A 57,671-nucleotide genomic window follows, 5' to 3' on the forward strand; every position below is an offset into this window, starting at 1 on the left:
TGCCTAAGTTGCGGCTCCATCGGGGAGATTCTGACCCGTCCGTAGTTTTACCGGCCGCCCCTATGTTTTAGGTATCCTGATGGTGCCGCAGGAGCGCCACGGGTCAGGGGTTGCGTGTGTTGGCTGGGTCGCTATCGAGCGGGCAGGGTTGCTCGCGCCGGATCGTTGCCGCAGCCGCTTGGCTTGGTCTTGCCTTGGGTCTTGCCTTGGGTCTGGCCGCTGTTGCCAGCCCCGCAGCAGCCCAGCAATTCTTCAACGGATCGCAGACCACGCCGAACGGCTCGATCAACGGTGGTGGCGGTGTCTGGGACAACACCACGACGAACTGGACGAATTCGTCCGGGACGACCAGCACGGCGTATGATCCCGCGACAGTCACGGTGTTCGGCAACGGCGTCCTTCCGACACCTGCGACGGGTGGAACGGTGACGGTGACGCCAGGCGGCGTCCAGCTCAGCAGCCTCGTCGGTTTCGACCTCACCGGCGACGGCTCGATCTATACCATCCAGGGCGGCGACCTCAGGCTGGCCTCGGGTGGCACCACGTTCTTCACCAATGACGTGACCGGCACCGGCGATCCATCGGCTGCGATCGCTTCCCGCATCGTCGGCACTGGCGGCATCTCGGTGCAGGGACCCGGTTTTCTGGCATTGCTCGGCGCCAACTCTTATACCGGTGACACCTTCATCTGCTTCTGCGGCTCGCTGCAGCTTGGTGATGCGACCCATACCGCCGCCATCATCGGCAGCGTCACCAACGAGGGCCTCTTCAAGATCGTCAACGCCGACATGTCGGGAGTCACGTCGCTCACGAACGCTGTCTCCGGAGCGATGATGTTCCTCAATGCCACCTCCGCCAGCTCCATGGCGATTACCAATAACGGCCAGCTGTTTTTCGGCGATCCGACCGGGGTCGCTAGTGCCACTGCGACGGCCGGACGGGCGACCATCACCAACGATGCCGGCTTGATCGTCTTCTTCAGCCAGACCAGTGCGAGCTCGGCCAGCATCACGAACCAGAATCACGGCATCATCAGATTCGTCGACCAGGCCTCGGCGGGCTCGGCCACCATCATTACCAAGAGCGGCAGCGAGACCCAGTTCTTCGACAATTCCACCGGCGGCAATGCCCGCTTCATGACCAGCGGCACCGGCATCACCGATTTCGGCGGCGGCACCGGCCCGGCCGGCGACGGGCGCATCAGCGCAGGATCGATCCAGGGCAGCGGCCTCTATTATATCGGTGGCGGCAACACGCTCGTCGTGGGCAGCAACAATCTGTCGACCGAAGTCAGCGGCGTCATCGGCGATTTCAATCCCTGCGGCTGCGGAGCCGCCGGACCTGGCTCGCTGGAAAAAGTCGGCAGCGGAATGCTGATCCTCTCCGGCACGAACACCTACACTGGAACGACGACCGTCAATGGCGGCATCCTGCGCGTGGATGGCGACATCTCCGCATCTAACCTGACCACCGTGAATGCGGGCGGCGCACTTTACGGCGCCGGTATCGTCGGCAACACTTTCATCGCCAACGGCGGCATCTATGCGCCCGGCAACGGTGCCGCCGGCTCGAGCATGCAGGTTCACGGTAATCTCGGCCTTGCGGCCGGCTCGATTTATGCCGTTCAGGTGGGCAGCGTATCCAGCACGAGCCATGCGGTCGTTACCGGCAATGTCGCGCTGAACGGTACGGTCGGCGTTGCGTTGTCGCCGGGCAGCACCGTCATGAAGCACTATTCGATCATGGATTTTGCCGGCACGGCCACCGGCAATTTTGCCGGCGTTGCTGCGCCAGGGGGGCTGATCGGCACGACGACTGTCGGGTCGAACCAGGTGTTTCTCGATTTCACGCTGAATTATGGTGCGAAAAACGGGCTCAACATCAATCAGCAGAACGTCGCGACGACGCTTCAGAATTTCTTCAACGCCAATGGCGGGCTGCAAGCAGAATTCGCCGGTCTTAATCGCGGTGGCCTGACGCAGGCCGCTGGTGAACCCGCAACAGGATCGCAGCAGACGACCTTCAACGCGATGAACCTGTTCATGAGTCTGTTGACCGACGTGTTCGGCGGAGGGCGCAGCAGCGCTCCCGGTCCGACGCCCTATGCCGATGAGACCAGCGCGGATGCCTATGCTGCATCGGGCAAACGCCCGAGTGATGCCTTTGCCTCGATCTATCGCAAGGTCCCGGCACCGACATTCGAGCAACGCTGGGATGTCTGGGTGGCCGGCTACGGCGGCTCGCAGACCACCGACGGTCGTGCGGCACTCGGCTCGAACAACACCAACAGCAGCATCTACGGTACCGCGGTCGGGCTCGACTATCGCTTCTCACCGTCGACGGTCGCGGGTTTCGCGCTCGCCGGCGGTGGCACCGGCTTCGGTGTCAACGGACTGGGCTGGGGCCATTCGGACCTGTTCCAGGCCGGTGCTTTCGTTCGTCACAACGCCGGGCCCGCCTATATCACGGCGGCGCTGGCCTATGGCTGGCAGGATGTCACCACCAATCGCATCGTCACCGCTGCAGGCACCGATCAGTTGCGTGCGCGGTTCAACGCCAACGCCGTTTCGGGCCGTATCGAAGGCGGCTATCGCCAGGCGACGCCATGGATCGGTCTGACGCCTTATGCCGCGCTCCAGGCGACGATGTTCAATCTGCCGGGCTATTCGGAATTCGCCGTGGTCGGCAACAACACGTTCGCGCTCAACTATGCCGCCAAGGACGTGACCAGCACACGCACCGAGCTCGGCCTGCGCGCTGACAAATCATTTGCCGCTGCCGGCGGCGTGGTGACGTTGCGCGGCCGCGCCGCCTGGGCGCATGATTTCAACCCGGATCGCGCGGTCGGCGCAGTGTTCCAGACGCTGCCGGGTTCGGCCATCGTCGTGAACGGCGCCGCGCTGTCGCGCGATGCCGCGTTGACGACGGCCTCCGTGCAGATGAACTGGATGAACGGCTGGTCCGCGTCGGCGACCTTCGAGGGCGAATTCTCGAACGTCACGCGCTCCTACGCCGGCAAGGGCCTCGTACGCTACACTTGGTAGACGCTACCGTTTCTGTTGCGCCGGTTTGCGCGGCGGACGCGGAGCAGCAACGGTGGGTGCGGACGCTCCGCTCATCTTGTTGGCGGCTTCGCTGACATCGAGCAGCGAGCGGCGGGTGTCCTCGAGGAAGCTTGCCGATTTCTTCTTCATGGTGTCGGCGAGCTCGTGCAGCCCCTTCACCTTCTCGAACAGTTCGTCGGCCTTGCCGTCGACGAAGCCCGGCACCACGCCCTCTATCTTCGTGACCGCCTTGTCGAAGCCGGCAAATGCATCGTCCACCTTGAGCATCACCGCGTCGATCTCGTCACCCTTGCGGGTGAGATCGGCGGTGTAGGTTTCGAACGTGCGCAGGCCCTCCTTGATCGCCGGCGCGTTGCTCACGATCGTGCGGTCGACGCTGTGCAGCGTATCGACGATGGACTCGGCATCGCTGAGATCTGCGGTCAACACGGGGATGCCGTCCGAATCCAGCGGCACCGGAGGCGCGGAGGGGGCGCCGCCGATCAGCGAGACTGCGGCGATCCCGGTGAGACCCTGGAACTCGATGCCGGCCACCGTGTCCTTGCGAAGCGGCGCGGCGTTGTCGAGCGACACCAGTGCCACGACCTTGCGCGGACTCTCCAGTTTGATCGACAGGATCTGGCCGGCTGGCACGCCGTCGAAATTGACCGGGCCGCCGCGGCGCAGCCCGCTTGCGGAACCACCTTCGAACACGACGCGCAGCTGGCTGCGGCTCTGGCTGGCGCGCCATTTCTGCACGCCAAGCAAGCCGCCGAACGCGACGGCGATGACCGTCAGCGTCGCCGTTCCAATCACCAGATTGCTCGCGCGTGCCATGTAGTTGCGATTTTACGACCAAAGCGGGGAAGTTGGAAGGAGGCCGGACGGCCGCAATGGTAGCGTGGGCGGGTTAACGACTTGTCCGCCATAGCTCGAAGAGCGACGGCCGAAGCGTAACCCGCCGCCTTTTTCATCCTGTACCAGGTGGCGGATTATGCGGAGCCTGTCATCGGGCCGCGCATAGCGCGGACCCGGTGGCTCATCCGCCCTACGCGACATCAATGCTTGGCGGCGCGCTTGGCCGCGACGTTGTTCAGCACGATCAGCGCATCGACGGCGACGCCCGTCCTGGTGTTGATCAGGAACGGATTGACGTCGATCGAGGCGATCCGGTCGCCGGCATCCGCGATCAGGTTGGACATGCCAACCAGCGCTTTCACGGCGGAAGCCTCGTGCAGAGCCGGCTTGCCGCGATAGCCGCGCATCTTGATGCCGGCCTTGGTGCGGCCGATCAGGAGCCGCGCCTCGGCCTCGTCCAGCGGTGCGCCGGCAAGCGCCACGTCCTTCATCAGCTCGATGTCGATCCCGCCGGTTCCGAACAGCACGACGGGCCCCATCTCGGCGTCCAGCGAAGCGCCGACCACGAGCTCGAGATCCGCCTTGACCTGCTGCGCGATCAGGATGCCATCGAGACCAGGCTTGCCCTTGAGCTTCTTCACGCGCGCAGTGATATCGGCAAATGCCTTCTTCACTTCGGCCGCGCTGTTGAGGTTCAGCACCACACCGCCGATATCGGATTTGTGCAGGATCTCGGCGCTGACGACTTTCGCGACCACGGGAAAACCGATCTGCTTGGCGATCTTCGCGGCTTCCGCAGCCGTCTGGGCGATTGCCTCTTTCGAGATCGGGATGCCGTAGGCCTTCAGCAGCTTCTTCGAGGCGACCTCGTCGAGCGCGGCGCCGCTCGCCGACTTCAATGCCTTCTCCAGCACGGCGCGCGCGGCCGGCTTCGAGCTCGAGACGATGTCGGGCACTTCCTTGCGCAGCTTGGCATAAGACAGCAGCGACTTGATCGCGGTCACCGCGCGGTCCATGCCCTGCATCACCGCGAGATGCGGCAGCGATTTGCGCAAACCCTTGGTGAACTCGGTGAAGCCGATCGACATGGCGCTGATATAGATCACCGGTTTTGACGCATGGCGCGCCATCTCGTCGACGATGCGCAAATTGCGCTCACGCAGCTCATGGGGCGCCTTTGGAAACTCGGCGTCGATGATGACGATGTCGATGTCTGGATCGTCGATCATCAGCTTGATCGACTTCATGTAGACGGAGGGATCGACCACCGCCGCGAAACCGGCGTCGAGCGGATTGCCGACGATCGAGCCCGGTCCGAGCATCTTTCCCAGCTCGCTGCTGACATGCGGGCTGAGCGGCGCAAAATTCAGGCCTTGTGCATAGAAAGCATCGATCAGCATGCCGCGCTTGCCGCCTGATAGCGTCACCGCCGCGAGCCGGTCTCCCCTAGGCACGGTGGCGTGGACGAAGCATTCGGTGGTCTCGATCAATTCGTCGAGCCCGGCCACGCGGATCACGCCTTCCCGGGTTGCAATCGCATCGAACGTCTCGATCGAGCCTGCGAGCGCGCCGGTATGCGCCATCGCGGCGGCGCGACCACCCTCCGACGATCCGAGCTTGAGCGCGATCACCGGCTTGCTCGCGGCGCGCGCGGCTTTGCAGGCGTCGCGAAACGCCCTGGTGTTGCGCACGCCTTCGAGATAGACCACGATAACCTTGACGCTTGGATCCTCGGCGAAATAGCGCATCAGGTCCGGTGTCTCGAGCCCGGTCTCGTTGCCCGTGGTCACCATGTAGCCGACACCGACGCCGCGATCCTCCAGCGCCTGTCGGATCGCCATGACGATGGCGCCGGATTGCCCGGCGATCGCCACCGCGCCCTGTTCCATGGTGACCAGGCGGTCGTCGATATTGGTGAAGAGCTTTTCGCCGGCGCTCAGATTGCCGAGGCAGTTCGGGCCGGTGACGGCGAGTCCCGTTTCGTGCACGGCCTGTTGCAGCTCGGCGGCGAGCTTCTGGCTTTCCGCGTCCTGCAGCTCGCTGAAGCCCGAGGTGACGATGGTGGCCGACCGCGCACCGGCCGCGGCAGCGTCGCGGATCACCTGCACGGCAAAGCGTGCGGGCACCAGCACCAGAACATGATCGGGCTTTTCAGGCAGGCTCGCAAAATCCTTGTAACAAGGCACGCCCCAGATGGTCTGGCGCTTGGCGTTGACCGGATAGAGCCCGCCCTCGAAGCCGTATTTGACCAGATTGTTCCAGATGCGCTCTGCGTAATTGCCCGGCTTGTCGGTCGCGCCCACCAGCACGATGTTGTGCGGATGCAGCATGGCGTGAATGCCCTTGACGACGTCGCTCGCATCGGGAGACGGAGACCATGGGCGGGCAGGAACCGACGCTGCAGAGACTTGCGCTGCAGAGACCTGAGCTTCCATGGCGTGACCTCAGCTGTTGTTCTTCTTGGCAATGTGTCGTCTGATCGTAGGGTGAGTTGCGCGGAGTGGCAACCAGCGGGGCTGCATGCCGCATGGCGGAATGCGCAAGCGGATCGCAAGTGAAACCCTCAATCGCACGCCGAGGCTATTCACGATCTCCGATCAAGGTGGCATGCAGCAGGTAACGTTCGGGACCCGACGTGACGGCATCGAACGGCCAGCAAGTCGCAAGCACGAGCTCGACATCCGCCGCGGCGGGATCGATGCCTGACGCGTCGAAGCGGACAATCGTGGAGGAATCCGCGCGATAGCGAAAACGTCTGCCATCATTGCGGGTGACATCGATTTCGTCACCCATGGCAACATCCCGCAGGAAGCGAAAATGGGTATCGCGATGGGCTGCATAAACGGCGACGCCGCGCTCGCCGGCCTCCACCGTTTGATCAAGATGACCGGGTCCGAAGGCAAGAGCCTGGCCGCTGGTGCCGGCGAGCACGATAGCGCTGGCACCGATCCGCTTGACCTCGATCCGTGCCACCGGCCAGGTATCGGCCCAGGACCATGGTTTGACGGGTTGGCCGGCCGCTATGCTCCTGTCGAAGGCGCGCTCCAGCAGCACCTGCGCGAGCCACGCCTTGGCGTGGATGTAGGCGCCGTCGCCGAACAGGATGATGCCGATCAGCGCAAGCGCCAGGGGCGAGATGAGGCGAGGCATTGGTTCCACCAATGACGGGAAGAAAAATGCGCGCGCGACCGTTGGTACGGGACGGGCAGCCGCGCGCGCCAAGGAAGAGGAGTTCGGGGTGCTCCTCTCTCAAGCGGCGTCAGCGAGCAAGGCCTGACGTCGTTTGAACACGAACAGGATCAGGGCGAGCACGATCATGATCAGGCCTGCGATCATCTTCAGCTCGGCCGAAGTAGCGGTCTTGGGCAAACGGATCGTATCTTGCGTGACCGGAGCCGGCCGCCTTGCCGTGGGTTGGCCTGCATCGGCGTGGCGCTCACGCAACTGAGCCGGCGTCTGCTGCGGCCGTTCGCCGAAGACCTTGGCGAAGTCCCAGCCGGCCGGCAGGTTGATCGGAAGCTGGCTGAGCTTGAGCGGCTGGCCTTCGGGGCGGCTCGGCGTCTTGTCGACGGCGACAAGGCTGGTCAGGCGCGTGACGATCTGGTGATCGAGCGCCAGCGCCAGGATCGTCCTGTCCGTATCCTCCGGCGTCATCTCGCGCAGCGTGCGCGCCACCTCGGCATCGCCGATCTTGCGCCTCGCCCAAAGCTTCGACAGGCCCTTGCCTTCGGCCGCATTTTGCAGCGGCAGCGTCACCGACCACGGGCGGTCGCCGACACGACCCTTGATCTCCAGCGAGCCGGCGAGCTTGTCGAGTTTCGCGGCAAGCACCAGCGGTTCGCCGCGATAGATGTCGGGAATGATCGCGGGTGTGACGTCAGCTTTCGCGTCGGAGAATTTCGCGGTGAGGCTGGTCACGGCAGGATTCTCGAGCTTGGCGAACAGGCCGCGCATGCGCTCCTCGACCTGCTCGACCGAGCCGATATGGGTGAAGGCGCCGCGGCCGAGCTCGGAGGCCCGCGTCATCAGATAGGTATTGGGCGCGGAGCCAATGCCGACCATGAAGATGCGCGAGCGGCCGCGCATCGCGGTGATCGTCTCGAACAATTGCTGCTCGTTGCCGATCGCGCCATCAGTGAGGAAGACGATCTGGCGAACCATGTTGGTATCGGCGAGCTTGTCGGTCAGCGCAGCACGCATCGCAGGCACCATCTCCGTGCCGCCGCGCGCCTGCAACGCGCTGACGAAGGAGGTGGCCTCCCCGACATGGGCGGCGTCGGCCGGCACCGAGGCCGGAAACAGCACGTCCATGGTGTCGTCGAATCGGATCACGTTGAAACGGTCGTTCGGCTGCAAGCGGCCGAGCGCATAGAGAAGGCTCGCCTTGGCCTGCTCGATCGAGGTGCCGCCCATCGAGCCGGAATTGTCGATCACGAACACGACTTCGCGCGGCAGCGGCTTCTGTGTTGCCTGCTCGGCGGCCGGCGGTGTGACGAAAGCGAGCAGGTAGTCGGCATCGCCGACATGTTCGCGGAACAGGCCGACTGACGGCGCCTTCTCGGCAGTCGGCTTCCAGGTCAGCTCGAAGTCGCGATCGGCGGGCACGGTGCCGTCGGCCAGCGTCACGACGCGCGTCATGTTGTCGGGGCTCTCGATCTTGACGTTGTGGTGGTGGCTCTTCACCTCGCCGAGCGCAAAGCCCGCCTTCAGGTGGACGGTGATGCTGGTCGGATTGACCGGCGCGCTGGCTCCTGGAGTCTTGGCGGGATCAAGCACGGGCGAAGAGATGCGGTCGCGGTCGGGCACCGGGTCAGAATTGGTCGCGCCCCAGCCGGAGCCGTCATTGCGGAAATCGACGCTCTGCACGATCGGCGCCGGATTGTAGCGCGGCCCGACGACCAGCGGAACGCGCAGCGAATATTCGTTGCCGGACTGATGCACCGGCTCCTGATATTCGATCTGCACCAGCACGGTTTCGCCGGGGCCGATATTGGCGACCGAGTTGGTGAAGATGTTCGGCCGCTCCTGCTCGGTGAGCGCGGCCTTCTGCCCGGCGCGGCGCGCCTGCTCGTAGATCACGCGGGCCTGCTGACGCTCCTTGATGTCGCCGACGATGACGCGGTCGCCGACCACCATCTTCAGCGTGTCGACGGCGCCGTCGGTCGCGAGCGGGTAGACGTAAGTCGCCTCGACCCAGTCCGTGGTCGGGTTGCGAAAAACTTGAGTGACGCGCGTGCGCAGCGTCGGACCTGAGACCGTGATGTCGACGTCGGTCCCGAGACGGATGGCTTCGGTGGTGGCACCGTCCTGCTTCAGGAGCAGGCTGCCGGACTTGGCATCGCCGGGCTGGAGCAGGCTGGCCTGCTCCGTCGTCGCCGACCAGGATGTCTCGAAGCTCACCAGCAGGGCCACGAAGCTGACCAGGAGCACGGCAATGCTTTGCGCCAGAAGGAACAGCCCGACCTTGATGAGCCTGTCGAGCCAGGGGTGGGGTTCGTGGCCCTCGGCCATGTCGTAGCTGTCCATTTCACCTGCTCCCGAAAGCTGTTTGACGCTGCCGAGCATCGGTCGGGAGGGCCTGATTTCGCGAGCAGAATGATCGGCAATGTTCCGCCGTGGCCGGCCTGGGTCAGCCGCCGTTTTGGCGGACATGTCCGGTTTTGTGCTGACTTGTCCGCCCTGCTAGACTGGCGTCCGTGGAGCAGGATTGACGATGCAGACGCCGGATAAACTCAACGACGGGCAGCTTTCGGACGAGCAAAGCCGCGAGGTCGCGGAGACGATCCGCGAGGAAATCGCCAGGCGCCGGATCTCGCGGCAGGCGCTGGCCGAGCAGGCCAAGCTCAGCCTGTCGACCCTGGAGAAGGCGCTCGGCGGCCGGCGCCCGTTCACGCTGGCGACCACGGTCCGGCTGGAGCAGGCGCTGGGCGTCTCCCTGCGCAAGAACCCCGTCGCGCCGGCGCCTGCGGCCGGCAACGATGTCGCGCCTGACAGCCTCGGCTCCTATTCGCATCGCGCGGTGACCTGGCTCGAGGGAATCTACATCACACTGCGCCCGTCCTTTGGCGACAAGGATGCGATCTTCGCTTATCGCACCGAAATCGTCTGGGAGCCGAAAGCCTCCTCGTTGGTCTTTCGCGAGGGCGAGCGAACCGACACGGCCTATGAGCACACCGGCGAAGTTGCCGTGCCGCACCAGTCGGGCTTCATCTATCTCGTCATCAACAAGCACGGCCAGCATCGCGTCATCACGGTCTCGCGGCCGACCGTAACAGGCGCGATGTACGGCATCATCTCGACCCTGCGCGCCGGCGCCGGCTCGCAATTGACGCCGGTCGCGGCGCCGATCGCCTATGTGCCGCTCAAGAACATCCCGACGCCGTCGCTGGGGCGGGTCGCGCCTGGTGAGGCAAACCATGCGCTGTATCGCGATCATTTGCGCCGCACCATCGACGAATCGTTCGCGCTCCTCCTGCCGGGATAGTTCGTCCTCGCGGCTTGCATAAAAATAGCGGCCTTGCGGCCGCTATTTCGCTCCTATGTGCGCATTCATCGCGCTTTAGCCGCCGACCTCGGCGCTGATGATGTCGCCGAACAGCTCCCACTGGCCGCCCCTGAACCGCCACATCTTCAGCTGCTCGATCGGCGCAAAATCGCTGGCCGAGGTGTTGATCTTGATCCCCGGAATCAGCGTATCCGGGACAAAGTCCTTCAAGCTCGCGGCCTGCTTCATCACGTTCTCTCGGGTGAGATTGTCACCGGACTGCTTCAGCACTTGCACCATCGTCTGGGCCGCGGCGTAGCCGTAAACCAGATTGGTATCGGAGATGTTGGCGCCGGGCATGTATTTGTCGATGAAGGCCAGGAACTTCTTCATGCCCTCATTGTCCTTCCATTGCGGATCGGATGCGTCCATCAGGTAACCGGCCGACAGCACGCCTTCGGAAGCCTCAAAGCCCGCCGGCTTCATCACCGAGCCGATCGAGACCGAGACGTCGGTCATCAGATGCATCGGCTTCCAGTTGAGCTCGGCGATCTTCTTGATGGCCTGCGCCGCGAATTTCGGGGTCGAAATGTTGACGAAGACGTCGGCGCCGGTGTCTTTGAGCTTGACGATATGGGCGTCGATCGAAGGCTCGGAGGTCTCGTAGCTCTCTTCGGCCACGATCAGCTTCGAGGCCTTGTCGCCGAACACGTCCTTGATGCCGGCAAGGTAGTCTTTGCCGAAATCGTCGTTGGCATAGAAGATCGCGACCTTCGCGTCCGGCTTCTCCTTCAGAATGTACTTGGCGAAGATCCGCGCCTCGACCCGGTAGCTCGGCTGGAAGCCCATGGTCCAGGGGAAGTTATGCGGGTCGTTCCATTTGCTGGCGCCGGTGGCGACGAACAGCTGCGGGACCTTTTTGGAATTTTGATATTTCTGCACGGCGGTCTGGGTCGGCGTGCCCAGCGCGTTGAACACAAGGAAAACCTCGTCGCTTTCGATCAGCTTGCGGATCTGCTCCACCGTCTTCGGCGGCGAGTAGCCGTCGTCGTAGGAGATGAAGTTGATCTTGCGCCCGTTGATGCCGCCCTGGTCGTTGATCATCTTGAAATAGGCTTCCTCGGTCTTGCCGATGACGCCGTAGGCGGAAGCAGGACCCGAATAAGCCTCGACATTACCGATCTTGATCTCGGTGTCGGTGACACCGGTGTCGTACATCTTCTGGGCGAAAGCGCCCTGGGTCGAGAGCAGCGTCAATGCGGTTGCTGCGACAAGCAGGGAGAGTTTCTTGTTCATGAAAATTCCTTGGGGCTTTCTTTGCGGTTCTTCTGGACTGGATGAGGCACGTCGAAAAACAAAAGCGCCCGCGTGAGGGCGCTTTGATCAGGCGTTGGCGACTCTCTTGTCGACTTCCGAAGCCACCGAGAATTCCTTGCGCAGGGTCGGCTTGTGGATCTTGCCGGTGGCGTTGCGCGGCAGCGCATCGACGAAGCGGATCTGCCGTGGACATTTGAAGCGCGCCAGATTGGTTGCGCAATGCGCAAGGACATCGGTCTCGCTGAGCCGCTGGCCTTGCTTGACCGCAACGATGGCGAGGCCCACCTCGCCCCATTGCGGGTCGGGGATGCCGATCACCGCCGCTTCCGCGATCGCATTGAGCTGGTGCAGGACGTTCTCGACCTCGGCCGGATAGACGTTCTCGCCGCCGGAGATGTACATGTCCTTCCAGCGGTCGACGATGTAGTAGAAGCCCTCTTCATCAACCCGGGTCGCATCGCCGGTGTGCAGCCAGCCGTCGGTGAACGAGGATCTGTTCGCCTCCGGCCTGTTCCAGTAGCCGGGCGTGATGTTCGGTCCCTTGACCCAGAGCTCGCCGAGTTCACCGATATCGGCTTCGCTGCCGTCGGGACGAACGATCCGCACTTCGGTGTGCAGCACCGGCTTGCCCGCGGAGCCGGCCTTGCGGGCGGCGTCCTCGCGATCCAGCACCAGCACGGCCGGTGAGGTCTCGGTCATGCCGTAGCCCTGCTGAAGCGCGACGCCGCGCGCTTCCCACGCTTTCAGCAGCGGCACCGGCATCGGCGCGCCGCCGACACCGCCGACGATCAACCGCGAAAGATCGGTCGTTGCAAATGCCGGATGCTGCGCCATGAACTGGTAGATCGCGGGTACGCCGAAGAACACGTTGATGCCCTGCGCGGGATCGCCGATCAGGGCGAGCGCCGTGCCGGGATCGAACGTGCGCATGATCATCACCGTGCCGCCGGCATGCAGCACGGGATTGGTGTAGCAATTCAGCCCGCCGGTGTGGAACAGCGGCAGCACGGTGAGCAGCACCGAGGCCGGACCGATGCAGGCGGGCCCGCCGAGGTTGACGCAATTCCAGAAGGTCATGCCATGGGTGATGGTCGCGCCCTTTGGATGACCCGTGGTGCCCGACGTGTACATGATGGTCGAGACATCATCGAGCGTGACGTATTCAGCGCGGCCGAGCGGTTTTGCGCCCGCGATGCCGGCCTCATAGGCTCCGCCGGGTCCCAGCAGCAGGCTGGTCGCGACGTTGCAGAGTTTTGCGACAGCGAGCGCCGTCTCGGCCAGATCAGCGTCGTGGATCACCACAACAGGCGCGCAATCGCCGGTGATGAACTGAAGCTCGGGCACGGTGAGGCGGGTGTTCAGGGGCACGAAAACGGCGCCTAACCGTCCGCAGGCGAACTGCACCTCCAACGTATCGGTGGCGTTCAGCGCCAGCACCGCAACCCGGTCGCCGCGCGAGATTTCTAGCGTATGGCGGAAGAACGAGGCGAGGCGCGAGACGCGCGCGTCGAGCTGCGCATAGGTGAAACGGCGCTCGCTCGCGAGGTCCACGGCTGCGACCTTTTGAGGAGCGCGGCGCGCGTGATGAGCGATCCAGTCGTAGTAACGAACGGCCAACACTCCCTCCCTCGGCGGTCTTGTGCCGCGTGAACTTTATTGCTGTGCACCATGCCCGGCGTGGCCCTGGGAGGCCAGCCGGAGTTTTGTGCTGCAGTCTTTTTTGATTTGGAGTTGGCCTGCGAGGGGCGAAAATCGTCTTGCGTTGAGTTGCTAGGTCGCGGCCGATGGGGTGCCGCTCCTCCAGTCAGCCACTCCGCGCAAGTGAACCGCCGATGTTCCGGCCATGGTGAAATGCGAAGAGAGTCGTCGAAGGCGCGCATGCCATGAAGAGCCCGTTCTATACCGCCGAGCATGACGCCTTTCGCGACGTGATGCGTCGCTTCGTCGACAAGGAGATCGCGCCTTTCGCCCATGAATGGGACGAAGCCGGCGAATTTCCCCGTGCGCTCTATCGCAAGGCGGCCGGGATCGGCCTGTTGGGGCTCGGATTCCCCGAGGAATATGGCGGGATCGCCGCCGACCAGTTCATGAAGATCGTCGCGAGCCAGGAACTGGCACGGGCCGGCGCCGGCGGCGTCAGCGCCAGCCTGATGAGTCACACCATCGGCTCGCCGCCGATCGCGCGTGCGGCGCGCCCCGAGGTCAAGGCGCGCGTGCTGCCGCAGGTGCTCTCCGGCGAGAAGATCTCCGCGCTTGCGATCACCGAGCCGGGCGGCGGTTCTGATGTCGCGAACCTGCGCACCCGCGCGCGGCGGGACGGCGATCACTACGTCGTGAGCGGCGAGAAGACCTTCATCACCTCGGGCGTGCGCGCCGATTATCTGACCGTTGCGGTGCGCACCGGCGGCGAGGGTGCCGGTGGCGTCAGCCTGCTCCTGATCGAGGGCGACACGCCCGGCCTGTCGCGCACCAGGCTGAAGAAGATGGGCTGGTGGGCCTCCGACACCGCGACCTTGCATTTCGACGAGTGCCGCGTGCCGGCCGAGAACCTGATCGGCGAGGAAGGCCAGGGCTTCAAGATCATCATGCAGAATTTCAACAGCGAGCGCATGGGCATGGCCGCCGGCTGCACCGCCTTCGCGCGCGTCTGCCTCGACGAAGCGGTTGCCTACGCGAAGGAGCGCAAGACCTTCGGCAAGCCGCTCGCCCAGCATCAGGTCATCCGCCACAAGATCGTCGACATGGCGCAGAAAGTCGCAGCTTCCCAGGCAATGCTGGAAATGCTGGCTTGGCGGCTGGAGCAGGGCGAGAGCCCGGTTGCCGAAATCTGCATGATGAAGAACCAGGCCACGCAAACCATGGCGTTCTGCGCCTCGGAAGCGGTGCAGATCTTTGGCGGCGCCGGCTTCATGCGCGGCATCAAGGCCGAGCGCATCTATCGAGAGGTCAAGGTCAACGCCATCGGCGGTGGCACCGAGGAGATCATGAAGGATCTGGCGTCGAGGCAGATGGGGTTGTAGCCCGTCATTCCGGGGCGCGCGCAGCGCGAACCCGGAATCCATCAGGCCGCGTTGACCGTAGAAAATGGATTCCGGGCTCATCGCTTCGCGATGCCCCGGAATGACAAGAGGAAGAAATGCTATTCACCGCCGACCACGATGACATCCGCCGTTCGCTCCAAAAATTCATCGCTAACGAGATCAACCCTCATGTCGATGAATGGGAGAAGGCCGACATCTTCCCGGCGCACGAGCTGTTCAAGAAGATGGGCAGCCTTGGCTTCCTCGGCCTGAACAAGCCGGTCGAGTTCGGCGGCTCGGGCCTCGACTATTCCTATGCGCTGATGATGGCGGAAGAGTTAGGGGCCATCACCTGCGGCGGCGTGCCGATGGCGATCGGGGTGCAGACCGACATGGCGACGCCGGCGCTGGCGCGATTCGGCTCGGACGAGGTGCGGCGCGAGTTTCTCAGCCCCTCGATATCAGGCGATTACGTCGCCTGTATCGGCGTCTCCGAACCGGGCGCCGGCTCAGATGTCGCCTCGATCAAGACCACCGCGCGCTCCGACGGCGACGATTACCTCATCACCGGCGGCAAGATGTGGATCACCAACGGCACCCAGGCCGACTGGATCTGCCTGCTCGCCAACACCGGCGATGGTCCGGTTCACCGCAACAAATCTCTGATCTGCGTGCCCATGAAGGCCAAGGGCGTCACTGTCGCGCGAAAACTCGACAAGATGGGCATGCGCTCGTCCGACACGGCGCAGATCTTCTTCGACAATGTCCGCGTGCCCAAGCGCAACCGGATCGGCGAGGAGGGCAAGGGATTCACCTACCAGATGATCCAGTTCCAGGAGGAGCGGCTCTGGGGTGCGGCGGCCTGCCTCAAGGCGCACGAATACATCATCAACGAGACCATCGAATACACCCGCAACCGAAAGGCCTTTGGCCAGAGTATCCTCGACAACCAGGTCGTGCATTTCAAGCTCGCGGAGATGCAGACCGAGGTCGAGCTGCTGCGCGCGCTGATTTATCGCGCGGCCGAGCAGCTGGTCGCCGGCGAGGATGTGACGAAGCTTGCGACCATGGCCAAGCTGAAGGCTGGCCGGCTGGGCCGCGAGCTCACCGACGCTTGCTTGCAATATTGGGGCGGAATGGGCTTTACCAACGAAACGCCGGTCAGCCGCGCCTATCGCGACAGCCGTCTGACCTCGATCGGCGGTGGCGCCGACGAGGTCATGCTGATGGTTCTGTGCAAGATGATGGGCACGCTGCCGGGTAGTAAGGGGAACGCCTGATGATCACGCTTTATCATTGCGACGCCGCGCGCTCGTTCCGTCCGCTCTGGATGCTGGAGGAGATGGGGCTGCCGTATGATCTGAAGATGCTGCCGTTCCCGCCGCGGGTCTTCGCCAAGGAATATCTCGCGCTCAATCCGCTCGGCACGATTCCCTTCATGGTCGACGGCGAGACCAAGATGACGGAGTCTTCGGGCATCTGCCATTATCTCGGCATCAAGTACGGTCCGACGCCGCTGATGGTCGGTCCCGAAGATCCCGCCTACGGCGCCTTCCTGAACTGGATGTATTTCAGCGACGCCACGTTAACCTTCCCGCAAACACTGGTGCTCCGTTACACCCAGCTCGAGCCGGAGGAGCGACGCAATCCGCAGGTCGCCACCGACTATGCCAAGTGGTTCCTGGGACGCCTGCGCGCCGTCGAGGCAGCGACCGCGAATGCCGAAACCTTGTGCGCCGGCCGCTTTACCGCCGCTGACATTGTCATTGGTTATGCACTCCGCCTCGCGGAAAATATCGGGCTCGCCAGGGATTTCGGGCCGAATGTCGCAGCCTATTGGGCACGCCTGCAGCAGCGCGACGGATTCAAGCGTGCGGTTGCTGCGGAGCAGAAGGCTGGCGCTGAGCAGAATGTTGCGCCGCGCGTGAGGGTGTAAGGGAAGCTGTCATTCCGGGGCGATGCGAAGCATCGAACCCGGAATCTTGCGCGGCAATCTCGAAGTTCCGGGTTCGGTCCGGAGCCTGTCATCGGGCCGCGCTTTGCGCGGACCCGGTGGGACCGCCCCGGAACGACAAAGCATGTTTCCATGACAGCGCTATCCCGCCGTGACAGCGCCCAAATTTCCGCTAAGGTGACCCTCGTCCGCAGCGGCCACAGAGCCGCGCGAGGAGGATACCCAATGGAAGACAAGGGTCGCGAATCCGACCATTTGATGCTGATCACGCCAGAACGGGTCTTCTATGCCGGCTTGCTCGGCAGGCCCCGCAAGCGGACCCCAGGTTGCTGCCACGTCTATGTCGCTGTGAAAGGCAGCCTGCATATGACCATCGACGACGTCCTCGCCACCGCCGAGCTGTTCGTCACCCTGCCGAACCAGCGTCATTCCATCGCCAGCGACTACCGCACCGCCATCAGCGTCACGCTCGAGCCGGAAAGCATGCCGGACGGCGTGATCGAGGCTCTGGCCCAGCGGTTGATGGGCCCGGATCGTGCGATCTACGCCCGCAAGATTCTCGCCGCCTACGCGCTGCTGCGCGAGCGTCGCTACGGCGACATCGCCACCGCCGAATTCGACGAGATGTGCTTTGGCGAAGCGCTGCCGCGCCGCGTGCTCGACCCCCGCGTCACGCGCGCTGTCGCCCGCATCGAGCGCTTCTCGGGCGAGCCGGTGACGGCTGATACCTGTGCAGCCGAAGTCGGCCTCTCGGCCTCGCGCTTCCTGCATCTGTTCAAGGAAGAGACCGGCATCTCGTTCCGCTCCTTCCGCGCCTGGAAGCGTGCGCGGCATTTGCTGCACTTCGCCAACCAGGATCTCAACCTCGCCCATCTCGCGCAGGACATCGGCTATCCCGACTCGACCCATTTCAGCCATTCGATCCGCCGCTTCTACGGATTGAAGCCGCGCGCGATCTTCGTCGGCTCGCGGGATCTGGCAATCTATCGCAGCAACGAGACGGTAAGGCTCGATATCGCTTCGTAGGGTGGGTTAGCCCTGCAGATGCGCAAAGCGCATCTGCGTAACCCACCTCTTTTGCGTCCGCGGAGATAGACCTTGGTGGGTTACGCCTTCGGACTACGCTTCGCGTAGCCGAGGGCTGACCCACCCTGCGATTTCTCGTCTTTTCTCAGCTTCTCCGCGCAAGAAGCCGCATGCCCTGCATCACATGATCGCCAGCGTTGAATACTCAACGTTGCGAGACACCAGTGGTATGAGCGACAAGGCCGTCATCACCTGCGCGCTGAACGGCGTGCTCACCGATCCGAAGCAGCACAACGTCCCCGTGACGCCCGAGCAGATGGCGCGCGAGGCCAAGGCTGCGTTCGATGCGGGCGCGTCCATCATGCACATTCACCTCCGCCAGCAGGCGCCCAACAAAGGTCATCTGCCGTCCTGGGAGGTCAGCGTCAGCAAGGAGATCCAGCAGGCCATCCGCGAAGCCTGTCCCGGCGTCATCATCAACCACACTTCGGGCGTCTCGGGGCCGAACTATTCCGGCGCGCTCGACTGCATCCGCGAGACCAGGCCGGAGATCGCCGCCTGCAACGCCGGCTCGCTGAATTATCTGAAGGTGAAGGCCGACAACACCTGGGCCTGGCCGCCGATGATGTTCGACAATGCGGTCGAGAAGGTGAAGGACTATCTCGACGTCATGAACGAAGTCGGCACCATTCCCGAGTTCGAGTGCTTCGATGTCGGCATCGTCCGCTGCGTCGGCATGTACACCCAAGTCGGTATGTACAAGGGCCCGCTCGAATATAACTTCGTGATGGGCGTCGCGTCCGGAATGCCTGCCGATCCCGAGCTGCTGCCGATCCTGCTCAAGCTGAAACGGCCCGAAGCACATTGGCAGGTCACCGCGATCGGCCGCGAGGAGATCTGGCCGCTTCACCAGCGTTGTGCCGAGCTCGGCGGTCACTTGCGCACCGGTCTCGAGGACGCCTTCTATCTCGCCGACGGCAAGAAGGTGACGTCGAACGGCCAGCTGATCGAAGCCATCGCCGCCTGCGCCCGCCGCGCCGGTCGCGAGATCGCGAGCCCATCAGAGGCGCGGAAGATCTTTGGGACGAATCGCTGAACATCCTCGTCGTTCTGGGGCGATGCGTAGCATCGAACCCGGAACCTCGAGATTCCGGGTTCACGCTTCGCGTGCCCCGGAATGACGATAAGGTCTGTCATGTCCATTCTCGAGAACACCATCTCCCCCGGCAGTGCCACCTACCACGCCAATCGCGATGGCATGCTCGGCCTGATCGATCGCATGCGCGCGCTGGAGGAGCGCACGCGCACGGCGTCGGCCGCTGCGAAAGATCGCTTCCACAAGCGCGGCCAGTTGTTGCCGCGCGAGCGTGTCGCGCTGGTGCTCGATCCCGGCGCGCCCTTCGTCGAGCTGTCGACGCTCGCCGGCTACATGTTCGATGTTCCCGATGCAGCCAAGAGCGTGCCGGGCGGCGGCGTCATCGCCGGCATCGGCCTCGTCTCGGGCATTCGCTGCATGGTCAGCGCCAGTGATTCCGGCATCGATGCCGGTGCACTGCAGCCGTATGGCCTCGACAAGACGCTGCGGGTGCAGGAGCTCGCGCTAGAGAACAAGCTGCCTTACGTGCAGCTCGTCGAAAGCGCCGGCGCCAATCTGTTGCGCTACCGCGTCGAAGACTTTGTCCGCGGCGGCAACATCTTTCGCAATCTGGCCCGGCTCTCGGCCGCCGGACTGCCCGTCGTGACTGTCACGCACGGCTCGTCCACGGCGGGCGGCGCCTATCAGACCGGCCTGTCCGACTACATCGTCATGGTCCGCGGCCGCACCCGCGCCTTCCTTGCCGGGCCGCCGCTGCTGAAGGCCGCGACCGGCGAGATCGCGACCGAGGAAGAACTCGGCGGTGCCGAGATGCACACGCAAATCTCCGGTCTCGGCGACTACCTCGCCGAAGACGATCGCGACGCATTGCGCATCGCGCGTGAGATCATGGCCGCGCTCGAATGGGAGCGGCCGGGCCGGGCGCCGTTGGAGTTCAAGCCGCCGCGCTACGATCGGGACGAGTTGCTCGGAATCATGCCGATGGACCACAAGCGGCCTGTCGACATGAAGCAGGTGATCGCGCGCATCATCGACGACTCGGATTTCACCGAGATGGCGCCGAACTACGGCCCGGCCACCGTTTGCGGCCATGCCCGCATCGAAGGCCAGGCGATCGGCATCATCACCAACAATGGTCCGCTCGACCCCGCCGGCGCGAACAAGGCGACGCATTTCATACAGGCATGTTGCCAGACCCGCACGCCGATCCTCTATCTCAACAACACCACCGGCTACATGGTGGGCCGAGCCTATGAAGAAGCCGGCATGATCAAGCACGGCTCCAAGATGATCCAGGCGGTGACCTCGGCGACCGTGCCGCAGATCACCATCTATTGCGGCGCTTCGTTCGGAGCCGGAAATTACGGCATGTGCGGACGCGGCTTCCATCCGCGCTTCTGCTTCTCCTGGCCAAACGCCAAGACTGCCGTGATGGGCGGCGAGCAGGCCGCCGAGACCATGGCGATCGTGACAGAAGCTGCCGCCGCTCGCCGGGGCAAGCCGATCGAGAAGGACAAGCTGGACGCCATGAAGGCGCAGATCGTCGGCGTGTTCGACGGCCAGATGGACGTATTCTCGACCAGCGCCCGTGTGCTCGACGACGGCGTGATCGATCCGCGCGATACCCGCGCGGTGCTCTCCGAAGTGCTCGCGATCTGCCGCGAGGGCGATGCACGGACACCCCAGCGCATGCAATTCTCGGTGGCTCGCCCATGAGGAACGGATCAGTGTCGCACCGCCCGTTCTTCAAGGTCTTGATCGCCAATCGCGGCGAGATCGCGCTGCGCGTGATGCGCAGCGCGCGGCGGCTCGGTCTCAGCGTCGTCGCGGTCTATTCGGATGCGGATCGCGATGCGCTCCATGTGCGACAGGCCGACCAGGCCGTGCGGATCGGCGAAGCGCTGCCGGCGCAATCCTATCTCAACATCCCCGCGATCGTTGCCGCGGCGGAGGCGAGCGGCGCGGACGCTGTGCATCCCGGCTACGGCTTCCTCGCCGAGAACGAGGATTTTGCGCAAGCCTGCAAGGACGCTGGCCTCGTCTTCATCGGCCCCTCGCCGCAGGCGATCGAGGCGATGGGCAACAAGGCCGGTGCCAAGGAGATCATGAAGAAGGCCGGCGTGCCTATCGTACCCGGCTACCAGGGTGCCGATCAAAGCGACGAGGTCATGCTCGCGGAAGCCAGGAAGATTGGCTTCCCCGTGATGATCAAGGCCGTCGCCGGCGGTGGCGGTCGCGGCATGCGGCTTGTCGCCGATGCGACGGCGTTTCCGGATGCGCTGCGCAGCGCACGTTCGGAGGCAAAGGCGGCGTTTGGCGATCCTACGGTCATTCTCGAGCGGGCGATCCAGAATCCGCGGCATATCGAGATCCAGGTGTTCGGCGATATCAACGGCAACGCCATCCATCTCGGCGAGCGCGATTGCTCGGTGCAGCGCCGGCACCAGAAGCTGATCGAGGAAGCACCATCGCCGGCGGTGACGCCGGAGCTGCGCGCAAAGATGGGCGAGGTCGCCGTCGCGGCCGTGAAGGCGCTGCGCTACGAGGGCGCCGGCACGCTCGAATTCCTGCTCGATGCCAGCGGTGCGTTCTACTTCATGGAGATGAACACACGCCTCCAGGTCGAGCATCCCGTGACCGAGGCGATCACCGGGCTCGATCTCGTCGAGCTGCAACTGCGCGTCGCGCGCGGCGAGCCCTTGCCGGTCACGCAACAGGACATCAAGTTCTCCGGCCACGCCATCGAGGTCCGGCTGTGCTCGGAAGATGCCGCGCAGGACTTCATGCCGCAGTCCGGCCGCATGGCGCGCTGGCAGGTGCCGGACTGCATCCGCGTCGAGCACGCGCTGCAATCGGGCTCGGAGATCCCGCCGTTCTACGATTCCATGATCGCCAAGGTGATCAGCCACGGCGCCACGCGCGAGGAGGCGAGGGGAAAGCTGATCGTCGGACTGGAGCGGCTCACGGCTCTGGGCGTCACGACCAACCAGGCCTTTCTGATGTCCTGCCTGCGTCATCCCGGCTTTGCCGGGGGTGAGGCAACGACGGCTTTCATCGGCACGCATCGCGACGAGTTGCTGGCGCCACGGGCGGATGCCGCGTTCGACACGGCCTTGGCCGGCCTGTTGCTCTACGTCACGAATTCGCGCGCGCCTTCGTGGCGGGGTGGCCGGAGCCTGTCGACGACGTTCCCGCTACCAGCGAAGATCGAAATCGCCGGCCACGCGCTCGAGCTCGACATCACCCGCGAGCGCGACGGCAGCTTCACCGTCAGCACCGAGGGGCGGCAGGACAAGTTCGAGATCGACCAGCTCGATGCCGACGCCATCCGCTTTCGCCATGACGGCCTGATGGACGGCGCAAAATTCCTGCGCGATGGCGACCGGCTCTACCTCCAGCACCGCGGCATCCCACTCGCGGTCACGGATCTCACCCTCGCTGCGCCAAAGGCCGCGGCTGCCAATGGCGGTGATGGCAAAGTCCGCGCCGCGATGAACGGCCGCGTCGTCGCCGTCCTGGTCAAGCCGGGCGATCGCGTCACCGCCGGTCAGCCGGTGATGACGCTGGAAGCGATGAAGATGGAGCACGTCCACAAGGCCGGCATCGACGGCGTGGTCGCCGCGATCGACGTCGCCGAGGGCGAGCAAGTCACGACGGGCAGGATCGTCGCGGAGATCGGGGCGTAAAATTATAATCATTTCAATGTGATCTGCATCAGAATGCGAGCACACGCGACATCTATTGAACATTGTTCATTTTCCAGCTACTAATACTGAACAAAGTTCATTTGTCCGCGGAGATGTACATGTTGCGCGCGACTGATCCAGCCCACGAGACCGCTGCCACGCTCCCTTCAATATCCAGCAGAGACCGCCTCACCACTCGCGAAAAATATTTGCTCGCGGGGATGTCAGTACTGGCACTGGCAGCGATTTCCGCCCCGGCACTGCCCGCGTCCGCGTGGCACATTCCGCATTACGTCGACGGCCGCAGCTGGCTCGGCATACCCAACGCCGGCGACGTGCTCAGCAATCTCGCCTTCCTCGCGATGGCCGTTTGGGGCTCCGAGCGCCTTCGCGGGCGTAACGATGCGCCCGTGGGGACGAGTTGGCTCTTCGTGGGGCTGATCCTCACCTGCCTCGGCTCGGGCTTCTATCATCTGGACCCGGACATGCCGCAACGGCTGATCGCCGATCGTCTCGGCATGTCGGTCGCGTTCGCGGGCTTTCTCGGCATTGCGGCCAGCGAGCGTATCAGCGTGCGCGCAGGCGAGGCCGTGCTGGTGCTGACGATGCTCGCGGGCCCGCTCACGGCCTGGGTGGCGCGTGAGAACCTTACGCCATGGGCGGTCGTGCAGTACGGCGGGATGGTGCTCGCCTTGGGACTGGCGTTGACGCGATCGCGGCCCGGCACGATCGGCGTGCCACTGGGCAGCGTGATTGTCTTTTACGTGCTGGCCAAACTCTTCGAACTCGGTGACGCGACCATTTTCGAGGCGACTGGACAGCTCGTTTCCGGCCACACGCTGAAGCATCTTGCTGCCGCGTTGGCGGCTTGGCCGGTGATACGGGCGCTGGGGCCTAAAGCATGATCCGGAAAAGTGTGCAGCGGTTTTCCGACAAGATCATGCTCAAACTTGATCACCCCGCCCCATCCCCTCGTTGAGCAGGCACGCGACCTGATGCCCATCGCCGGCATCCAGCAGCACCGGCCGTTCGGTCCTGCATCGCTCCATCGCAAACCGGCAGCGCGTGTGAAACGCGCAGCCGGGCGGCGGGTTGACCGGGCTTGGCACGTCGCCGTCGACCAGCGGCGCGAGCTTCTTCGCAAGCGGGTTTGCGATCGGCACCGAGGCGAGCAGGGCCTGCGTGTAGGGATGACGCGGGTTGCGGAACAACTCGTCCTTGTCGGCGATCTCGACGATGCGACCCAGATACATCACCGCGACGCGGTGGCTGATATGGGCGACCACGGCGAGGTCGTGCGCGATGAACAGGTAAGAGAAGCCGTGCTGCTTCTGCAAATCGATCAGGAGATTGATCACTTGCGCCTGGATCGAGACGTCGAGCGCGGAGACCGGTTCATCGCAGACGATCAGGCGGGGCCCCAGCGCGAGCGCCCGCGCGATACAGATACGTTGCCTTTGTCCGCCGGAGAACTGATGCGGAAAATTGCGCATCTGGTCAGGCCGCAAGCCCACCTGCTCGAACAGCTTTGCGACGCGCGCCTCCAGCGCCTTGCCGGTCGCAAGGCCGTGGACCGCGATCGGCTCGCCGACGATATCGCCCGCCGTCATGCGCGGATTGAGGGACGCGAACGGATCCTGGAACACGATCTGCATCGAGCGCCGATACGGGCGAAGTGCGGTCTTGGAGAGATGCGTAATGTCCTCGCCATCGAGGCGAATCCGGCCTGAGGTCGGCTCGACCAGCCGCAGCACGCTACGCGCCACCGTCGACTTGCCGCAGCCGGATTCGCCGACGAGGCCGAGCGTCTCACCGGCACCGAGCGAGAATGACACGCCGTCGACCGAGTGCACGGTGCCGATTTGCCGGCGCAGCACGCCGGCGCGTACCGGATAATGCTTCTTGAGGTCGGTGACTTCGAGCAGCACCTTGGTCATGCCACCTCCGCCACGTCAGCCGCCCGCCAGCAGGCGGCAAGATGGCCCGCGCCCCAATCGGCCAGCGGCGGATATTCGGCCTCGCAGCGTTTCACGGCGAGCTTGCAGCGCGGCGCGAAGGCGCAGCCCTTTGGCAGCCGCACCAGCGACGGCACCGTGCCCGGGATTTCGTTCAGCCTCTCCTGCGCGGCGACACCTGACGCAGGCACCGCGGGAATCGAGGCCATCAGCCCGCGCGTATAGGGATGCTTCGGCGCCGCGAACAGCGCCTCGACGCTGGCCTCCTCGACCTTCCGCCCCGCATACATCACGATCACCCGCTGCGCGGTCTGTGCGACGACGCCGAGATCGTGCGTGATCAGCACGAGCCCGGTGCCGAGTTCCTTCTGCAGGTCGAGGATCAGCGCCAAAATCTGCGCCTGGATGGTGACGTCGAGCGCGGTGGTTGGCTCGTCCGCGATCAGCAGCGCCGGCCGGCACGCCAGCGCCATCGCGATCATCGCGCGCTGACGCATGCCGCCGGAGAGCTGATGCGGATATTCGCGCGCGCGCCGTGCCGGTTCGGGGATGCGCACCAGCCGCAGCATTTCGACCGCGACATTGCGGGCCTCCTTGCTCGACAGTTTCCGGTGCAGCCGCACGGCCTCGACGATCTGGTCGCCGATCCGGATCACCGGGTTGAGCGAGGTCATCGGCTCCTGGAAGATCATGGAGATGCGATTGCCCCGGATCTTGCGCATCTCCGCTTCGTCCAGCGCCAGCAGATCGGTGCCTTCGAGCGAGATCGAGCCGCCGACGATGCGCCCGGGCGGATCAGGCACCAGCCGCATCAGCGACAGCGCGGTGACGCTTTTGCCGCAGCCGGATTCGCCGACGATGGCGAGAGTCTCACCGCGTCGTACACTGAACGAGAGGTCGTCAACGGCCTTGAACAGGCCGGAATTGGTAAAGAACACCGTCTTCAGGTTCTTCACCTCGAGCACGAGATCTGATTCTTGGGCCATCAGCCGCGCTGCCTGGGATCGAGGATGTCGCGCAGGGCGTCACCGAACAGATTGGCCCCGAATACGGCGAGGCTGATCGCGATGCCCGGGAAGATCACCAGCCACGGTGCGGTGCGGACATATTCGGCCGCTGATTCCGACAGCATGCGGCCCCAGGATGGATAAGGCTCGGGGATACCGAGGCCGAGGAAGGAGAGCGAAGCTTCGGTCAAAATGGTCGAGCCGAGCTGCGCGGTCGCGAGCACGATCAGCGGCGCCAGCGTGTTCGGCAGCACGTGGCGCAGCGCGATGCGCACCTCGCTCATACCGATCGATTTCGCCGCTTCCACGAACGGCTGCTCACGCAACGCCAGCGTGTTGGCGCGTGTCACGCGCGACACGGTCGGGATCAGCGGAATGGCAATGGCGATGATGACGTTCGGCAATGACGGGCCGAGCGCGGCCGTCATGATCAGGGCCAGCACCAGCAGCGGCAGCGCCTGCAAGATGTCGGAGACGCGCTGGAACACGAGGTCGACCCAGCCGGAGAGATAGCCGGAGGTGAGGCCGACCATCACGCCGATCGTGCCGCCGAGCGCGGTCGAGCCGATGCCGACCGCAAGCGAGATCCGCGCACCATGGATGATGCGGCTGAACACGTCGCGGCCAAAGGAATCCGTGCCCATCCAGTGCGCGAGGCTCGGCCGCATCAGCGCGTGCGCGGAATCGACGCTCAGCGGATCATAGCGCGCGATGAAATCGGCGAAGATCGCCGTCAGCACGAACAGCGTCATGATCACGAGCCCGGCCGCGCCGAGCACATGCCGCTGCGCCAGAAACAGCACGCGCCGCCAGCCGCCCGTCGCATGCGCGCCGGCCCGTCTCAGTTCAACGTCAAAGTCGATCGCGGCCAAGCTGATCTCCTAATCCGTGTACCGGATGCGCGGGTCGAACACGGCGTAGAGCATGTCAACGATGAAATTCGCGCTCACCACCACGACGGCAATCAGCATCACGAGGTTCTGCACGATCGGATAGTCACGCCAGCGGATTGCCTCGACCAGGAAGCGCGCGACGCCGGGGATGTTGAACACGGTTTCCGTCACGATCAGGCCGCCGATCAGGAACGCCGCCTCGATGCCGATCACGGTGATGACGGGCAGGATCGCGTTCTTCAGCGCGTGGTGATAGTTCACGGCGGCATCGGAAGCGCCCTTGGCTCGCGCGGTGCGAATGTAATCCTGCCGCAGCACCTCCAGCATCGAGGAGCGGGTGATGCGCATGGTCAGCGCCGAGCTGCGGAAACCGACCACCATCGCCGGGATGCAATAGGTTGCGAATGCCTCGCCAAAACTCTGCGGATTGGGATTGAAGATCGGCATCTGTCCGAACAGTGCGACCGACGCGGTCAGAACCAGAAGGCCGAGCCAGAACGAGGGTAGTGACAATCCGCTCAGGCTGACCACTCGCAAGGCGTAGTCGATCCGCGATCCCTGCTTCACCGCGCTGATGACGCCAAGGGGAATACCGATCGAGGCCGAGAACAGCAGTGCGAGGCCGGCGAGCCGCGCCGTGATCGGGATCCGCGGCAGGATTTCCTGCAGCGCCGGCTTCTCCGAGACGTAGGAGTAGCCGAAATCGCCGCGCAGGAAGCCGCTGATCCAGTGCCAATATTGCAGGATCAGCGGCTGGTCGATGCCGAGCTCCTTTTCCAGATTGGCCTTGTCGGCGGGATCGACATAGCCGGCCGCGGCGAACAGGATGTCGACGATATTGCCGGGCACGATGCGCAACAGGAAGAAGATGACGACCGAGATCCCGAACAGGGTCACGAGCATCAGGAACACGCGCCGCACCAGATAGGCAAACATTCGCGCCCTCCCGCCGAGCCGCTAAAGCGCGATGAAACCGGATTGAATTGTCATCGCGCTTTAGCTCCTTCTTTGGGGATGATCTCCGCGCAAACGCGTTCCGCGTTTGTCGCGGGGGAAAACCGCTGCACACTTTTCCGGATCATGCCGTTACGCGCCCGTCCGCTGCGCTACTTGTCCATCCAAAGATCTTCGTACCGGTACCCATTATAGGAGCTGTTGGTCATGATAGTCACGCCCTTGACGTAGGGCTGCCAGCAGGTGCCGGTGCGAGCGTGGAAGATGATCGGGCGCGCGACGTCCTCCTGCAACTTCTTGTCGATGTCCCAGACCAGCTTCTTGCGCTTGGCGACGTCGGTCTCCTGCGACTGCACGTCGAACAGCTTCTCGATCTCCTTGTTGCAGTAGTTGGTGTAGTTGCGCTCGGACCCGCAGGAATAGTTCTCGTAGAAGGACTGGTCGGGATCGTCGACCGCGTTGCCCGTCAGGTTGAGGCCGAGCATGTAGTCCTTGCGCGCGATCTTCGGGAACCAGTTGGCGGTCTCGACCACGTCGAGCTCGCCGTCGATATAGATGCTCTTGAGCTGGTCGATCAGGATCACAGCGGGATCGCGATAAACAGGGATGTTGCGGGTCGAGACCTTGACGGCGAGATGCTTGTCCGGCCCGTAGCCGGCCTTCTGCATCAGCTTCTTGGCTTCCTCGCGGTTGGCGTTGATGTCGGGGCCGTAGCCGGGAATGCTCTCCAGCATCTCCTTTGGCATGCCCCATAGCCCGTTCGGCGGTGGCAGCATGGTGCCGCCGACGTCGCCCTGGCCCTCGAACATGATCGAGATGAACGCCTTGCGGTCCAGCGCCAGCGCCATCGCTTTGCGGATGTCCATATTGTCGAACGGAGGCGCCGATGAGTTGACGATGATGTTGGTGGCGACGTTGTTCGGCTCGACCTCGCAGATCGCGCTCGGTGCCTGCGATTTCACGTCCTTCAGCAGCGGAATGCTCACCTCGGTCGGGAAGGTCATGTCGAACTTGCCGGCGACAAAGGCGAGGATCGCGGTGGAGCGGTTCGGAATGATGGTGAACTCGATACCGTCGAGATAGGGCCGGCCCTTGCGCCAATAGTCCGTATTGCGGGTCAGCTTGATCGACTCATTGGCCTTGAACTCGACGAATTTGAACGGGCCGGTGCCGATCGGATGCGTGCGCATGTCGCCGGGCGAGACGTGGCAGGGATAAATGGGCGTATAGCCCGAGGCCAGCAGCGCCAGCAGCGACGGCTGCGGTCGCTTCAGGTTGAAGGAGACCTCGAAATCGCCATTGGTCGAGACATCGTCGACCTGCTCGTACCAGGCCTTGCGCGGGTTCTGCCGGAATTTCTGCTGCGACTTGCCCATCAGCATATCGAAGGTGCATTTGACGTCGGCCGAGGTGAACGGCTTGCCGTCATGCCATTTGACGCCCTGGCGCAGCTTGAAGGTCAGCGTCTTGTTGTCGTTGACCCAGGCCCAGCTCTCGGCGAGCTCGGGCACGATGTTCTCCATCGTGTTCTGGGCCTCGTCCTGCTTGTAGATGACGAGGTTGTTGAACACGGGCATGAAGGGAACATTGAGCGAGTAGGTCGCACCTTCGTGGATCGAGGCATTGCCGGGGCTGTCGCGGTGATACATCCGCAGGATACCGCCCTGCTTGGGCTCACCGGCAAATGTTGTGGTCGAAACCGCCAGCAAAGATAGCGCCGCCATCGCAGCGAGCGCCCGTACGCTCCGCATCCTCGGTCCTCCCTGGACATCGGCCATTTATGGCCTGTTTGTCAGGACGATAGCGACGCGTGCGCGGCGAGGCAACCGGCCAACGCTCTTTATGGTCTTGGCAATTTGGATGACGTAACGTCGCAGGTGCTTATCTCACGATCTGAGAGAAGTTCTCCCGCTCACACGATCCTTGACGTCTTGTTCCCCCAATACCGGTCCCTGAGCAGCCGCTTGTACAGCTTCCCCGTCGGCAGCCGCGGCAATTCCTTCTCGAAATCGACCGAGCGCGGCACCTTCTGCCGCGACAGCGATGCCCCGCAGAAAGCGATCAGCTCCTCGGCGAGCGCCTCGCCCGGCATCACGCCGGGCATCGGCTGCACCACGGCCTTGACCTCCTCGCCGAGATCGGCATTGGGCACGCCGAACACTGCGGCATCCGCGACCTTTGGATGGGTGATCAGCAGGTTCTCGCATTCCTGCGGATAGATGTTCACGCCACCGGAGATGATCATGAAGGTGGCGCGGTCGGTCAGGTACAGGAAGCGGTCCTCGTCGACATAGCCGACGTCGCCGACCGTGCTCATGCTGCCGTCGGCCGAGCGCGCCTCCTTCGTCTTCTCAGGGTCGTTGAAATATTCGAACGGCGATCCGGTCTTGAACCAGACCTGGCCGGGCGTGCCGGTCGGGCACGGTCGCATGTTCTCGTCGAGAATATGCAGGTCGCCGAGCAGCACCTTGCCGACGGTGCCGCGATGAGCGAGCCATTCCTCGCTGTTGCAGGCGGTAAAGCCGAGCCCTTCGGTCGCACCGTAATATTCGTGGATGATCGGCCCCCACCATTTGATGATGTCGTCCTTGACCAGCGCCGGGCAGGGCGCGGCGGCATGGATCGCGATCTCCAGCGAGGATAGGTCGTAGCGCTTGCGGACCTCCTCCGGCAGCTTCAGCATGCGCGAGAACATCGTCGGCACCAGCTGGGTGTGGGTGATGCCCCATTGTTGCACCAGCTGCAGGTAACGTTCGGGATCGAAATGTTCCATGATGATCACGGTGCCGCCGATGCGGATCGTGAGATTCACGGCGGCCTGCGGCGCGGAATGGTAGAGCGGCGCTGGCGACAGATAGACCATGCCCTCCCGGTAGTGCCAGAGTTTGGTCAGGAAATCGAACAGCGGCAGATTATGCTTGGGGGGCTCTTCGGGCAGCGGCCGCAAGATGCCTTTCGGTCGCCCCGTCGTGCCAGATGAATAGAGCATCGCCGTGCCGAGCCATTCATCGGCAATTGGCGTCTTCGGCAAATCTGCCGTGACCTCGGCCAGCCCGACGATACGGTCGCTTTCGCCGGGACCATCGGCGACGATGCAGAGCTTGACGTCGGGGCAGGCCTGGATTGCCTCGCGCGCAATTGCGAGCTTGGCCATCGACGTGATCAGAATCTTCGATTGGCTGTTGACGAGGAGATAGGCGAGCTCGCCCGGCGTCAGGAAGGAGTTGATGCAGGTGTAGTAGAGGCCGGAGCGCTCGCCCGCGCCGCACGCTTCGAGATATCTGGAATTGTTCTCCATGAAGATCGAATAGTGATCGAGCCGCTTCAAGCCTTGCTTGCGTAACAGATGCGCGAGGCGATTGCTGCGCGCATCGAGCTCGCGATAGGTGACGGCTTCGCCCGTCGCCGCCATGATGAAGGCGGGTTGCAGCGGGCGCAGGCGGGCGTGCAGACCTGGGTACATCAGTCCTCCGGCTTGAAGTTCATGCGGCGAGATCAAGGATTTCGCGGATCTGCGCAGGCGCCTCGATCTTGCGCGGATTGCGTGGGATCCAGTTCGTGCGCATCGCCTGTTCGGCGATGGCGTCGAAATGCTCGGGCAAGACACGCATCTCGGCGAGGCTGCGCGGCATGCCGAGCGAGCGGATGAAGGCATCGAGCACGTCGGCCGCGTTGTGGCCGGGAAAACCCATCGCGGCCGCGACGATCACCTGCCGCTCGGCATTGGCGCTCGCATTCCAGCGCATCACCGCCGGCAGCATGATGCACGAGGTGTAGCCGTGCGGCACATTGAAGGCCGCGCCCAGCACATAGCCGATGCCGTGGCTCGCGCCCATCGGAACGCCGGCTGCCAGCGCACCCATCGATAGCCATGTGCCGAGCTGCGCATCCATGCGTGCGTCGAGGTCGGAAGGATCAGCCTTCACCCGCGGCAGTGCGTCAGCGAGCATCGCGAGGCCCTTGACCGATTGCGCATCGGCATAAGGATGGGTCTCGCGCGAGCAGATCGCCTCGACGCAATGGTCGATGGCGCGGATGCCGGTCGAGAGAAACAGCCATTCGGGCGTGTGCACGGTGATGGCGGGATCGAGGATGGTTGCGCGTGGCACCGCGAGCGGGTGGCGCAGCATTTCCTTCACATGGCTGCGGCGGTTGGTCACGCCCGCGATGGACGAGAATTCACCGCCCGCGATTGTGGTTGGCACGCTGACCTGGCGCACCGTTGGCGCGCTCATCTCAGGCGCGACGCCCTTGTGCACGCGGATGCGCTCGATGCCGTCGATATCGTCGATGCCGTTGGCAAGGCAAAGCTGCACCGCCTTGGCGCCATCGGTGATAGAGCCGCCGCCCACGGTGACGATCAAATCGGCGCCAGCGTCACGCGCAGCGTTTGTCGCCGCGATCACCGCCTCGCGGGGCGTGTGCGCCGGCATCGCGTCGAACAGCCCGGCGCAGCGCGGGCCCAGCGCCTTTACGATTTTCGCGATTTCGTCGGTCTCTCGGTTCAGCGTGCCCGAGACCATCAGGAAGGCGCGGCGGGTTCCCAGCCGATCCATCTGCCCGACGACGGCCTCAGCCGCCGGATGGCCGAACACGACCTCCTCGATCGCGCCGTAGACGACACGCCCCTGATGCACGCCTGTCCTCCCCGGACAATTCGTCTTGTTCTTGCAAGGGGTAATCTAGCCGAGCCCGCTTCCATCGTCATGTGCGAAGACGCTGGCTCTTTCTTACCCTCCCCTGGAGGGGGAGGGTCGGCTCTCATCTGAGCGCAGCGAAGATGTGAGACGGGGTGGGGTGACGGTCTCTCCACCTCCAACAGTGCCCGTGTTGAGAGATCACCCCACCCCGCTCGCGCCGCGCGCGATCGACCCTCCCCCTCCAGGGGAGGGTGGGCACAACGCGAGCCCGTCGACCTCGACGCATTCATGAGCCCCGCGAATAAATGCATTCACGCCCCGCCGGCTAATCACCCCACACGCAACCGGCTATCCCCTGTCAACCCGCCATCCGGCCAGGGCACTCCGCGAAGCATTGCACGCGCGTTGGTCTTGAAGATTTCATCATCGCCACCCATCTTCTGGCGCCCGCGGGTACGCGCGTACCCTGCATTTTCTGCGGCTTTTATGCGAGGACCTGGGATGAGTGGACCGGACGGAAGCGAGCAATTTGTCAAAACGCACGATTTCGTTCAGCTCAGGCCTTACGCCATAGCCGGCCTTCTCGTCGCCGCCTTCGCGCTCAGCGGTTGCGGGCAGCCGACCTCGCAAGCGAGCGCGCCACCGCCTCCGCCGGTGACCGTTGCCCAGCCGGTCAAGCGCACCGTTACCGATTGGGACGAGTACACCGGCCGCTTCGAGGCGGTCGAGGAGGTGCAGGTGCGCCCCCGCGTCGGCGGCTTCGTCAACTCCGTCGAGTTCCAGGACGGCGCGATCGTGCATCAGGGCGACCTGCTCTATGTGATCGATCCGCGCCCGTTCGAGGCCGTGGCCGAGCAGGCGGATGGCCAGCTCTCCGACGCCCGCGCCAAGGTGGAGCTGGCCAAGCGCGAGCTCGACCGCGGCCTGAACCTGGTCCAGACCAGCGCTGTCTCCGAGCAGGCCGTCGACCAGCGCCGCCAGGCATTACAGGCCGCGCATGCGGCCGAGACCCAGGCCGAGGGCGCGCTGAAGGCAGCGCGGCTCAACATCGAGTTCACCCACGTGGCCGCGCCGCTGACCGGTCGCGTCAGCCGCCATCTCGTGAGCCCCGGCAATCTCGTGCAGGGCAGCGACACCGGCACATCGACGCTGCTCACCTCGATCGTCTCGCTCGATCCGATCTACATCTATTTCGACATGGACGAGACGACCTTCATCAAATACAGCAAGCTCTGGTTCGAAGGTAAGCGGCCCAGCTCACGCGACACCGCAAACCCGGTGCAGGTGACGCTCGCCGGCGAAACCAAGCCCTCGCATGACGGCGCCATTAACTTCCTCGACAACCGGCTCGATGTCTCCACCGGAACGCTGCGCAGCCGCGCCGTCGTCAAGAACACTGATCTCTCGATCCTGCCCGGCCAGTTCGGCCGCGTCCGCCTGATCGGTAGCGCTCCTTACGAGGCGCTCTTGATCCCGGATGCCGCAGTCGCGACCGACCAGTCGCGCAAGATCGTGTTCGTGGTGAAGGCTGACGACACCGTGGAGGCGCGGCCCGTGGTACTCGGGCCGCTCGATGACGGCCTCCGCGTCATCCGCGACGGGCTGAAGGCCGAGGATCGCGTCATCGTCAATGGCATCCAGCGCGCCCGTGTCGGCGCCAAGGTCACCCCGCAGACTGCTCCAGCGACGGCCGGTAACAAGTCATGAATCTTGGCCGTCTCTCCATCAACCAGCCCATCCTCGCGATGGTGCTGTCGATTGTGCTCCTGATCGTCGGTACGCTCGCTTATTCGACGCTGCCGATCTCCGAATATCCGCAAGTGGTGCCGCCGACCGTCGTCGTCACCACGCAATATCCGGGCGCTTCGGCGCAAACCGTGTCCGACACCGTAGCCGCTCCGATCGAGCAGCAGATCAACGGCGTCGAGGACATGCTGTATCTCTACAGCCAGGCGACCTCGAACGGCCAGCTCACGATCACCGTCACCTTCAAGCTGGGCACCGATCTCGACAAGGCCCAGGTGCTGGTCCAGAACCGCGTCGCCATCGCGCAGCCGCAGCTGCCGGACGAGGTCCAGCGCAACGGCGTCGTCACCCGCAAGAACTCGCCCGACATTCTGATGGTCGTGTTCATGCTGTCGCCGGACGACACGTTCGACCAGCTCTACATCTCCAATTACGCGCTGCTCCAGGTTCGCGACCAGCTGCTGCGCATCGACGGCGTCGGCGACATCCAGATTTTTGGCGCGCGCGACTATTCGATGCGCTTGTGGCTCGATCCTGATCGTATCGCCAATCTCGGCCTCACTTCGACCGAGGTTCTGGCTGCGATCCGCGCCCAGAACGTCCAGATCGCGGGCGGCCAGATCGCCGAGCCGCCGATTGCCGATCGCGCCTTCCAGCCCAACCTGGTCTTCACGGGGCGACTGAAGGACCAGAAGCAGTTCGAGGATATCCTCATCAAGGCTGGCTCGGACGGCCGCACGGTGCGCTTGCGCGACGTCGCCCGCATCGAGCTCGGTGCGCTCGCCTATTCGACCAACAGCTTCCTGCTGCGTAAATCCGCCGTCGCCATGCTGGTGACGCAGCGGCCGGGATCGAATGCGCTCGCGACAGCCAAGAACATTTCCGACACCATGGCGAAGCTGAAGCAGAGCTTTCCGAAGGGCCTCGACTTCAACATCGGCTATAATCCGACCGAGTTCATCGCGCAGTCCGTGCACGAGCTGATCAAGACCATCTACGAAGCCATGCTGCTGGTGGTCGTCGTCGTGCTGGTGTTCCTGCAGGGCTGGCGTCCCGCGATCATCCCGATCATCGCGATTCCCGTGTCGCTGGTCGGCACCTTCGCAGTGATGGCGGCGCTGGGCTTCTCGATCAACAATCTCACGCTGTTCGGCCTCGTGCTCGCCGTCGGCATCGTGGTCGACGACGCCATTGTCGTGGTCGAGAATGTCGAGCGGCATCTGGAACATGGCCTCAGCCGGCGTGACGCTGCGCTGAAGACCATGGAGGAAGTCGGCGGCGCGCTGGTCTCGATCGCGCTCGTGCTGTGCGCGGTGTTCGTGCCGACGGCGTTCATCGGCGGCATATCCGGGCAGTTCTTCCAGCAATTCGCTGTCACCATCGCGGTTGCGACCGCAATCTCCTGCTTCTGCTCGCTGACGCTGTCGCCGGCGCTGGCCTCGCAGATCCTCACCCCGCATGAGGAGAAGCGGCCGCCCGCCGCCTGGAATCTGCTTGCGCGGGGTTGGAATGCCTTCACCGGCGCCTTCAATCGCGTCTTCGATCGGCTCTCGCATGGCTATGCCGGCCTCGCCAATTTCGTGATCCGGCACTCGGTGGTGATGCTGCTGATCTACGTCGTGCTGATCGGCAGCGCCGGCTGGCTGATCGGGACGACGTCGCAGGGCTTCATCCCCGCCCAGGACCGCGGCTACGTCATCGTCTCGGTGCAGTTGCCGGGTGCGGCATCGCTGGCGCGGACCACCGAGATTGTCCGAGAGATCGAGCGGACCGCGCTGGACACGCCAGGCATTATCCGCGTGGCCGCCTTCGCCGGCTTCTCCGGCGCGACGCGAACGCAGGCCGGCAATGCGGCGGCGCTCTTCCCTGTGTTCGATGAGCCCGAGGTGCGGTTGAAGAAGGGCCTGACGGCGAATGCCATCACGGCCGAGCTGCGCAAGCGCCTCGCCGCGATCCAGGGCGCCTTCATCATCGTCATTCCGCCGCCCGCCGTGCCTGGCATCGGCACGGGCGGCGGCTTCACCATCCGCATCCAGGACCGGCAAGGCCGAGGACCCGAGCTGCTGGCATCCGCGACCGACGAGCTCGTCGCCGCCGCGCGCAAATCGCCCTCGCTGCTTGCCCCCACGGTGTTCTCGCCGTTTTCGGCGAACACACCGCAGCTGTTCGTCGATATCGACCGCACCAAGGCGCAGAAGCTCGGCGTTCCCATCTCGAACATCAACGATACGATCCAGACCTATTTCGGATCGACCTATGTCAACGACTTCAACCTGTTCGGCCGCACCTATCACGTCACCGCGCAGGCTGATTTCCCGTTCCGCAAAGAGCCCAGCGATCTCGCGCGCCTGCGGACGCGCAACGCCTCCGGCGACATGGTGATGCTCGGCAGCGTGGTCGACTTCAGGGATGTCTCGGGGCCTGACCGCGTCGCGCGCTATAATCTCTACGCGGCGTCCGAGCTCCAGGGCGAGCCGGCGCCGGGGACGAGCTCGACCACCGCGCTCAATGCCATCAAGAAGCTCGCCGACGACACCTTGCCGAGCGGCTTCACCTTCGAGTGGACTGACTTGTCCTACCAGCAGGTCACCGGCGGCAATGCCGGCCTCTACGTCTTCCCGATCTGCGTGCTGTTCGTCTATCTCGTGCTCGCCGCGCAATATGGCAGCTGGACCTTGCCGTTCGCGGTGATCCTGATCGTGCCGATGTGCCTGCTGGCCGCCATGATCGGCGTGCGTATCATGGGCCAGGATGTCAACATCCTGACCCAGATCGGCTTCGTCGTGCTGGTGGGACTGGCGGCGAAAAACGCGATCCTGATCGTCGAGTTCGCGCGCGACATCGAGAAGGAAGGCAAGCCGCGGCTGGAGGCGGTGATCGACGCCTGCCGCCTGCGCTTGCGGCCGATCCTGATGACCTCCTTCGCCTTCATCCTCGGCGTGCTGCCGCTGGTGATCTCGTCCGGCTCGGGCTCCGAGATGCGTCAGGCGGTCGGCGTCGCCGTGTTCTTCGGCATGATCGGCGTCACCCTGTTCGGTCTGCTGTTCACGCCGATCTTCTATGTGGTGGTGCGGAACCTGGCCGAGGGGCGGAACGAGAAGGGGACGGGGGTGGCGGGCTGATTGTCATGACCGCCTCCGTTTCCACACCCTCAGTGTCATCCCCGCCTAGTGCGCAATTGCGCACGGGGGCGGGGATCCATAACCCCAGGGAGGCGTGTGAGGCAAAGTCGGTCCTCCCTACCAACGGCCTACACCAAACCCATGGGCACGCGCGTTGTTCTTCACTACATTCCGTGCGATTTCAAAACAGAACACTGCTGGGAGCTAACAAATGAAATCAGGACTTTTGGCCGCTGTCGCAACGTCGGCCCTGTTGCTGGCAGCGCCGGCCTCGGCGCAAGGCGTCAAGATCGGCATCCTCAACGATCAGTCGGGCGTCTATGCCGATTACGGCGGCAAATGGTCGGTCGAAGCGGCCAAGATGGCGATCGAGGACTTTGGCGGCGAGGTGCTCGGCCAAAAAATCGAGCTGGTCACGGCCGACCACCAGAACAAGCCGGATCTGGCGAGCTCGATCGCACGGCGCTGGTACGACGTCGAGAACGTCGACATGATCACGGAGCTGACCACCTCCTCGGTCGCGCTCGCGATCCACGAGCTCTCCAAGGAAAAGAAGAAGATCGACATCGTGGTGGGAGCCGCGACCTCGCGCCTCACCGGCGATGCGTGCCAGCCCTATGGCTTCCACTGGGCCTATGACACCCGCGCGCTCGCCGTCGGCACCGGCGGTGCGCTGACCAAGGCCGGCGGCGACAGCTGGTTCTTCCTCACCGCCGACTATGCCTTCGGCTACGCGCTGGAGAAGGACACCAGCGAGATCGTCACTGCCAATGGCGGCAAGGTGCTCGGCTCGGTGCGCGTGCCGCTCAACTCCTCCGACTTCTCGTCCTTCCTGCTCCAGGCGCAGAGCTCGAAGGCGAAGATCGTCGGCCTTGCCAATGCCGGGCTCGACACCACCAACTCGATCAAGCAGGCCTCGGAGTTCGGCATCGTCGCCGGCGGCCAGAAGCTTGCCGGCCTGTTGATGACGCTCGCCGAAGTGAACGGCCTCGGTTTACAGGCCGCGCAGGGGCTGGTGCTGACCGAGGGCTATTACTGGGATCTCAACGACAAGACGCGCAATCTCGGCGAACGCTTCTTCAAGCGCACCGGGCGGATGCCGAGCATGATCCACGCCGGCACCTATTCGGCGACGCTGAGCTATCTGAAAGCCGTGAAGGCCGCCGGCACCAAGGATCCGGACGCCGTCGCCAAGAAGCTGAAGGAGCTGCCGGTCAACGACGACTTCGCGCAGGGCGGCAAGGTGCTCGAGAACGGCCGCATGGTCCACGACATGTATCTGTTCGAGGTCAAGAAGCCCTCGGAATCGAAGAAGCCGTGGGACTATTACAAGCAGCTCGCGGTCGTCCCCGGCGACCAGGCGTTCGCAAGCGCCAAGGACAGCGGCTGCCCGCTGACGAAGTGAGTCTCTTGTCCCGGACGCGGCGCAGCGCTTCTTAGCGGTGCACCGCAGAGCCGGGACCCACGCTTCTCCACATCCCCGGCCAGAATGGGTCCCGGTTCAGCGGCGCAGCGTTACACGCTGCACCGCGCCCGGGACACGAGCGCGGGTGACGCCGCATGCACTAGACCAACCGCAACACCACCGCGCCCAGCGCCCCCACCCACAGCGCGATGGCTGCGACGCCCTGGATCAAAAAACCCGGGCCGCGCTTGGCGGCCGCCTGCGTGTAGCCGACAAAGTAGGCGATGCGGCCGATGATCCAGACCGCGCCGATCGCGGCTGCGCTCGTGTCGCCGATGTAAATCGCGAACAGCCAGAGCGACGGCAGAAAAATCGGCATCCATTCCAGCGTGTTCATCTGGATGCGGAAGGCGCGCTCGAAATCCGGATCGCCCGAGGTCGCCGGCACCTTGATGCCGGTCCTCGCCCGCGCCCGCGAGACATTGATGCTGGTGAAGAGATAGAACAGGACAGCAAGCAGCGTGACGAGCGCGGTCAAATGATACATCGGAGCCTCCGGCGGATCGGATGCCGCTCAATAGCCGGTCAGCTCGAGATAGCCAACGCCGTCATGCGTGCCGGCGAAGCTGATCGGCCCCTCCCAATAGGAGAAGCCGGTCCCCATCCAGGCCTTTGGGTTGAGCGGCTTGCAGGAAATCGAGAATGAGCGCGACGGGATGACGATCTGCCATTCCACCGGCAGCTTGCGGCCGGCCACGTCCGCTGTCGCCTTCGGCGTCATCTGGATATCGCTGCCTGCGATCATCCGTGTCTCACCATTGGCGCTGATCCAGTTGCCGAACGGATAGTCCTTGCCGTCCTTCTGGCGCAGCCGGTACAGCATCAGCTTGTCGCCGGAGGCGAGATGCAGCGACAGCCAGTCCCAGCCGGTCTGGTCGGTGTCGAGCGGCTGGCTGCTCCATTCGCGGTCCATCCAGGCCTGGCCGGAGACATCGACCCGGATGTCGTCGACGGTGAGCGTGCCGCGCGCACGGTAGAACGGCTGGCTGTAATAATACGACGCCTGTCCGCGCTCGGACTTGCGGCTGTAGCCGCCGTCGCCCTGCAGGACGACAGGGCGGTCCGCCTCCAGCGTCAGCGCATAGCTGAAATCGGTGCCTGAGGCCTTCAGCGTCACCGGCGACAGCGCGCGATCGTCGGCGTGTTCGGATCCCTTCATGTCCCAATCGTCAATCCACGCCGCGAACGGTTTGGCCTCGACATTTGCCTGACCGATGCCGCCGCGCGAAAACAGCTCGTTGAAGCGATGCGTGTCGGCGCGCGTCACCGCCGCATGGGCCATCCAGATCTGCTGATTGGCCCAGCCCTCGGCTTGCGGCCCCGGCCGAGCCGCCTGACGGAACAGCGTCCATTGCAGCCCGCAGGCAGCACCACCACTGTCGACGAGGTTCGCCGTCAGATACCACCATTCGATGCGAAAATCCGGGTGCGGTCCGTGATCTCCAGGGAACGAAAACACCTTGCCAGGCGTGACCTTCGCAAAGCCGTCGGCGGTCTCGCCAAGCCCGGCATATCCTTGCGCGCTGGCACGGCGCGCGAGCGCGAGCGCGGCGATGCCGCCCGCAAATGCGCGCCGCGAGAGTTTGTCAGCGCTCATTGGCAAACACCTTGACGAGGTGTGCGGCCTGCATCCCCGCCAGCCGCAACACCGGCAGCAGCGCGGCCAGCAGCGAAGCGATCAGCGCGACCGCGACCAGCTCGACCAGTTGCAGCGGAAATACATGGAACGGCAGCCGCCAGCCGAACGCCTTCACGTTGACGATCGCAATCAGGCACCATGCCACCAAGAGCCCAAGCGGCACGGCGAGCAGCGACGTGAACAGTGCAACCGACAGCGTCTTGGTCAGCTCGATCGCGGCAAGCCGCGACCGCGTGATGCCGATGGCCCAGAGCGGTGCGAGCTGTGGCAACCGCGAATTCGCCAGCGTGAGCAGGCTGGTCAGCAGCGCGATGCCGGCGACGCCGAGCGTGAAGGCGTTCAGCGCCGAGGTCACCGCAAAGGTGCGGTTGAAGATGCGGATCGACTCCGCCTTCACCGTTGCCTGGTCAGCCACTGCGCGGTCGTCGAGCGCGAACTGCTTCTGCAAGGCTGTAATCAAGCCGGGAATCTTGTCGCGCGGGACAATCAGCCCGATCCGCGTCTGCGGCGTCTGCGGAAACTGCCGGATCAGCGCCGCGACATTCACCGCGAGCTGTCCCTTGGGGTTGCCGTAATCGGCATAGATGCCGACGATGTCGAGCTCCCAGGTCCCGCCCGGCGCCGGCACCTCGATGACGTCGCCGACGCGGACATTGAGACGGCGGCTGAGCTGCTCGCTGATGAAGGCGGCATTGCCCGGCACCAGCTGGGTCCAGGCGCGCGGCGCCGTCTCCAAAAGCGGCCAGCGCTCGCGATAGAGCGCGTGATCGGGCAGGCCGAGCAATTCCACCGGCTGACCCTGGACCTGCGTTTCTGCCCGCCCACCGGACAGGATCGCCTGCACCTCGCTGCGGTCCTTCAGCCAGTTGCGGATCGCAATGCTTTGCGCATTGTCCGCGGCGCTGATGTAGACATCGGCGGCGAGACGTCCATCGAGCCAGCCGACAAAGGTGCGGCTGAACGTTTCCACCATGGTGGACACCCCGACATTGACCGCGAGCGCGAGCAGCAGCGCCATCAGCGCCAGCGACAATCCGGAGAGCTGCTGCCGGCTGTCCGCCCAGAACCACAGCGCCAGCGGCCCGCGCGCAAGACGCTGGCCCGCGAGCATGAGGATCTCGAGGAGGGCCGGCAGGATCAGTGCCGCCCCGAGCATCAGCGCGGCAAGCAGGCCAAAGCCCGCGATCAGCGATTGACCGTACTCAAGCAGCAGCCACGCCGCGGCAAACACGGCGCAGGCCGCGAGACTTTGCAGGATCAGCCAGCGGCGCTGCCGCTGCTGCCAGGCGTGCGGTTGCGCCGTGGCGAGCATCGGCATCCGGATCGCCTTGATCAGGCTGGTCGCCGCCGCCACGATCGCGCCCGCCACGCTGATGCCGATGCCCGCAAGCCACCATTCGGGCCGCAGCGTGAGCTGCCCCGGAATCGGCGCGCCGTAGAGTCCACGCAGCGACGCTGCGACGTCGGGCAACAGCGCCGCCGCAATGAAGTAACCGCAGACCAGCCCGATCAACCCCGCGACCAGCGCCAGCGCCACCAACTCGACGACCAGCACGGAGTTGACCAGCCGTGCCGAGGCACCGCAGGCGCGCAAGGTACGCAGCATCGGCAGCCGCTGCTCGAAAGCGAGACCGACGGCGGAATTGACGATGAAGAGACCGACGAAGAACGACAGCAGTCCGAAGGCCGTGAGGTTGAGGTGGAAGCTGTCGGTCAGCCGCTCCAGCTCGGTCTCGGCGGTCGGCTCTATCAGCTTCAACCGGTCGCCGACGACGCTTGCCAGCGGCGCGGGCTTGCCCTTTGCCTTGCCGATCAACAGGCGCGAGAGTTGATCCGGCTTGTTCAGAAGCCGCTGCGCCACGCCGATATCGACCACCAGCACGTCGGGCACGAGCTGAGGCAGGACATGCAGCGGCGGCAGTTTTGTCCCGCTGCTGATCGGCGGCACGGCGCCTTCGCCTTCGTGCAGATCGCTCAGCGTCTCCTGCGCCACCAGCGTCTGGCCGGGTGCAGCGACGAAGCTGCTTAAGTCCGCAGCCCCGAGCCGCGGCGCATTGCCGACATCAACGGGCAGTGTCACCGGCTCGATGCCGAGCAGCCGCATCGGGCGTCCATTGATCTGAACCCGGCCTTCCAGCACCGGCGAGACCGGCCAGCCGGCGCGGCGGAGTTTGACGAACAAGTCCTGTGAAAACGTCGCCGCGTCGGGCGCGACCAGCATGGCCGTCCGCACGCCGCCAAACGTCGCGGCCGCGCGGTCATAGGCGCTGCGGGCCTGCTGGTTGATCGCCTGCACCCCGCTCCACAGGGCGGTCGCCGCAATCAGCCCGATCAGCAGTGTCGCGAACTGCATCCGGTGCCGGCGCCAATGGCTGAGCAGCACCGCCAGCACCCACAGCGCGCGGCTCATGCGATTCGCCCCGCATGGAGCACGATGTGCCGGTCGAGCGTGCCGGCCAGATGCAGGCTATGCGTCACCATCAGGAAGCCGCAGCCGGTGCGCGCGACGAGGTCGCGCGTCAGCGCCAGCACGTCGTCGGCGGTGGCTTCATCCAGATTGCCGGTCGGCTCGTCTGCGAGCAGCAGCGATGGTTTTGTCGCAAGCGCCCGGCCGATCGCGACCCGCTGCTGCTGGCCGCCTGATAATTGCTCTGGATAACGCTTGAGCAGGCCGTTGAGCCCGAGCCGCTCGACCAGCTCCCCGGTCCAGGTCGCATCGTGCCGGCCGGCGATCCGCGCCTGGAAGGCGAGGTTGTCGGCGACCGACAGGCTCGGGATCAGGTTGAATTGCTGAAAAACGAGGCCGATCCGGTCACGCCGCAATTCGGCGCGGCCGGCGTCGGCGAGCGCGGTGATCTCGGTGTCCTCGAGCCGAATCGTGCCGTCATCGGCAGCATCCAGCCCGGCGATCAGGTGCAGCAGCGTGCTCTTGCCGCTGCCGGATTCGCCCGTCAGCGCGACGCGCTCGCCGGCCTTGAGGTCGAGATCGACGCCGCGCAGCACGTGGACCGGCTCGCCCGCCGAAGTGAAGGTTTTGGAGAGGTTTCGGATGCTCAGCAAGGTCAATGCGCCGGACGGAATTAACTCAATGCTGCGTAGCACACTTGGTGTGGAAATGCCGGGGTTGCGTTGCCGATCAAGCCGTTGTTAGCTCCCAAGACGGCCAAATCAAAAGTGCCGACAAAAGACATACGGGGAGAATGATGAGCGCTCAGGGAACGCCCAAGGTGGCGGGCAGGACGGCAGGGGTGTCCCAAGGGATCAACCAAGGGACCGCAAAGGCGACGCCGAAGGGCGCCTGGGCCATCACTTTTCTCCTCTTTCTCTTCATGGTGGTGAACTTCGCCGACAAGATCGTCGTCGGCCTCGCCGGCGTGCCGATCATGACCGATCTGAAGCTCGAGCCCGCGCAATTCGGCCTGCTCGGCTCCTCGTTCTTCTTCCTGTTCTCGATCTCGGCCATCGTGGTCGGCTTCATCGTCAACAAGGTGGCAACGCGCTATGTGCTGCTGACCATGGCGGTGATCTGGGCGCTGGCGCAGTTTCCGATGGTCGGCACCGTCTCCTTCACCACGCTGTTGATCTGCCGCATCGTGCTCGGTGCCGGCGAAGGTCCGGCCGCCTCGGTGGCGATGCACGCCATCTACAAATGGTTCCCGGACGAGAAGCGCACGCTGCCGACCGCGGTCCTGACGCAGGGCTCGGCCTTCGGCGTCATCCTGGCCGTGCCGGCGTTGAACTGGGTCATCGTCAATCATTCCTGGCACTATGCCTTCGGCGCGCTCGGTGTCGTCGGCCTGATCTGGGTCTGCGCCTGGCTCGCGCTTGGCAAGGAAGGCCCGCTCGAGGACACGCGGGCGCTCGCGGCCAATGAGCCGAAGATTCCCTACATCCAGCTTCTGACCTCGCGAACGTTCCTTGGCTGCGTGGTCGCGACCTTCGGCGCCTATTGGGCACTCTCGCTCGGCCTCACCTGGTTCACCGCCTTCATCATCACGGGGCTCGGCTTCTCGCAGCAGCAGGCCGGCTTCATCTCGATCCTGCCCTGGGTGTTTGGCGCCACCGTCGTCATCCTCACGGGCTGGATCTCGCAGGTGATGATGGCGCGCGGCTACACCACGCGCATCTCGCGCGGCGTGCTCGGCTCGGTGCCGCTGATCATCGGCGGCCTGATCCTGGCGTCGATGCCGCATGTCTCGGGCGCGGGTCTGCAGATCGCACTGCTCGTGGTCGGCTCCGGCCTCTGCGGCGCCATCTATGTCGTCTGCCCGCCGATGCTCGGCGAGTTCACACCGGCGTCGCAGCGCGGTGCGGTCATCGCGATCTACGGCGCGCTCTACACGCTCTCGGGCATCATCGCGCCTTACGTGATGGGCAAGGTGATCCAGGGCGCCGGCTCCATGATCGATGGCTATATGACCGGCTTCACCATCAACGCCGTGATCATGGTCGGCTCCGGCGTCGTTGGCCTGCTGCTGCTCTGGCCGAACACGGAAAAGGCCAGGCTGACGCGGGGCGCGGCTCCGCGCTCAGCCGAGCTGAAGGGCGCCGTGTCGCCGACGTAAGGGGCGAACTGCCGGCCCAAGACCACAGCCGTCGTCCCGGACAAGCGCGCCATAAGGCGCGCGCCGATCCGGGACCCATAGCCACAGGGAGAAGCTTGGCGAAGACTCGTGGTGATCAGCTTCGCGCCGCAACTTCTCCTTGGGGAAATGGGTCCTGGCTTTCGCCAGGACGACAGTTGAACTTTGTTGCTCAAGCCTTGGCTTGCGTCTTCCGTTCGGTGAACGGCGACAGCACCACCGTCGCCAGCATGAAGATCACCGAAGCGCCGAACACCCAATGCGGCGCGTTCTGGTCCATGATCCAGCCGAACAGCAGCGGTGAGACGATGCCGCCGAGATTGAAACCGGTGGAAACGATGCCGAAGGCACGGCCCGCCGCACCGGGAGGCGCCGCATTGCGCACCAGCATGTCCCGCGACGGCGCGATCACGCCGGAGAGAAAGCCGGCGGCTGCCATCGTGACGATGAGCGCCCAGCCGGGCAGCGTGACCAGTGCAATCAGCAGCACGATAGCGGCATTGGCGGCAAAGCAGGCAGCGGCGACATAGCCGTGGCGCTCGGTGTGATCGGCGAGGAAACCACCGGCGAGCACGCCCACCGCGCCGGAGCCGAGGCACGCCGTCAGCGCGACATTGGCGATGGAATAGGTCGCGCCGTAGCCGCTCATCAGCGCGACCACGCCGAAATTGTTGATGCCGGCCACCGACAGGCTCAGCAGCATGAACAGCGCGGTCAGCGTGATCAGCGCCGGCGTGATGACGGCCTGCTTGGGCATCTCAGCGTTGCCGGGTTTTGCCTTATGCGCCCCGGCATCGGGAATGTTCATCATCACCAGTAACACTGCCACCAGCACGCCAATGGCACCCGATGCGAGCAGCGCGCCGACGCCGCCGGACACCGTGATCAGGGCGGCGACGATCGCCGGCGCAACGGCCCCGCCAAAATAGCCGGCAAAGGTGTGGATCGAGAAGGCGCGGCCCATTCGCGCCTCGTCCATGTGCTCGGCGAGGATTGCGTAGTCGGCGGGATGATAGACACTGTTGGCAAGGCCCAGCAGCACCGCGCAGGCGATCAGCGAGGCGTAGCTCAGATGCAGGCCGAGCATGACCAGTGCGAGTCCGCCGAGCACGAGGCCGCCAAGCAAAATCTTGCGCGCGCCAAAATGGTCGACGAGATAGCCGGTCGGCGCCTGCGTCAGCCCCGAGACGACCGCAGACACGGTCAGCGCGAAGCCGAGCTCGACATAGCCGACGCCAAGCTGGGTCTTCAGGAACGGGAACAGCATTGGCAGGACCAGCAGATGAAAATGGCTGACCCAATGCGCGATCGAAATCCCGGTCAGCGTGCGCAGTGCGCTGTCCGCCTTGGCTTGTTGCGGTGCGGCGAGAACGTCGACCATTGCGGTTCCGATTTGCGTCCCAGGGGAGGCGCAAAGTATCGGGCCGTCAGGTTATTTGTCCATGAACAGAGGCGCATGGCAGGTAGTGCGGGTGGGGGCGCATCCTAGCGTCGTCCTGGCGAAAGCCAGGACCCATTACCCCAGGGAGTAGTTTGGCGGAGAATCGTCGTCCGGTATTGCGTCCGATCACTATCGAGAGATCACGCGGTATGGGTCCTGGCTTTCGCCAGGACGACGGAGAGCCTCACAGCGGCTCGTCATCATTCCCATAGCGATCGCGCTTCGGCGTGGCGATGTCGCCGTCTTCGTAATCGTCGTCGGTGTCGAACGGCGGCGGTGGTTTCTTCGCCTTGTCGTCTGAACCCTTCGTCTTCGGCGGTTCGCTGGGCGTGGTGGTCTTGATCTTGGCCATGGCTGATCCCGGATGGTGATGCGTTCATCCGCTTCTAACCGCAAAACCTAAGCGGCTCCTAACCTATCTCACGAGCCCGCGACGATGCCGTCAGTGCACCACCGGCCCGCCCGCCTTCTTCCAGGCATCGATGCCGCCGGCGATGTGGGCAGTGTTGGAAAGCCCGGCCTCCTTGGCGGCGGCGACAGCCATCGCCGAGCGCTCGCCGAAGGCACAGAAGAACACGACGCGGCGCCCCGTAGCGGCCGCAACCTCGCGCAGCATGCCGCCGGGCTTGAGGCTTTCCTCAACGCTCGGATAGGGCGTGTGTAGCGCGCCTTCAAGCATGCCGTGCTTCATCCGCTCATTGGTCTCGCGCAGATCGACAAGCAGGATGTCGGGCCGGTGCAGCGAGCGGATCGCCTCGATGGCGCTGAGCGCGCGGCCCTCCTTCTCCAGCTCTTCCTGATGCAGGCCAACCCGCATGTTGGCCGGCACGGCCACGTCCATCATCTTCGGATTGGGCAGCTTCAGGTTCGCCATCAGCTCGATATATTCGTCGACCGAGCGCACCTGCAGCCGCGGATTGTAGCGCTTCTCCTCTCCGATGGTGGAGACGGTGTCGCCCTTGTAGTCATGCGCCGGGAAGACCATCGTCTCGTCCGGCAGCTTGAGCAGGCGGTTGAAGATCGAATCATACTGCGCGCGCGACGAGCCGTTCTGGAAGTCGGTGCGGCCGGTGCCGCGGATCAGCAGCGTGTCGCCAGTGAAAACGCGGTCGCCCATCAGATAGGAATAGGAATCGTCGGTATGGCCAGGCGTGTACATCACGTCGAGCGAGAGACCTTCGATCGTCACCTTGTCGCCGTCGGCAACGCGCATCGCCACCACGTCGGCCTTGGTCTGGTCGCCCATCACGGTCATGCAATGGGTGCGGTCGCGCAGCTCGCCGAGCCCGGTGACGTGGTCGGCATGCAGATGGGTGTCGACCGCCTTGACCAGCTTGAGGTCGAGCTCCCGCAGCAACTGGCAGTAGCGGTCGACCTTCTCCAGCACGGGGTCAAGGATCAGCGCCTCGCCACCGGGGCGGCTGGCCAGGACATAGCTGTAAGTTCCCGAAACGCTGTCGAAGAGCTGGCGGAAAATCATGGCAAGACCCGGCGCGGAGTGATTTCGAGGATTCTACTACGTCGGGCAGAAAAAAGAGAAGTAATTGGCTGTTAAAATAAGAATTTTTAGAAGATTTTTATTGCGGCTTAGGGTCTCAGGTAGGTCTCCAAACCGCTGCCGTTCCCGCGGGCGTTCGCAGGGACGACAGCGGGAGGCCAAGGCTGCGGCCCTACCCCTCAATGCCCGGATTGCCGTCGACGCCCTTCAACGTGACGCCGGAGCCGAGCCGTTCCTGAAACATCCGGCCCGAGCGCAGATATTTGGCCAGCACATCCCACATGGGCGCACCCTGCTGGCCGTTGACCGAGGCCCAGCCGGCGACCTTGTAGCGCTTGACGGCGTTGATCGCCTTGCCATTGTCGAGCTTGAGCTCGGAGATGCGGCTGCCGATCGCATTGGTCGGGTTGCAGGCGTAGAAGAGTCCGCCGGCACGCACCATGTCGCCGCCCTGCTGATAATAGGGATCGGCATTGAAGAGATTGTCGCAGACATCCTCCAGCACGTTCTTGATGTCTGCGCCCGTCATCTCCTGCACATAGGTCTCCGGATAGGTGATCGCGGTTTCAGCGAGCACATCCTCCATCGTTATCGGCTGACCGGCGAGCGCGGTGATGCCCCAGCGGAAGCCGGGCGACAGCGCGATCTCGGCGTCGAGCTCGGTGCGCAACGCGGTGCAGATCAGCTCGTCGACGGGACCGGCGAAGTTGTTGCGGCGATACAGCAGCCGGTCCGGCGTTGCGATTTTCTCCGACCAGTCGGTCACGTGCGGGGCGCGCAACTTCCCGATCAGCTCGGCCATCGCAAGATCGGGTTTCAGCAGCTCGGAATAGACAGGCAGCAAATGGTATCTGACGTCGCTGACCTTGCCCGTGTCGAGCGCGAGATCGAGCACGGCGAGAAATTTCCCGTTCGATCCGGCATTGGTGACGAGCGTGGTGCCGCCAGGATTCTTGACCGCGATCGGCTGCGGCACGGCATCGTGCGTGTGGCCGCCGAGGATGACGTCGATGCCGGTGACGCGGCTTGCGAGCTTGAGGTCGACATCCATGCCGTTGTGCGACAGCAGGATCACCGCATCGACCTTGTCGTTACCGCGCAAGGCGTCGACATGTTTCTGCAGCTCTTCCTCGCGAATGCCAAAGGTCCAGTCCGGCGTGAATCGCTTGGGATGGGCGATCGGCACGTAAGGAAAGGCCTGGCCGATAATCGCGACGCGATAGCCGCCGAGCTCCTTGATGACGGACGGCTTGAACACGCGTCCCGTCGCCTTGTCGAAGGCGGCCGCGTCGTTGAACGCGGCCTCCTCGGTCAGGAACACGTTCTGCGCCAGGAACTCGCCCTTGAAGTGTTCGAGATTGTCGCGCAGCGCCTGCTCGCCATAGGTGAATTCCCAATGCCCGGTCATCGCCTCGATGCCGAGCAGATTGGCGGCCTCGACCATGTCGCGGCCCTGCATGATGTTGGCAAGGCCGGTGCCTTGCCAGAGATCGCCGCCGTCGACCAGCATGGCGTGCCTGTCGCCGACATCGCTGCGCAGGCGGTCGATCAGTGTTTTCAGATGCGCGAAGCCGCCGAGCTTGCCGAAGCGGCCGGCTGACTTCTCGAACTCGAAGCAGGTGAAGGCATAGGCGTCCGCGCTGTCGGGCCGGATGCCGAAGTGGTCCAGGAAGGCATGGCCGACCAGATGCGGCGGCCGTCCTGCCATCTCGCCGATGCCGATATTGACACTGGGCTCGCGGAAATAGACCGGGTTGAGCTGCGCATGCGTGTCGGTGGTGTGCAGAATCCGCGCGTTGCCGAAGCGTTCGATGTCGTAAATGCTGGCGGTCTCAGCGCCGCGCGCAAGCCGCGGCAGGGCAAGGGAGGCGGCGGCAATTGCCGAGCTCTTCAGGAAATCACGGCGGCGGATCGCCATCACAATTTTACTCCGCGCCGATTCTCGGCAGCTTCGCTGGGATTTCAGTCTAGCGGATTTCCATCGCCTTCCAGGCCTCTTTTTCAGATGTGGCCTGGAAGACCGAGGCCTTCGCCAGCGCCTCGGCTTCGTTTGCTGCAGCCACGGCGCCGTCGAAATCGCCGCTGTCGCCCGCTTTTTTCGCGGCCGCCAGCGTCGAGACGGTCGTGGTCCACTGGTTGCGCATGCCGGCTGCCTCCTTGGACGCAGCCTCCGCGGCGGCATAGGCCGCCTTGTAATCTGCTTCATTTGCCGCGCGCGCGGATGGCGCAAGGCTCAAGGTCAGCAACATGGCCAGGGTAAGTGACCGCTTCATGGCCGCGCTCCCGGCCCTGAGATCGGCAGGCCGTTGGCGACGTAGGAGAGGAAATATTCGACGTCGCGATATTCATCCGCCTGCGGCTCCAGCGGAACCGCGCGGGTCTGGCTGTTGCAGGTGATGAAGCGGCGGCTGATCGTGCCCATGCCGCTCCATTCGGACCGGTAGATCGGCATCGCATTCAAGATGCCGAGCGCCGGCGCCAGGATCTCGGCGCGGATGCGTTCGCCCGGGCTCTGCACATGACAGCTCGCGCAGGAGAAATTCAGCTGGCCGCGGCGGGTGTAGAAATATCGCTTGCCGTTCTCGAACGCTGCGAGCGCGCGCGGGTCATCGGGAATCCTGATGTCCATCGGCCTGCCGCGTGAGGTGAAGGCCATGTATGCCGTGAGCGAGGCCATCTCGTCCTTGACGTAGGAATAGGGCTGTTCGCCATTGGCCTCGCGGCAGCGGTTGAGCGCGAGCTCCAGCGTGACGACCTTGCCTTCCCCACTGTCGAAATAGGGATAGTTCTGGCGAATGCCGATGCCGCCGTTCGGGAAGCAGTCGGCGTAGGTCTTCCCGTTCTTGAACGGCGTCGCAAACATCTCCTTGCCGGCGTCGAGCGCGAACTCGTAGGGCGGGAATTCTTCCTTCTCCTGCCACTGCCGCTTCATGTCCTCGTTCAGGGAATAAGGACCGTTGACGAAATCCTCGTGCTTGATGTTCGGAAACTTCCGGAAGAAGAAGTTCTGGAACGCCTTGGCATCAGCGACGGGATCGACCTTGTCGGCTGCGACCACGCGCGGAGACGTGAGCACGAACGCGACGAGCGCTGCGCTCAACGAACCAAGCAGGAGGGCGTTTCGGGCCATCATCACGCAATCTTCGCGGTGATCGTGTCCGACCCGCCCTTGTTGTCGGTCCAGGAGATCGTGAGATCGTCGCCCTTGTTGGCGCCCTTGAAGCTGAACTTGACGTAGGGGTCTTTCGAGATCGCGGTGCCCCAATTGGCGACGAAGACGTCCTTGCCGTTACATGCGAACTTCAGTTCCTGGATGTAATGCGCTGGGATCGTTTCGCCCTTGGAATCCTTGACCAGGCCGGTGTCCATGGGGTGCTGGATCAGCGTCTGCACCTCGGTGAGGTCGCCATTGGATGTCGCGCGGACGCGAATGCTGGATGCCATCGTGAGTCTCCTAGCCGCCGCAGCCGCCGACGGTGACCTTCACTTCCTTGGTCGCGCTGTAGAGCTTGCCGTCGGCTTCCACGATCGCGGTCACGTTGCTCGTCTTGGCCATCTTCAGGCGGTTGGCGACAGCGGGGATCGTGCCCTCGGGAAACTTGTAGCTTGCCGCGAGCGCGTTCGGATTCTCGGCGACGAAGAACGAGATCGAGGTGACCTTGTCCAGCGTCGTCGTCACCGACATCGGCACTACGCCGCCATTCTCCGCGATCTCGGGCGCGTCGAGCTTGATCTTGTCGGAGGGCTCGGCGGTCTTGCCGTAGAGCGCCTTGATCGCATCGGCCTCGTTCTTCAGCTTGAACGCCTCTTCCGGATATTTGTCGTTGGCCGCGGCGCGCGCAGGCGCGAATGGCAGATTGCCGAGGCCGATCAGCGCGACCGAAACTGCGCCCTGAAGAATCAGACGCCGCGTCGGATGAGGGCCGGTATGAACAGTCATTTGGAGTCTCATCTGAGTTTTCTCTGAGATTTCCTGGGCCCGCCGTTACAGCGTCTGCAGGAAATCAACGATCGCGTTGATCTCCTGCTCGGTCAGAATGCGGTTGCGGCCGAACGGCGGCATCATGGTCTGCGGGTTGCGCTTGGTCTCGTCGAACAGGATCGCGACCAGTTCGTTGCGATCGGGGTATTTGGCCTTCAGATCCTTCAGCTCGGGACCGATCGTGCCAGGCAGATCGCCGCCCTTGATGGCATGGCAGGTCAGGCAATTGCCCCTGCCGCGGTCGAAGGCGGGCTTCTGGCCCTCGGCGATTGCGGACTGCGCCCACGCCGGGCGCGCGGCGAGGCCCGTGAGGACGACCAGCGCGAGGAGCAGGGCAGGCTTGCGAGGAAAGGCGGTCAAGGCGTCGTTCCGAGGCTCATTGTCCGAAAAACATAGTGTTCAAAAGCACAAAGGACATGCCCTGACAATCAAGACTATGCAGGCCGCAAAATGGCGTTAATATCTGCCGCATTGCAACTGGAGAGATCAATCGTTCATCCAGCCGGCTTTGCCGGACACAAGCTTGGGGGTGTTTTGCCCTTGTTGCGTTTTCGTCTGCTTTCTCATTTTCCGGGGACGTGAATTGGCTGAATATGTCGTTGAATTTGGTAGGGATGGCGGGCGGGTCGAATCCGACGGCCGTCTCGATGCACCGGCCTTCCATCGCAATTACGAGCCGATCTGGGCGGCGCTCGAAAAGCATCTCGCCGGACGGTCGGGCGACGTGGTCGAGGTCGGCAGTGGAACCGGTCAGCATGTCGTTCATTTCGCCCGCCACACGCCCGATCTCGTCTGGTGGCCGAGCGACCTCAACCAGCGCCATGTGAAGAGCATCGAGGCCTGGCGCGTGCATTCGGGCCTGACGAATATCCGCAGCCCGCTGCGGATCGATCTTTCCGATCCCGACTGGTGCCCGGAGATGAAGAGCGGGCAGGGGCCGAAAGATCTAGCCGCCGTGTTCTGCGCCAATGTCATTCACATTGCGCCCTGGGCCGTGGCGGAGGGCCTGTTCGCCGGCGCCGGGCGTTATCTGCGGTCCGACGGCGAGCTGTTCCTTTACGGCCCGTTCAAACGCGACGGCAAGCACACCGCGCTCAGCAACGCCGTGTTCGACACCTCCTTGCGCGAAGGCAATCCCGATTGGGGCGTGCGCGATCTCGGCGATGTCGAGGCGCTGGCGCGCGGTGCGGGCCTGAGGCTCATCGACACGATCGAGATGCCCGCGAACAATCTGACGCTGGCGTTTGCGCGGTAGGAAGTCGTCATGCCCGGGCTTGTCCCGGGCATCCACGTTCTTGGTGTGGCAAAGTAAGACGTGGATGGCCGGGTCAAGCCCGGCCATGACGATGCGGAAACGTCAGTACCCTGTCGCTAACCTTCATCCTTCCAACCGATCTTCTCCTTCAAGAACTGAAGGCCGAGCACCTGGAAGCCGGCGCGCTCCTTGTTGTCCTTGCCGTAGCCGTGGCCGCCCGCTTCCGGCTCGTAGAACCAGGCCTCATAGCCCATCGCCTGGAGTTTTGCGGCCATCTTGCGTGCGTGGCCCGGATGAACCCGGTCGTCGCGCCGTGTCGTCGCGATCAGGATCGGCGGATAGGGCTGGCCGGGCTTGGCGTTGTGATACGCGGAATAGGTCTTCAGCCACTCCCATTCCTCTGGCTTGTCGGGGTCGCCATATTCCGCGATCCAGCTCGCGCCCGCGAGCAGTTTTGTGTAGCGGCGCATGTCGATCAAGGGAATCGTGCAGAACAGTGCGCCGAACCGCTCGGGGTATCGCACCAGCATGTTGGTGATGAGGATGCCGCCGTTCGATCCGCCTTGCGCCGCGATGCGCCTCGCGCTGGTCACGCCGCGGCGGACGAGATCGGCGGCAACGGCTGCGAAATCATCGTGCGACAGCTTCTTGCCAGCGTAGCGGCCGGCATCGTGCCAGCGCGTACCGAACTCGCCGCCGCCGCGCAAATTCGCCTGCACCGTCGTGCCCCCGCGTTCCAGCCAGAGTTTTCCCAGCGACGAATTGTACTGCGGCTTCACCGTGAGGCCGAAGCCGCCATAGGCGCTCATATAAACAGGCGCATCGCCTGACACGCCGGCGGGACCGGTCTGCACATAGGGAATGCGCTCGCCGTCATCTGAGATCGCCTCGTGCTGTGTCACCAGGAGGCCGTCGGCGTTGAAAATCTTCGGCGCCTGTTTCAGGACGTCAGGGCTTTCGACGCCGCGCTCGATCAGCATCAGCGACGGCGGCGTCAGCGGGTCCTGCACGTTGGCCAGCAGGTCACCATTGCTCTCGGACTCATGATGATCAAACCGCCAGACGTCGACGACGCCGATCCCGGGGAGGCCGCGCAGCGCCTCGCGGCTCCAGCCTGAGGCCGAGGGCGTGCAGATCTCAAACGCCGGCCGCAATTCGTCGAGAATGGACAGCAGCAGCTTGCCGTCGGCCCAGAAAAATCCCTGCAGCGCGCGGCGCGCGCCCGGCTCGAACAGGATCGCGAAGTTGCGATCGCCGGCGAGAAATCCCGAGAGCGAGATGCCGAGCACGCTGTCTGCGGCATAGGTGACGCCGCCAACGCTCCAGGCCGAGCGCAGCTTGATGGCGAACCAGTCACGGTGGGCTTGCAGCCAGATGTCGGAGGGCAGGTCGAGCTTGACGGTCGCGCCAGTCTCGGTGCCGAGCCAGAGGTCGAAATTGAAGAAGTCGCGCCGATCGATGAACCAAACCCGTGGCGTGTCGGCGGTGCGATCGACGTCGCAAGAGGCGCTCATGCGATCCGGCGTGGTCTCGAACAGCACACGCGCGTTCTGGACGGGCTCGCCGCGTCGCCACAGCCGCACCGTCCGCGCATAGCCAGAGCTCGTCGCCATGTCTTCGCCGCCATAAGCGCTCGACAACAGCACCGTGTCGGCATCGACCCAATCGACGCCGCCCTTGGCTTCCGGCAGCGTGAAGCCTCCGGCAACGAAGCTCTTGGTGTTGAGATCGAACTCGCGCAAGGTGACGGCGTCGCTGCCTCCGCGCGACAGGCTCAGGATCGTCTGCGGAGCGTCGCCCGGAAACGAGCTCGACCAATTGAGAAGCCAGTCCTCGCCTTCTTCCGCCGCGAGCTTGTCGATATCGAGCAGCGTTTCCCAGGACGGCTCCGCTTTGCGAAATTCCGCCATCGAGGTTCGCCGCCACAGGCCGCGGGGGTTTGTCGCGTCCTTCCAGAGATTGTAGAGGAGACCGTCGCTGCGGCTGACATAGGGAATATTGTCCGATCGGTCGAAGATCGCCGCGAGCAGATCGCGGTCATGTTCGAACGCCGCGCCGCCGAATTTCTCCAGCGTCATCAGGTTCTGCCGCTCGACGAAATCGAGCGCGCGGGCGCCTTCGACCTCCTCCAGCCAGAGCCAGGGATCGTCGTCGGGAGCGCTGAGCGTAGGCCTGTCGTCGGCGGACATGAACGAAACTCCCTGTAACAGCGGCGGATAGGATTTGATCGAGCGCAAGCCGTCAAGAGCGCGGTGCGGTAAGGTTCATTCGATTGCGTCGGAGGCATGGCCTGCGCCCGTTTGCGCCGGTTGCCCGGCCCTTTCGATCCCTCCATAGTGCCGGGAATCAACACCCCCTATAAATAGTGCCTTGACAAATAGTGCCTTGGGCGGAAATGCCGATGCTGGACGTGACTACAGCCCATGAGATCGCCGACGACGCCCGCGTGCGCAGCAATGTGGTGCGCCTTGCCGCGGCGCAGGCGCTGACCGGCGCCAATTCGGCTGTGATCTTCGCCACCGGCGCGATCGTCGGCGCCACGCTCGCGCCCGACATGTCGTTCGCGACGGTGCCGATCTCGATGTATGTGGTGGGCCTCGCCGCCGGCACGCTGCCGACAGGCGCGATCTCGCGCCGCTTCGGCCGCCGCGCAGCCTTCATCACCGGCACCGGCCTCGGCGTGCTGACCGGTCTCACCGGCTCGTTCGCGATCCTGCATGGCTCGTTCGCCCTGTTTTGCCTCGCGACCTTCCTCGGCGGCCTCTACGGCTCCGTGGCGCAATCCTATCGCTTCGCGGCCGCCGACGGCGCCAGCGCGGCCTATCGGCCGAAAGCCGTGTCCTGGGTGATGGCGGGCGGCATATTCGCCGGCGTGCTCGGTCCGCAGCTCGTGCAATGGACCATGGATGTCTGGCCGCCCTATCTGTTCGCCTTCAGCTTCCTGGTGCAGGCCGCGGTCGCGCTTGTAGCAATGGCCATCGTCGCCGGTGTCGACATGCCGAAGCCGGCGCCATCAGATCTGCACCGGGGGCGGCCGCTGCTCACCATCGTGACCCAGCCGCGCTTCATCGCCGCCGCTTTGTGCGGCGTCATCTCCTACCCCATGATGAATCTGGTGATGACCTCGGCGCCCTTAGCCATGAGGATGTGCGGCCTCAGTCTCAGCGATTCCAATTTCGGCATTCAATGGCACATCGTCGCCATGTATGGCCCGAGCTTCTTCACGGGTGCACTGATCGCCCGCTTCGGCGCACCCAGAATCGTCGCGACCGGTCTGCTGCTGGAAGCAAGCGCCGCCACCATCGGCCTCTCCGGTCTCACCGCGATGCATTTCTGGGCCACGTTGATCGTGCTGGGTGTGGGGTGGAATTTCTCCTTCATCGGCGCCTCCTCGCTGGTGCTGGAGACGCACCGGCCGCAGGAGCGCAACAAGGTGCAGGCCTTCAACGATTTCCTGGTGTTCGGCATGATGGCGATCGGCTCGTTCTCCTCGGGGCAATTGCTGGCGAATTACGGCTGGTCCGCCGTGAACATGGTGGTGTTCCCGCCCGTTGCCATCGGCCTCGTCGCGCTGTCGCTGGCATCCTGGGCCCGCCGTCGCAAGGCGCGGCTCGAGGCTGCCATGGGCGAGTTCCCGGACGCGATTTAACGCATGATGCCGTTGGCAGGAGGCTGTCAGCAACATCGATAGTTCGATCCAGCTCGAAGTGATTTTCGGCAGGTCGGTTGTTACATGATGCTCGTCATGAACAGGCGGGCGTGGAGCAAAGCGCTCGCGGGGGAACAAAGGAGAAGCGCAAATGCTCGACAATCCCCGCACAACCACGCCAGCAGACGAATCTTCCCTCCGCTACGAAGGCTGGCGCATCGTCGCGGTCTGCTTCCTGCTCGCCACCTTCGGCTGGGGGCTCGGCTTTTACGGCCAGAGCGTCTATGTCGCCGAGTTGCAGCGCGCACGGGGCTGGCCGGCCTCGCTGATTTCTTCGGGCACCACGTTCTTCTATCTGTTCGGCGCGCTGCTGGTCGTGTTCGTCGGCGAGGCCGTCCGGAAATATGGCCCGCGCATCTGCCTGATATCAGGCACGCTGGCGATGGCGGCAGCTAGCGTCGCGGTCGGCGCGGTGCGCGAGCCCTGGCAGCTTTATCTCGCAGATGCCGTGCTCGCCTTCGGCTGGGCCGGCACCAGCCTCGCCATGATCACCAACACGATCAGCCTGTGGTTCGACCACAAGCGCGGCATGGCGATCAGCCTGGCGCTAAACGGCGCCAGCTTTGGCGGCATCGTCGGCGTGCCGCTGCTGGTGATGATGATCAGCCAGATCGGTTTCGCCAGCGCGATGTTCGCAACCTCAGCCGCGATGGTGGTGCTGCTCGTCCCGGTGATCCTGCTGGTCGTCGGCCGGCCGCCCGACCTTCATGGCTGGCACGGAGCTGCGAAAGCAAAACCGCAATCATCGATCGAGATCCGCAAAGCTGCGCTGCGCGATGTCGGCTTCCTCACCGTGACCATTGCCTTCGCGCTGGTTCTGTTCGCGCAGGTCGGCTTCATCGTGCACCTGATCTCGTTCCTCGATCCCGTAATCGGACGCGAGCGCGCCGCCGTGGCGGTCGCGGTGCTGACCGCGATGGCGGTGATCGGCCGGGTCCTGTTCTCGATGGTGATCGACCGCCTCAACCAGCGGCTGGCATCGGCGCTGTCGTTCCTGAGCCAGGCGGCGGCGCTGTGCGTCGTGATCAATTTGCACAATGACTATTTGCTGATCGCAGCCTGCGCGGTGTTCGGCTTCTCCGTCGGCAATCTCATCACGCTGCCGTCGCTGATCGTACAACAGGAATTCGACAGCGCCTCATTCGGCGTGCTGATCAGCCTCAACACCGCGATCAACCAGGTGACCTATGCGTTCGGCCCCGGCGTTGTCGGCCTCTTGCGCGATTGGTCAGGTGGGTACGCGCTGCCGTTCTATCTCTGCGCTGCGCTGGAGGTGACGGCGGCGGCGTTGATCATG

General features: G+C 64.2%; 44 protein-coding genes (1 of these 44 only partly in view). 17 read left to right on the forward strand and 27 right to left on the reverse strand.

Annotation, left to right across the window (positions count from 1 at the left end; translation table 11 throughout):
- The first annotated feature begins 206 nt into the window (after nt 1-206).
- The gene (locus tag M2427_RS03490; RefSeq protein ID WP_280704765.1) at nt 207-3,044 is read left to right on the forward strand and encodes an autotransporter outer membrane beta-barrel domain-containing protein; all 2,838 of its coding nucleotides are present in this window, start codon (nt 207-209) and stop codon (nt 3,042-3,044) included.
- A gap of 3 nt (nt 3,045-3,047) precedes the next feature.
- On the opposite strand, the gene M2427_RS03495 is transcribed toward M2427_RS03490, so the two are convergent.
- From M2427_RS03495 to M2427_RS03510, 4 genes are all read right to left on the reverse strand, one after another.
- A complete protein-coding gene (locus M2427_RS03495; RefSeq protein ID WP_280704766.1) occupies nt 3,048-3,881 on the reverse strand; it encodes an MlaD family protein in 834 nt (277 codons plus the stop codon).
- A gap of 221 nt (nt 3,882-4,102) precedes the next feature.
- Nucleotides 4,103-6,337: an acetate--CoA ligase family protein gene (locus M2427_RS03500; protein ID WP_280704767.1), complete on the reverse strand. Its 2,235-nt coding sequence runs from the start codon at nt 6,335-6,337 to the stop codon at nt 4,103-4,105.
- Nucleotides 6,338-6,482: 145 nt separating this feature from the next.
- The gene (locus M2427_RS03505; RefSeq protein WP_280704768.1) at nt 6,483-7,052 is read right to left on the reverse strand and encodes a class GN sortase; all 570 of its coding nucleotides are present in this window, start codon (nt 7,050-7,052) and stop codon (nt 6,483-6,485) included.
- Between the two features lie 99 nt (nt 7,053-7,151).
- Nucleotides 7,152-9,428 (reverse strand): marine proteobacterial sortase target protein, encoded by a 2,277-nt coding sequence (locus M2427_RS03510; RefSeq protein WP_280704769.1) that lies wholly within the window; start codon nt 9,426-9,428, stop codon nt 7,152-7,154.
- Nucleotides 9,429-9,615: 187 nt separating this feature from the next.
- On the opposite strand from M2427_RS03510, the gene M2427_RS03515 reads away from it, so the two are divergent.
- On the forward strand, nt 9,616-10,386 hold the full coding sequence (locus M2427_RS03515; RefSeq protein WP_280704770.1) for a helix-turn-helix transcriptional regulator: 771 nt from the start codon (nt 9,616-9,618) through the stop codon (nt 10,384-10,386).
- Between the two features lie 75 nt (nt 10,387-10,461).
- Here M2427_RS03515 and M2427_RS03520 read toward each other — a convergent pair whose 3' ends face one another.
- Nucleotides 10,462-11,682 (reverse strand): ABC transporter substrate-binding protein, encoded by a 1,221-nt coding sequence (locus M2427_RS03520; protein ID WP_280704772.1) that lies wholly within the window; start codon nt 11,680-11,682, stop codon nt 10,462-10,464.
- 87 nt (nt 11,683-11,769) lie between these two features.
- Nucleotides 11,770-13,320 (reverse strand): long-chain fatty acid--CoA ligase, encoded by a 1,551-nt coding sequence (locus M2427_RS03525; protein ID WP_280704773.1) that lies wholly within the window; start codon nt 13,318-13,320, stop codon nt 11,770-11,772.
- Between the two features lie 266 nt (nt 13,321-13,586).
- Between M2427_RS03525 and M2427_RS03530 the strand changes: the two genes are divergently transcribed.
- The 8 genes from M2427_RS03530 to M2427_RS03565 all read left to right on the forward strand — a co-directional run bounded on the left by M2427_RS03530 (nt 13,587) and on the right by M2427_RS03565 (nt 23,390).
- On the forward strand, nt 13,587-14,723 hold the full coding sequence (locus tag M2427_RS03530; RefSeq protein WP_280704774.1) for an acyl-CoA dehydrogenase family protein: 1,137 nt from the start codon (nt 13,587-13,589) through the stop codon (nt 14,721-14,723).
- 116 nt (nt 14,724-14,839) lie between these two features.
- Complete coding sequence (locus M2427_RS03535; protein WP_280704775.1) at nt 14,840-16,003, forward strand: acyl-CoA dehydrogenase family protein; 1,164 nt, start codon at nt 14,840-14,842, stop codon at nt 16,001-16,003.
- Nucleotides 16,003-16,659: a glutathione S-transferase family protein gene (locus M2427_RS03540; RefSeq protein ID WP_280704777.1), complete on the forward strand. Its 657-nt coding sequence runs from the start codon at nt 16,003-16,005 to the stop codon at nt 16,657-16,659. The genes M2427_RS03535 and M2427_RS03540 overlap by 1 nt, the downstream gene beginning before the upstream one ends.
- 243 nt (nt 16,660-16,902) lie before the next feature.
- On the forward strand, nt 16,903-17,703 hold the full coding sequence (locus M2427_RS03545) for an AraC family transcriptional regulator (protein WP_280704779.1): 801 nt from the start codon (nt 16,903-16,905) through the stop codon (nt 17,701-17,703).
- Nucleotides 17,704-17,932: 229 nt separating this feature from the next.
- A complete protein-coding gene (locus tag M2427_RS03550) occupies nt 17,933-18,799 on the forward strand; it encodes a 3-keto-5-aminohexanoate cleavage protein (RefSeq protein ID WP_280704781.1) in 867 nt (288 codons plus the stop codon).
- A gap of 99 nt (nt 18,800-18,898) precedes the next feature.
- Nucleotides 18,899-20,515, forward strand: coding sequence for an acyl-CoA carboxylase subunit beta (locus M2427_RS03555; RefSeq protein ID WP_280704782.1), 1,617 nt, complete (start codon nt 18,899-18,901; stop codon nt 20,513-20,515).
- The gene (locus M2427_RS03560) at nt 20,512-22,485 is read left to right on the forward strand and encodes an acetyl-CoA carboxylase biotin carboxylase subunit (RefSeq protein WP_280704783.1); all 1,974 of its coding nucleotides are present in this window, start codon (nt 20,512-20,514) and stop codon (nt 22,483-22,485) included. Before M2427_RS03555 ends, M2427_RS03560 begins: the two co-directional genes overlap by 4 nt.
- A gap of 119 nt (nt 22,486-22,604) precedes the next feature.
- The gene (locus tag M2427_RS03565; RefSeq protein ID WP_280704784.1) at nt 22,605-23,390 is read left to right on the forward strand and encodes a hypothetical protein; all 786 of its coding nucleotides are present in this window, start codon (nt 22,605-22,607) and stop codon (nt 23,388-23,390) included.
- A gap of 39 nt (nt 23,391-23,429) precedes the next feature.
- Here the strand turns inward: M2427_RS03565 and M2427_RS03570 are convergent, their stop codons facing one another.
- The 7 genes from M2427_RS03570 to M2427_RS03600 form a co-directional block, all read right to left on the reverse strand.
- The gene (locus M2427_RS03570) at nt 23,430-24,422 is read right to left on the reverse strand and encodes a dipeptide ABC transporter ATP-binding protein (RefSeq protein ID WP_280704785.1); all 993 of its coding nucleotides are present in this window, start codon (nt 24,420-24,422) and stop codon (nt 23,430-23,432) included.
- Nucleotides 24,419-25,426 carry an ABC transporter ATP-binding protein gene (locus M2427_RS03575; RefSeq protein WP_280704787.1) on the reverse strand — a complete coding sequence of 336 codons (1,008 nt, stop codon included), beginning with the start codon at nt 25,424-25,426 and terminating at the stop codon, nt 24,419-24,421. The genes M2427_RS03570 and M2427_RS03575 overlap by 4 nt, the downstream gene beginning before the upstream one ends.
- Nucleotides 25,426-26,319, reverse strand: coding sequence for an ABC transporter permease (locus tag M2427_RS03580; protein WP_280704788.1), 894 nt, complete (start codon nt 26,317-26,319; stop codon nt 25,426-25,428). Before M2427_RS03580 ends, M2427_RS03575 begins: the two co-directional genes overlap by 1 nt.
- A gap of 9 nt (nt 26,320-26,328) precedes the next feature.
- The gene (locus M2427_RS03585) at nt 26,329-27,276 is read right to left on the reverse strand and encodes an ABC transporter permease (protein ID WP_280704789.1); all 948 of its coding nucleotides are present in this window, start codon (nt 27,274-27,276) and stop codon (nt 26,329-26,331) included.
- A gap of 170 nt (nt 27,277-27,446) precedes the next feature.
- The gene (locus tag M2427_RS03590; protein WP_280704790.1) at nt 27,447-29,045 is read right to left on the reverse strand and encodes an ABC transporter substrate-binding protein; all 1,599 of its coding nucleotides are present in this window, start codon (nt 29,043-29,045) and stop codon (nt 27,447-27,449) included.
- A 161-nt stretch (nt 29,046-29,206) separates the two neighbouring features.
- Nucleotides 29,207-30,757: an AMP-binding protein gene (locus M2427_RS03595; RefSeq protein WP_280704791.1), complete on the reverse strand. Its 1,551-nt coding sequence runs from the start codon at nt 30,755-30,757 to the stop codon at nt 29,207-29,209.
- A 19-nt stretch (nt 30,758-30,776) separates the two neighbouring features.
- The gene (locus M2427_RS03600) at nt 30,777-31,931 is read right to left on the reverse strand and encodes an iron-containing alcohol dehydrogenase (RefSeq protein WP_280704792.1); all 1,155 of its coding nucleotides are present in this window, start codon (nt 31,929-31,931) and stop codon (nt 30,777-30,779) included.
- Between the two features lie 504 nt (nt 31,932-32,435).
- Here M2427_RS03600 and M2427_RS03605 point away from each other — a divergent pair.
- The 3 genes from M2427_RS03605 to M2427_RS03615 all read left to right on the forward strand — a co-directional run bounded on the left by M2427_RS03605 (nt 32,436) and on the right by M2427_RS03615 (nt 38,207).
- Nucleotides 32,436-33,641, forward strand: a complete 1,206-nt coding sequence (locus M2427_RS03605) for an efflux RND transporter periplasmic adaptor subunit (protein ID WP_280704793.1) — start codon at nt 32,436-32,438, stop codon at nt 33,639-33,641.
- Complete coding sequence (locus tag M2427_RS03610; protein WP_280704794.1) at nt 33,638-36,802, forward strand: multidrug efflux RND transporter permease subunit; 3,165 nt, start codon at nt 33,638-33,640, stop codon at nt 36,800-36,802. The genes M2427_RS03605 and M2427_RS03610 overlap by 4 nt, the downstream gene beginning before the upstream one ends.
- Before the next feature lie 211 nt (nt 36,803-37,013).
- Nucleotides 37,014-38,207: an ABC transporter substrate-binding protein gene (locus M2427_RS03615; RefSeq protein ID WP_280704795.1), complete on the forward strand. Its 1,194-nt coding sequence runs from the start codon at nt 37,014-37,016 to the stop codon at nt 38,205-38,207.
- 160 nt (nt 38,208-38,367) lie between these two features.
- On the opposite strand, the gene M2427_RS03620 is transcribed toward M2427_RS03615, so the two are convergent.
- From M2427_RS03620 to M2427_RS03635, 4 genes are read right to left on the reverse strand one after another with little or no spacing between them, the layout of a single operon-like run.
- Nucleotides 38,368-38,754, reverse strand: a complete 387-nt coding sequence (locus M2427_RS03620; protein WP_280704796.1) for an MAPEG family protein — start codon at nt 38,752-38,754, stop codon at nt 38,368-38,370.
- Between the two features lie 27 nt (nt 38,755-38,781).
- A complete protein-coding gene (locus M2427_RS03625) occupies nt 38,782-39,864 on the reverse strand; it encodes a lipocalin-like domain-containing protein (RefSeq protein WP_280704797.1) in 1,083 nt (360 codons plus the stop codon).
- Complete coding sequence (locus M2427_RS03630) at nt 39,854-42,316, reverse strand: ABC transporter permease (protein ID WP_280704798.1); 2,463 nt, start codon at nt 42,314-42,316, stop codon at nt 39,854-39,856. The genes M2427_RS03625 and M2427_RS03630 overlap by 11 nt, the downstream gene beginning before the upstream one ends.
- Complete coding sequence (locus M2427_RS03635; RefSeq protein WP_280704799.1) at nt 42,313-42,966, reverse strand: ABC transporter ATP-binding protein; 654 nt, start codon at nt 42,964-42,966, stop codon at nt 42,313-42,315. The genes M2427_RS03630 and M2427_RS03635 overlap by 4 nt, the downstream gene beginning before the upstream one ends.
- Nucleotides 42,967-43,109: 143 nt before the next feature.
- Between M2427_RS03635 and M2427_RS03640 the strand changes: the two genes are divergently transcribed.
- A complete protein-coding gene (locus M2427_RS03640; RefSeq protein ID WP_280704800.1) occupies nt 43,110-44,471 on the forward strand; it encodes an MFS transporter in 1,362 nt (453 codons plus the stop codon).
- A gap of 190 nt (nt 44,472-44,661) precedes the next feature.
- Here the strand turns inward: M2427_RS03640 and M2427_RS03645 are convergent, their stop codons facing one another.
- The 9 genes from M2427_RS03645 to soxX all read right to left on the reverse strand — a co-directional run bounded on the left by M2427_RS03645 (nt 44,662) and on the right by soxX (nt 51,770).
- Complete coding sequence (locus tag M2427_RS03645) at nt 44,662-45,870, reverse strand: MFS transporter (RefSeq protein ID WP_280704801.1); 1,209 nt, start codon at nt 45,868-45,870, stop codon at nt 44,662-44,664.
- Nucleotides 45,871-46,114: 244 nt separating this feature from the next.
- Complete coding sequence (locus M2427_RS03650; RefSeq protein ID WP_280704802.1) at nt 46,115-46,282, reverse strand: hypothetical protein; 168 nt, start codon at nt 46,280-46,282, stop codon at nt 46,115-46,117.
- A gap of 90 nt (nt 46,283-46,372) precedes the next feature.
- Complete coding sequence (locus M2427_RS03655) at nt 46,373-47,410, reverse strand: MBL fold metallo-hydrolase (RefSeq protein ID WP_280704803.1); 1,038 nt, start codon at nt 47,408-47,410, stop codon at nt 46,373-46,375.
- Between the two features lie 190 nt (nt 47,411-47,600).
- The gene (gene soxB / locus M2427_RS03660; RefSeq protein WP_280704804.1) at nt 47,601-49,346 is read right to left on the reverse strand and encodes a thiosulfohydrolase SoxB; all 1,746 of its coding nucleotides are present in this window, start codon (nt 49,344-49,346) and stop codon (nt 47,601-47,603) included.
- A 49-nt stretch (nt 49,347-49,395) separates the two neighbouring features.
- Nucleotides 49,396-49,701, reverse strand: a complete 306-nt coding sequence (locus M2427_RS03665; RefSeq protein ID WP_280704805.1) for a hypothetical protein — start codon at nt 49,699-49,701, stop codon at nt 49,396-49,398.
- Nucleotides 49,698-50,561 (reverse strand): sulfur oxidation c-type cytochrome SoxA, encoded by an 864-nt coding sequence (gene soxA / locus M2427_RS03670; RefSeq protein WP_280704806.1) that lies wholly within the window; start codon nt 50,559-50,561, stop codon nt 49,698-49,700. Before soxA ends, M2427_RS03665 begins: the two co-directional genes overlap by 4 nt.
- Complete coding sequence (soxZ, locus tag M2427_RS03675; RefSeq protein WP_280704807.1) at nt 50,561-50,872, reverse strand: thiosulfate oxidation carrier complex protein SoxZ; 312 nt, start codon at nt 50,870-50,872, stop codon at nt 50,561-50,563. Before soxZ ends, soxA begins: the two co-directional genes overlap by 1 nt.
- A gap of 10 nt (nt 50,873-50,882) precedes the next feature.
- The gene (gene soxY, locus M2427_RS03680) at nt 50,883-51,368 is read right to left on the reverse strand and encodes a thiosulfate oxidation carrier protein SoxY (RefSeq protein WP_280704808.1); all 486 of its coding nucleotides are present in this window, start codon (nt 51,366-51,368) and stop codon (nt 50,883-50,885) included.
- 45 nt (nt 51,369-51,413) lie between these two features.
- Nucleotides 51,414-51,770, reverse strand: a complete 357-nt coding sequence (soxX, locus tag M2427_RS03685; protein WP_280704809.1) for a sulfur oxidation c-type cytochrome SoxX — start codon at nt 51,768-51,770, stop codon at nt 51,414-51,416.
- Nucleotides 51,771-51,993: 223 nt separating this feature from the next.
- On the opposite strand from soxX, the gene M2427_RS03690 reads away from it, so the two are divergent.
- Nucleotides 51,994-52,665: a DUF938 domain-containing protein gene (locus M2427_RS03690; protein WP_280704810.1), complete on the forward strand. Its 672-nt coding sequence runs from the start codon at nt 51,994-51,996 to the stop codon at nt 52,663-52,665.
- 116 nt (nt 52,666-52,781) lie between these two features.
- Here the strand turns inward: M2427_RS03690 and M2427_RS03695 are convergent, their stop codons facing one another.
- Complete coding sequence (locus M2427_RS03695) at nt 52,782-54,854, reverse strand: prolyl oligopeptidase family serine peptidase (protein ID WP_280704811.1); 2,073 nt, start codon at nt 54,852-54,854, stop codon at nt 52,782-52,784.
- Nucleotides 54,855-55,066: 212 nt separating this feature from the next.
- Here M2427_RS03695 and M2427_RS03700 point away from each other — a divergent pair, with 212 nt between their 5' ends.
- Together M2427_RS03700 and M2427_RS03705 are read left to right on the forward strand one after the other, a co-directional pair.
- Entirely contained in the window at nt 55,067-56,314 is a 1,248-nt protein-coding gene (locus M2427_RS03700; RefSeq protein ID WP_280704812.1) for an MFS transporter, read from the forward strand.
- Nucleotides 56,315-56,465: 151 nt separating this feature from the next.
- On the forward strand, nt 56,466-57,671 hold the 5' portion of the coding sequence (locus M2427_RS03705) for an MFS transporter (RefSeq protein WP_280704814.1). The gene runs 33 nt beyond the window's last position; only the first 1,206 of its 1,239 coding nucleotides appear in the window; the start codon lies at nt 56,466-56,468; its stop codon lies off the right edge, out of view.

The organism is Bradyrhizobium sp. BR13661, from assembly GCF_029892425.1.
Taxonomy (GTDB): Bacteria; Pseudomonadota; Alphaproteobacteria; order Rhizobiales; family Xanthobacteraceae; genus Bradyrhizobium.

Bases quoted from the DNA above. Each gene is read 5' to 3' on its own strand.
- M2427_RS03505 (WP_280704768.1), bottom strand. From the start codon at position 7,052: ATGCCTCGCCTCATCTCGCCCCTGGCGCTTGCGCTGATCGGCATCATC.
- soxA (WP_280704806.1), bottom strand. From the start codon at position 50,561: ATGATGGCCCGAAACGCCCTCCTGCTTGGTTCGTTGAGCGCAGCGCTC.
- M2427_RS03510 (WP_280704769.1), bottom strand. From the start codon at position 9,428: ATGGACAGCTACGACATGGCCGAGGGCCACGAACCCCACCCCTGGCTC.
- M2427_RS03620 (WP_280704796.1), bottom strand. From the start codon at position 38,754: ATGTATCATTTGACCGCGCTCGTCACGCTGCTTGCTGTCCTGTTCTAT.
- M2427_RS03640 (WP_280704800.1), top strand. From the start codon at position 43,110: ATGAGCGCTCAGGGAACGCCCAAGGTGGCGGGCAGGACGGCAGGGGTG.
- soxZ (WP_280704807.1), bottom strand. From the start codon at position 50,872: ATGGCATCCAGCATTCGCGTCCGCGCGACATCCAATGGCGACCTCACC.
- M2427_RS03585 (WP_280704789.1), bottom strand. From the start codon at position 27,276: ATGTTTGCCTATCTGGTGCGGCGCGTGTTCCTGATGCTCGTGACCCTG.
- M2427_RS03500 (WP_280704767.1), bottom strand. From the start codon at position 6,337: ATGGAAGCTCAGGTCTCTGCAGCGCAAGTCTCTGCAGCGTCGGTTCCT.
- M2427_RS03605 (WP_280704793.1), top strand. From the start codon at position 32,436: ATGAGTGGACCGGACGGAAGCGAGCAATTTGTCAAAACGCACGATTTC.
- M2427_RS03575 (WP_280704787.1), bottom strand. From the start codon at position 25,426: ATGGCCCAAGAATCAGATCTCGTGCTCGAGGTGAAGAACCTGAAGACG.
- M2427_RS03570 (WP_280704785.1), bottom strand. From the start codon at position 24,422: ATGACCAAGGTGCTGCTCGAAGTCACCGACCTCAAGAAGCATTATCCG.
- M2427_RS03655 (WP_280704803.1), bottom strand. From the start codon at position 47,410: ATGATTTTCCGCCAGCTCTTCGACAGCGTTTCGGGAACTTACAGCTAT.
- M2427_RS03625 (WP_280704797.1), bottom strand. From the start codon at position 39,864: ATGAGCGCTGACAAACTCTCGCGGCGCGCATTTGCGGGCGGCATCGCC.
- M2427_RS03550 (WP_280704781.1), top strand. From the start codon at position 17,933: ATGAGCGACAAGGCCGTCATCACCTGCGCGCTGAACGGCGTGCTCACC.
- M2427_RS03530 (WP_280704774.1), top strand. From the start codon at position 13,587: ATGAAGAGCCCGTTCTATACCGCCGAGCATGACGCCTTTCGCGACGTG.
- M2427_RS03555 (WP_280704782.1), top strand. From the start codon at position 18,899: ATGTCCATTCTCGAGAACACCATCTCCCCCGGCAGTGCCACCTACCAC.
- M2427_RS03695 (WP_280704811.1), bottom strand. From the start codon at position 54,854: ATGTCCGCCGACGACAGGCCTACGCTCAGCGCTCCCGACGACGATCCC.
- M2427_RS03560 (WP_280704783.1), top strand. From the start codon at position 20,512: ATGAGGAACGGATCAGTGTCGCACCGCCCGTTCTTCAAGGTCTTGATC.
- M2427_RS03645 (WP_280704801.1), bottom strand. From the start codon at position 45,870: ATGGTCGACGTTCTCGCCGCACCGCAACAAGCCAAGGCGGACAGCGCA.
- M2427_RS03590 (WP_280704790.1), bottom strand. From the start codon at position 29,045: ATGCGGAGCGTACGGGCGCTCGCTGCGATGGCGGCGCTATCTTTGCTG.
- M2427_RS03545 (WP_280704779.1), top strand. From the start codon at position 16,903: ATGGAAGACAAGGGTCGCGAATCCGACCATTTGATGCTGATCACGCCA.
- M2427_RS03630 (WP_280704798.1), bottom strand. From the start codon at position 42,316: ATGAGCCGCGCGCTGTGGGTGCTGGCGGTGCTGCTCAGCCATTGGCGC.
- soxY (WP_280704808.1), bottom strand. From the start codon at position 51,368: ATGACTGTTCATACCGGCCCTCATCCGACGCGGCGTCTGATTCTTCAG.
- M2427_RS03650 (WP_280704802.1), bottom strand. From the start codon at position 46,282: ATGGCCAAGATCAAGACCACCACGCCCAGCGAACCGCCGAAGACGAAG.
- M2427_RS03595 (WP_280704791.1), bottom strand. From the start codon at position 30,757: ATGTACCCAGGTCTGCACGCCCGCCTGCGCCCGCTGCAACCCGCCTTC.
- M2427_RS03665 (WP_280704805.1), bottom strand. From the start codon at position 49,701: ATGAAGCGGTCACTTACCCTGGCCATGTTGCTGACCTTGAGCCTTGCG.
- M2427_RS03565 (WP_280704784.1), top strand. From the start codon at position 22,605: ATGTTGCGCGCGACTGATCCAGCCCACGAGACCGCTGCCACGCTCCCT.
- M2427_RS03495 (WP_280704766.1), bottom strand. From the start codon at position 3,881: ATGGCACGCGCGAGCAATCTGGTGATTGGAACGGCGACGCTGACGGTC.
- M2427_RS03520 (WP_280704772.1), bottom strand. From the start codon at position 11,682: ATGAACAAGAAACTCTCCCTGCTTGTCGCAGCAACCGCATTGACGCTG.
- M2427_RS03610 (WP_280704794.1), top strand. From the start codon at position 33,638: ATGAATCTTGGCCGTCTCTCCATCAACCAGCCCATCCTCGCGATGGTG.
- M2427_RS03700 (WP_280704812.1), top strand. From the start codon at position 55,067: ATGCTGGACGTGACTACAGCCCATGAGATCGCCGACGACGCCCGCGTG.
- M2427_RS03615 (WP_280704795.1), top strand. From the start codon at position 37,014: ATGAAATCAGGACTTTTGGCCGCTGTCGCAACGTCGGCCCTGTTGCTG.
- M2427_RS03535 (WP_280704775.1), top strand. From the start codon at position 14,840: ATGCTATTCACCGCCGACCACGATGACATCCGCCGTTCGCTCCAAAAA.
- soxB (WP_280704804.1), bottom strand. From the start codon at position 49,346: ATGGCGATCCGCCGCCGTGATTTCCTGAAGAGCTCGGCAATTGCCGCC.
- M2427_RS03515 (WP_280704770.1), top strand. From the start codon at position 9,616: ATGCAGACGCCGGATAAACTCAACGACGGGCAGCTTTCGGACGAGCAA.
- M2427_RS03540 (WP_280704777.1), top strand. From the start codon at position 16,003: ATGATCACGCTTTATCATTGCGACGCCGCGCGCTCGTTCCGTCCGCTC.